This is a genomic window from Sphingomonas turrisvirgatae (genome assembly GCF_001721295.1).
GTDB classification, from domain to species: Bacteria; Pseudomonadota; Alphaproteobacteria; order Sphingomonadales; family Sphingomonadaceae; genus Sphingomonas; species Sphingomonas turrisvirgatae.
On sequence record NZ_MDDS01000081.1, the window covers coordinates 1 to 56,093 of the forward strand.

Here is a 56,093-nt window from a genome sequence, read left to right on the forward strand (position 1 = left end):
AAGCTACATGTCCGGTCAGGTGCTGCATCCCAATGGCGGAACGATCGTGAACGGTTAGGCGCGGCTTCGATTGATTTCAGTCGATTGACGCGTATCGGGCGGGAGCGCATGGGCCGGCCATGCGCTTGTCCAACGCGCCGGATTGATCCAGGTTCATCGCTCGCCGCAGAGCATCGCGCGGCGCGATCATCATCGCCGCTTGCCCCCGGCGTCTCGCTTGCTATAGACGCGCCCGACCTGCGGTGTCCTTCGAATGCGGGCGTGGCGGAACTGGTAGACGCGCTGGTTTTAGGTACCAGTATCGAAAGATGTGGGGGTTCGAGTCCCTTCGCCCGCACCAGTTTCCGCCCGGCGCACGGGGTGGATGCCGCGAAAACGATTCCACTTCCAGAGCAGGAAGCCTGAAGCAAATGCAGACCGTTGAGACGTTGAACGAAGGCCTGAAGCGCGCCTACACCCTGAAGATCACCGCGAGCGACATCGATGCGCGCGTGGATGCCGAAGTGAAGAAGGTCGCGCCGACCATCCGCATGCCCGGCTTCCGCCCCGGCAAGGTGCCCGCGAACCTGGTGCGCAAGATGCACGGCGATGCGCTGACGCAGGACGCGCTCAACACGACGATCCAGGAAGGCGTGCAGAAGCTGATCGCCGATCACAAGCTGCGTCCCGCGATGCAGCCGTCGGTCAGCCTGGAGGGCGAGTTCGCCCCCGGCAGCGACGCCGAGGTGAAGGTCGAGCTGGAAGTGCTGCCCGACGTACCGGCGCCCTCGATCGAGGGTTTGAAGCTCGAGCGGCTGGTGATCCCCACCGACGAAAGCGCGATCGACGCGCAACTGGCGCAGATTGCCGGCCAGCAAAAGGCGTGGAGCGACGCGGGCGAGGGCCATGCGGCCGCGCATGGCGACCAGGTGACGATGGACTTCGTCGGCAAGGTCGACGGCGTCGCGTTTGACGGCGGCACGGGCGAGGGCATGGCGATCGAGATCGGATCGGGCCGCCTGATCCCGGGCTTCGAGGATCAGCTGGTCGGCGTGAAGGCCGGCGACGAAAAGCAGATCAACGTGACCTTCCCCGAGGATTACGGCGCCGACAACCTAGCGGGCAAGGCCGCGACGTTCGACCTCAAGATCACCAAGATCGAAACGGCGGGCGAGACCAAGATCGACGAGGATTTCGCGAAGAACCTGGGCCTTGAAAGCCTGGAGCAGCTGCGCGGCATCCTCAAGGGCCAGCTGGAGAACGAAACCGGCGGACTCACCCGTACGCACATGAAGCGCAAGCTGCTCGATCAGCTGGCCGCCGGCCATGACTTCCCGGTTCCGCCGTCGATGGTCGAGGCCGAGTTCCAGCAGATCTGGGCTCAGCTTGAGCATGAAGCGGGCCATGAGGAAGACCCCGAAGCGGCGAAGGCCGAGCTGGAGAAGGATCGCGACGATTATCGCGCGATCGCCGAGCGCCGCGTGCGCCTGGGCCTGCTGCTGTCGGAAATCGGCCAGGCGAACGGCGTCGAGGTCACGCAAGCGGAGATGAACCGCCTGATCGCGCAGGCCGCGCAGCAGTATCGTCCCGAGGACCAGCAGCGCTTCTTCCAGTATATCCAGCAGGAGCCGATGGCCGCTGCCCAGCTGCGCGCGCCGCTGTACGAGGACAAGGTCGTCGACTTCCTGTTCGAGAAGGCCGAGATCACCGACCGCGAAGTGACCCGCGAGGAGCTGGAAGCCGCGATCGAGAGCGAAGAAGGCGCGGTGCCGCATGTGCATGGCCCGGGCTGCGGCCATGATCATGACCACAAGCCTGCCAAGAAGGCCAAGGCGAAGAAGGACGAGGCGGCCGCCGAGCCTGCTGAAGCCGTCGATGCGGGCGCTGAGGACGAGAAGCCGGCGAAGAAGGCCAAGGCCAAGAAGGTCGAAGCAGCCGATATCGAGCCGGCTGCTGCGGACGCGGAAGCCGTTGCCGCCGAGCCGGTGAAGAAGGCGGCGACCAAGAAGGCTGCGGCGAAGACCGAAGCGGCCGAGGGCGATGTCGCCGAGGCTGCGCCGAAGAAGAAGGCACCGGCCAAGAAGAAGGCGGACTAAATCCCTCTCCCGTCGGGAGAGGGAGGGAGCCGCACAGCGGCGGAAGGGTGAGGGCAGGCCGGTTGCAAAGCCGCCCACCCTCATCCAAGCTACGCTAGGCAGCACGCTGCCAAGCTTCGCTATCCTTCTCCCTGTGGGAGAAGGTTTGGGGGACGAATGGCGACGACGGCTCCGCGCATCGCAGTGATCCTGCCCTGCTACAACGAAGAGGCCGCGATCGGGCAGACCGTCGCGGCCTTTCGTGCGTCGCTGCCCGATGCGGCGATCTATGTCTATGACAACAACAGCCGCGACCGCACGGTCGAGGTGGCGCGCGACGCCGGCGCGATCGTGCGCACCGAGCGGATGCAGGGCAAGGGCAGTGTCGTGCGCCGCATGTTCGCCGACGTGGACGCCGACGTCTATGTCATGGCCGATGGCGACGCGACCTATGACGCGACCGCCGCGCCGGCGATGATCGCGCGGGTCCTGGTCGAGGGCCTGGACATGGTGGTCGGCACGCGGGTGCACGAGGCGGCGGACGCGTATCGGCGCGGGCACGTGCTGGGCAATCGGGCGATGACCGGGCTGCTGGCGCGGCTGTTCGGCCGCAGCTTCACCGACATCTTCTCGGGCTATCGCGTCTTCTCGCGCCGCTTCGTGAAAAGCTTTCCCGTGCTGTCCGCGGGGTTCGAGATCGAGACCGAGATGAGCGTCCATGCGCTCGAACTCAAGATGCCTGTGGGGGAGATGGAGACGCGCTACCTCGCCCGGCCAGAAGGGTCGGCGTCGAAGCTGTCGACCTATCGCGACGGCGCGCGGATCGGGCGCACGATATTGACGCTGTATCGCATCGAAAAGCCGATCCTGTTCTTTGGCTGGATCGCGGCGCTGCTCGCGGCGGTGGCGGTGATCCTCTCGGTGCCGCTTGCCGTCACCTATGCCGAAACCGGGCTGGTGCCGCGTTTCCCGACCGCGATCCTGGCAACGGGGCTGGTAATCCTCTCCGCGCTCAGTCTGTTTGCCGGGCTGATCCTCGACACGGTGGTGCGTGGGCGGCGCGAGATGCGGCGGCTGGCCTACCTTGCCCAGCCCGGACCTTTACGCTGAGCGCAGCACCCCGATTGCCCGTTCACCCTGTTGCCCCCTTGCGCGGGGCGGATCGAGCGCCGAAATAGGTGACGGGCAAAAACAGACATACGAGATTTCCCGCACATGCATCCCCTTTCCGGTCACACCCCCGATGGCTTCACGCGCGACCCCGTCACAGGCGGGCTGGTCCCGATCGTCATCGAACAGTCGAGCCGCGGCGAGCGCAGCTTCGACATCTATTCGCGCCTGCTGCGCGAGCGCATCGTCTTCGTGACCGGCGGTGTCGAGGATCACATGGCCTCGCTGATCACCGCGCAGCTACTGTTCCTTGAATCGGAAAATCCGAAGAAGGACATCTGGATGTACATCAACTCGCCTGGCGGCGTGGTGACCGCCGGCATGGCGATCCACGATACCATGCAGTATATCCGGCCGCGCGTCGGCACGGTTTGCATCGGCCAGGCGGCGTCGATGGGCAGCTTCCTGCTGGCCGCGGGTGAGCCGGGGATGCGCGTGGCGCTGACCAACGCGCGCATCATGATCCACCAGCCTTCGGGCGGCGCGCAGGGCATGGCATCGGATATCCAGATCCAGGCCAAGGAAATCCAGCGCATCAAGGATCGGATGAACGCGCTGTACGTCAAGTACACCGGCAAGCCGCTGGAAGAGATCGAGCGCGCGATGGATCGCGACACGTTCCTTGAGGCGGAAGAGGCCAAGGCGTTCGGACTGGTCGATCAGGTGTTCGACAAGCGCCCGCAGCCCACGGACGGTGAAGCGGCTTAATCCTGCGCTCACCTTGGGGCTGTTACAGGGTGTTTTGTATTTGCCGGGGATGATCCGGCCTGTAGGATGCCGGGCTGCGGTGCGGCCCGGCACGCGAAGGAAGACTGAATGACGAAGCTGAGTGGCGGCGATTCGAAGAGCACGCTTTACTGTTCGTTCTGCGGCAAGTCGCAGCACGAGGTGCGCAAGCTGATCGCCGGCCCGACTGTGTTCATCTGCGATGAATGCGTCGAACTGTGCAACGACATCATCCGGGAAGAGACCAAGTCGGCGCTCGTCTCGAAGAAGGATGGCGGCGTGCCGACCCCGCAGGAAATCTGCGACGTTCTGGACGATTATGTGATCGGCCAGAAGCAGGCGAAGCGCGTCCTCTCGGTGGCGGTGCATAACCACTATAAGCGCCTCAACCATGGCGCGAAGGGCGCCGAGGTGGAGCTCGCCAAGTCGAACATCCTGCTGGTCGGCCCCACCGGCTGCGGGAAGACGCTGCTCGCGCAGACGCTGGCCCGCATCCTGGACGTGCCGTTCACCATGGCCGACGCGACGACGCTGACCGAAGCCGGCTATGTCGGCGAGGACGTCGAGAACATCATCCTCAAGCTGTTGCAGGCGTCCGACTATAACGTCGAGCGGGCGCAGCGCGGCATCGTCTATATCGACGAGATCGACAAGATCAGCCGCAAGGCCGAGAACCCGTCGATCACGCGCGATGTTTCGGGCGAAGGCGTGCAGCAGGCGCTGCTCAAGCTGATGGAAGGCACCACCGCCAGCGTGCCGCCGCAGGGTGGCCGCAAGCATCCGCAGCAGGAGTTCCTGCAGGTCGACACGACGAACATCCTGTTCATCTGCGGCGGCGCATTCTCGGGCCTCGAGCGGATCATCGGCGATCGCCTTCAGGGCAAGTCGATCGGCTTTGGCGCCTACGTCGCCACGCCGGAGGAACGCCGCACCGGCGAGGTGCTGCGCCAGACCGAGCCGGAAGATCTGCTGAAGTTCGGCCTGATCCCCGAATTCGTCGGCCGTCTGCCGGTGGTCGCGACGCTTGAGGATCTCGACATCGAGGCGCTGGTCAAGATCCTGACCGAGCCGAAGAACGCGCTGGTGAAACAGTATCAGAAGTTGTTCGAGATGGAGAACGTCAAGCTCTCCTTCACCGACGACGCGCTGGTGTCGGTTTCGAAGAAGGCGATCGAGCGCAAGACCGGTGCGCGCGGCCTTCGCTCGATCCTGGAAGGCATCCTGCTCGACACGATGTTCGACCTGCCCAGCATGGACGGGGTCGACGAGGTGATGATCGACAAGGACGTGGTCGCCGGGTCGAAGGAGCCGATCCGCGTCTATGCCGAGAAGCAGAAGAAAAAGGCCGACGACGCGGCCTGATGGTCGCTGTGGCTTGAACCTTTTGCAGGGTTGAGACATTCGACGGGCGCTGGAGCAATCCGGCGCCCGTTTGTTTGTGCCGATCCAATCCTTGCCCCGGCGAGGCGGGCTGGGGCGCACATAGTTTCGACGATCGTATCAGGGGACGTTCATGCCTTCAGGCCTTGCCGCGCTGCTCGACGATGTGGCCGCGATCACCAAGCTTGCCGCCGCATCGCTCGACGATGTGGGGGCCGCGGCGGGGAAGGCGGGTACCAAGGCTGCCGGCGTCGTGATCGACGATACCGCCGTCACGCCGCGCTATGTCACCGGCCTGTCGCCGCAACGCGAACTGCCGATCATCGCCAAGATCGCGGTCGGATCGCTGCGCAACAAGTTGCTGATCCTGCTGCCCGCCGCCCTGCTGCTCAGCTGGCTCGCGCCCTGGGCGATCACGCCACTGTTGATGCTGGGCGGCGCATTCCTGTGCTTCGAGGGCGCGGAGAAGGTGATCGAGGCGTTTGGGGGCCATGACGCCGAAGTCCATGAGGCCGAGGCGATCGGCGACCCGGCGCATCTGGAGGCGACGAAGGTCAGCGGCGCGATCCGCACCGACCTCATCCTGTCGGCCGAGATCATGGCGATCGCGCTTGCCGATGTCGGGGACAAGCCGCTGTGGGAGCGGGGCGTGGTGCTGGCGATCGTGGGCATTGGCATTACGATCGGCGTCTATGGCGTGGTGGCGCTGATCGTGAAGATGGACGATATCGGCCTGCACCTTGCAAAGCGCGGGCCGTCAGCCGTTCGCGCGATCGGGCGTGGCCTGGTCAAGGGCATGCCGAAGGTCATGAGCGCGCTGTCGGTCATCGGCACGGCGGCGATGATCTGGGTCGGCGGTGGCATTCTGGTTCATGGCGCGGCGCAGCTTGGCTGGCATGCGCCGGAGGAGACGATTCACCACTTTGCCGAGGGCGCGGGCGGTGGCTTTCTAGGCTGGGTCGTGACGGCGCTGTGTTCCGGTGTCGTCGGGCTGATCGTGGGCGCGGTGATCGCGCTGATCATCACCAAATTCTTTCACAAGAAGCACGAATGATCGTCGCCCCGGCGAAAGCCGGGGCCTCAGGCCGCAAGGAAAGCGCTCGCCGCATGAGACCCCGGCTTTCGCCGGGTGACGGATCGACCTACTGCCCAAATCTCGGCGTGCTCGCGCGTGCCACGGCCTCGCGGGCGGCGGCGAAGAGCGCGCCGGCCTTTGCCTCGCACTCGCGCTGTTCATAGGCCGGATCGCTGTCGGCGACGATCCCGGCACCAGCCGACACGTGCAGCGTGCCGTCCTTGACGATGCCGGTGCGCAGCACGATGCAGCTGTCCATCGACCCGTCGGGCGAGAAATAGCCGACGCCGCCGGCATAGGGTCCGCGCGCGTCGCGCTCCAGTTCGGCGATGATCTCGCACGCGCGCACCTTGGGCGCGCCGCTGACCGTACCCGCGGGGAAGCCGGCGAACAGCGCGTCTAGCGCATCGGCGTCGGGCCGCAGCCGGCCGACCACGTTCGAGACGATGTGCATAACGTGGCTGTAGAATTCGACCGTATAGCTGTCGGTCACCTTGACCGACCCTGCTGCCGCCACGCGGCCGGTGTCGTTGCGGCCGAGGTCGAGCAGCATCAGATGTTCGGCCCGCTCCTTGGCATCGGCGAGCAGGCTGGCCTTGTTCGCCGCATCCTCGTCTGCGGTCTTGCCACGCGGACGGGTGCCGGCGATCGGGCGGATGGTCACCTCGCCATCGCGGACTCGGACCAGGATCTCGGGACTCGATCCAGTGAGCGCGAAGCCCGGCAGGTCGAGGAAGTAGAGAAATGGCGAGGGGTTCACACGCCGCAGCGCGCGATAAAGCTCGATCGGCGGGAGCGGGAAGGGGGCGCTGAACCGCTGCGCCAGCACGACCTGAAAGATGTCGCCCGCCGCGATATAGTCCTTCGCGCGGCCAACCATCGCGGCATAGTCGGCAGGGTCGAGCGCCGGCGTGGGCTCGATCGCCAGCACGTCGCTCGTCGCGCGGGGCGGCAGCGGCGCGGTGGCGAGGCGGGCGGCGGTCGCGTCGATCCGCTCGGCGGCGGCGGCGATCAGCGCGTCGGCATCCTGCGTCGCGTCCGGCCACACGGGGGCAACCACGAACAGCGCGTCGGTCAGCCGGTCGAAGATCAGCACGACCGTCGGGCGGACGAAGATCATGTCGGGCACGCCCAGCACGTCGTTGGCGGCACGCGGCAGCTTTTCGACCAGCCCGATCGTCTCATAGCCGAAATAGCCGACCAGGCACGCCAATGCGCGCGGCAGTTCGGCCGGCACGTCCATGCGGCACGCCTGCACCAGCTCGCGCATCGCCTGCAGCGTCGGCGCGCCGGCGGGCTCGAACGCGGCGCGATCGGTCAGCCAGTGGCGATTGATCTCGGCCGCCTCGCCATGCGCGCGAAAGACGAGATCGGGGGCAAGGCCGATCAGGCTGTGCCGCCCGCGCACCGCGCCGCCCTCGACCGATTCGAGCAGGAAGTCGCCGCGTCCCGGCTCGATCAGCTTGAGCGCCGCGCCCACCGGCGTGTCGGTGTCGGCAAGCTCGCGCCGCCACACGAGCGCGGGTCGGCCCTGCGCCAGCGCGGCACGCGCTGCCTCGGCCCCCTGCACGTCGCCAGCGTGGCCCATCGGATCAGTTACCGGCCTGGCCGCTCAGCGTGGCCTTGAGCCGCGCGATCGCCGCTTCGTCGCGCTTGACCTTCACCGCCCTGCGCACCGCGGCGGCGAACTGCTCGACATATTCGGCACCCAGGCTCTGGCCGAGCTGGCCGCGAGTCTGTGCGATCAGCTGTGCATTGCCGGCGGCGTTGCCCGACTTGATCTCGTCCAGCCAGACCACCCAATAGCCCTCGCCATTGGGCGATTCGGTCAGCGTGGCCTTCTTGGCCGCCATGCTGAACATCAGCCGCACCGGGGCCGGCAGCTGCGCGCCCATCTGCGCCAGCTGGCCGCGCCGGGCGTCGAGCGGCTGGACCGGCGGAAGCGCCAGCCCGGTCTTCTTCAGCGCATCGGCGATCGGCACGCCCTTGTTCACGTCCGCCAGCACGGCAGCCGCAACCTTGCGCGCGCCCTGCTGCTGGCGGTCGGCGATGAAGTCCTTCGTCACAGAATCGCGCACCTCGGCGATCGGGCGCGGGGCGGCAGTGAAGACGCGCTCGGTCTTGATCAACGCAAAGCTGCCATCCTCACCCAGCGGGATCAGCTGCGGATCCTGGCCTTGCTCCAGTGCGAAGCCGCCCTGCGCGATCTGCGCCAGCAGCGGATCGGGCTGAGCGGCGGCATCCTGCGTCGTGCGCCCGTCGGCGAACAGCGGCGCGGAGGTGGTGGCCGTCAGCTTGGCGTCGGCAACCGCTTCGTCGAACGTCGCATTGTCGGCGAGGCCCGTGTCGATGCGGCTGCGCAGATTGGCCATCAGTTCGGCCTCCTTGCGCTTGGTGATCTCGGCGGCCAGTTCGCCGCGCACCTGCTCCAGCGACTTGCCGGCGACTTGCTCGACCTTTTCCACCTTGACGACGTGCCACGCGATCGGACCCTTGATCGGACCGACGACAGCGCCCGGCGCGGCGGCGAAGGCGGCATCGGCGATGGCGGCGTTGTTGGCGCGCGCAAAGGCGGCCTTGTCGGCATTGTCGATCACCTGCGCCTTGAGGCCGATCGCCTGCGCCGCGGCGGCAAGGCCGGTCCCGGCCTTCACCTTGGCAGCGAGCGCGTTGGCGGCATTCTGGTCGGCGACGATCACCTGCGCCAGTTGACGCCGGGTCGCCGCCGCATAGTTCGCGGCGTTCTTGCGATAGGCTTCGGCGATTTCCGCGTCGGTGGCCTTGGCTGTTTCGGCGAACTGCTCGGGACGGACGACCGCATAGCGCACGACACGCCGTTCGGGCAGGGTGTAGCGATTGCCGTTGCGGCGATAGAAGCCCTGAAGTTCGGCATCGATCGGCGCGGCGCCCGGCGCGATGGCGCTGGCGGGGATGAAGCCGACCGCGCCCCTGCGCTGTTCCAGCAGCAGCGAAGCATATGGCAGGGCGAACTGGCTCGGCACCTGCGTCGCGCCGATCGTCGGCCCGATCAGCCACTGTGCCAGCGTTTCGCGCGCGATATCGGCGCGCAGCTGATCGGCGGTGATGCCTTCACGCGCCAGGATCTGGTTGAACGTCGCCTGGCTGAACTTGCCGTCCAGTCCCTGGAACGCGGGGATCGATGCGATTTCGCCATCCACCGCAGCCTTGGCGACAGCCATGTCGTTGTCGCGCGCGAAGGTTTCGAGCGCCAGGCCGTTGACGATCTGTTCGAGCACCTGATCGAATCCGCCGGCGTTCACGAACTGAGTCATGTCCAGCGTCGGTTGCTGCTGGCGCGCCCGCTCGAACGCGGTCTTGAGCCGCTGGCGCAGCTCGGCCTCGGTGACCTTCTTGCCGCCCACTTCGACCAGCGCGCCGCCCGCGGGGGTCCCGCCGCCGGAAAGGTTGGTGATGTCGCCCAGCGCGAACGCCACCGCGATGACGATCAGCAGGCCGAGCGCGATAAGCTTGCCGGCTGTCGAGAAGAGCATGCGGCGAAGGAAGGTAAGCATGGAGACCCGATCAGAAACTTGGATGCGGTGCTTTAGGGTGACGATGCCCCGCCATCAAGCTTGTGCGCAACGTGCCGCTTGCCTACGGACCGATCCAATCGACAAGGATCGCGGGGGGACATGATGCGGCGCAAGCTGGTGGCGGGCAATTGGAAGATGAACGGCCTCACGGCGTCGCTGCCCGAGATCGAGGCGATCGCCGCGGCCGCGGCTGCAAATCCCGGCGTCGATGCGGCGCTGTGCCTGCCGGCTACGCTGATCGCGCCGGCAGTGACGGTCGCCGGCGCGCTGCCGATCGGCGGGCAGGATTGCCATGCGAAGGACAGCGGCGCGCATACCGGCAACATCGCCGCGCCGATGCTGGGCGAAGCCGGCGCGAAGCTGGTCATCGTCGGCCATAGCGAGCGCCGCGCCGATCAGGGCGAGACCGACGCGTGCGTTAAGGCCAAGGCCGAGGCTGGGCATCGCCACGGCCTTTCCGTCATCCTGTGCGTCGGCGAGACGCTGGACCAGCGTGACGCCGGACAGGCGGAAGAGGTGGTAACCGCGCAGATCGCCGGATCGCTGCCGGATGGCGCGGACGGCGCGTGGCTGTCGATCGCCTATGAGCCGGTGTGGGCCATCGGCACCGGCCGGACCCCGACCGAAGCCGATGTCGCGGCGAGGCATGGCGCGGTGCGCGCGAAGCTGAGCGAGCTGCTCGGCGCGGACGCGGCGGCCAGGCTGCGCATCCTGTATGGCGGGTCGGTCAGCGGCGCCAATGCGGCGGCGCTGCTGGCGTGCGCCGACGGCGACGGCGCGCTGGTCGGCGGGGCCAGCCTGACCGCGGACAAGTTCGTGCCAATCATCGAGGCGGCGGCCGCGCTCTGAGCCTTGCCTTTTGCGACCGGGGGCGTTAGGGGCGCCATCGATCGTTCCTGGAACGTGACGCATTGCCACCCCATGTGGGTGACGCTGGCCGACGAGGTTTCGTCCGCCGGCGTGTTTTGCGTTTACGGCCCCGGAAACATTGGAGAAGCGAGTGTTCGATAGCCTGAGCGAACGGCTTGGCGGCGTATTCGACCGTCTGAAGGGCCGTGGCGCGCTGACCGAGGCGGATGTGCGGACCGCGATGCGCGAAGTGCGTATCGCGCTGCTCGAAGCCGATGTCGCGCTGCCGGTCGCGCGCAAGTTCGTCGAGGACGTGACCGAACAGGCGGTCGGGCACCAGGTGCTGCGCTCGATCACGCCGGGTCAGCAGGTCGTCAAGATCGTCAATGACGCGCTGATCGCGATGCTGGGGCCGGACACGGCCGAGCTTGAACTCGACGTGACTCCGCCCGCCGTCGTGATGATGGTCGGTCTGCAGGGATCGGGCAAGACGACGACCACTGCCAAGCTGGCCAAGCTTCTGAAGAAGCAAGGCAAGAAGGTCATGATGGCGTCGCTCGACGTCAATCGCCCGGCGGCGCAGGAGCAGCTGGCGGTGCTGGGCGGCCAGACCGAGGTTGCGACGCTGCCGATCGTGGCGGGCCAGCAGCCGGTCGATATTGCTCGCCGCGCGCTTCAGTCCGCGAAGCTTCAGGGCTTCGACGTGTTGATGCTCGATACGGCGGGTCGCCTGCACGTCGACCAGCAGCTGATGGACGAGATGAAGGCGGTGGCCGACATCTCGAAGCCGCAGGAAATGCTGCTCGTCGTCGATAGCCTGACCGGCCAGGACGCGGTCAACGTCGCGCAGAGCTTTGGCGAGCAGGTGTCGCTGACCGGCGTGGTGCTGACTCGCATGGACGGCGATGCGCGCGGTGGCGCAGCGCTGTCGATGCGCGCGGTCACCGGCAAGCCGATCAAGTTCGCCGGCGTCGGCGAGAAGCTCGACCAGATCGAACCGTTCCACCCGCAGCGCGTCGCTGGCCGGATCCTCGGCATGGGCGACGTCGTGTCGCTGGTCGAAAAGGCCGCGCAGGCGATCGAGGCGGAAGACGCCGAGAAGATGGCGGCGCGGCTGTCCAAGGGGCAGTTCGACATGAACGACCTGCGCGGGCAGCTGGCGCAGATGCGGCGCATCGGCGGCATCGGTGCGCTGGCCGGGATGATCCCCGGCATGAAGAAGGCGCAAGCGGCCATGGCCAATGGCGCGGTCGACGAACGCATCCTGCTGCGCATGGACGCGATGATCACGTCGATGACGCCCAAGGAGCGCACCAAGCCCGAACTGATCAACGCCAAGCGCAAGATCCGCATTGCCAAGGGCAGCGGTACGACCGTTCAGGACGTGAACAAGCTGCTCAAGATGCACCTCGAGATGTCCACTGCGATGAAGCGCATCAAGAAGATGGGCGGATTGAAGGGCATGCTGGGGCTGCTCGGCAAGGGCGGCATGGGCGGGCTCGGCAACGCGCTGGGCGGGCCGCAGATGGGTGAGATGATGGGCAAGCTTGGCGGGCCCAATGGCGGCTTGCCCGGCCTCCCGGGTGGCGCGGACCTGCCGCCCGACCTCGCAAAGCTTTTGAAGAAGAAATAGGTGCCGTCACCCCGGCGAAAGCCGGGGTCTCAGGCGGTGAAGGTTGAACATTGAGGCACGAGATCCCGGCTTTCGCCGGGATGACGGAATGAAGAAAGAAGGAAGAAGTTAAATGGCACTCAGCATGCGTCTGTCGCGTGGCGGTTCGAAGAAGCGCCCTTATTACCGCATCGTCGTCGCCGATGCGCGCAGCCCACGCGACGGCAAGTTCATCGAGAAGATCGGCACCTACAACCCGCTTCTCGCCAAGGACAATGCCGACCGCATCAAGCTCGACACCGACCGCGCCAAGCATTGGCTGGGTGTCGGCGCGCAGCCGACCGACCGCGTCGCTCGCTTCCTGGACGTGCTGGGCGTCAAGGAGCGTGCCGCCAAGAACAACCCGAACAAGGGCAAGCCGGGCGAGAAGGCCGTCGAGCGCGCCGAGGAGCGCGCCGAGAAGCTGAAGGCGCAGCAGGAAGCCGAAGCCGAGGCCAAGGCCGCAGCCGAAGCGCCCGCCGCCGAAGAAGCTGCGCCGGAAGCAACCGAGGAAGCAGCGCCCGAAGCTTCGAGCGAAGAAGCCACGGCCGAATAATCGTGGACACCAAGATCGGCGTCATGCGTTCCGGGCGGACAATCGCAGGAGTGCATGATGCCGATCGATCCGCCGGAACCGCGCGACGATGACCAGGACGACACCAACCGTGGCGTCTCGACCGACCAGCCCGCCGAAGGCGGCGACGACGTCAACCCGCCCGGTGAAGGCTCCCCGCAAGGGTGAGATCACACTAGCCGTCGTGATCGGCGCGCATGGCGTGAGCGGAGAGGTGCGGCTGAAGGTGTTTGCCGACGACCTGTCGGCGCACGGCTCGTTCAACAGCGGCACGTTGACGCTCAAATCCGTGCGGCCCGGCAATAACGGGGCGATCGCGCGCTTTGCCGAGGTGACCGACCGTAACGCAGCCGACGCGCTGCGCGGGACCGAGCTGACCGTCGCGCGCGATTCCCTGCCGTCGCTTGGCGAGGGCGAATATTACCATGCCGATCTGCTGGGCCTTGCCGTCATCGGCGGGGACGGGTCGGCGATCGGCACGGTCGCGTCGGTCGAGAATTTCGGCGCGGGCGACGTGCTCGAGATCGAGCGGCCGGACGGAAAGCGCTTCATGGTGCCGATGCGGGCCGAAGCCGTTCCGGCCTGGGATGAAGCGACGCTGACGATCGCGGACGGCTGGGCCGAGTAGCGCTTTACATTCCCAACTAGTTATATAAGTTCGTGGCTATGGACGAGTCGCTGGACCTTAAATTCGCTGCGCTGGCCGATCCCACGCGCCGCGCGATCCTTGCCCGGCTGGCGCGCGGCGAAGCCTCGGTATCGGACATTGCGGCCCCGTTCGCCATGAGCCAGCCGGCGATTTCCAAGCATCTTCGTATCCTAGAGCGCGCCGGATTCATCGAAACCGGACGCGCCGCGCAGTCGCGCCCACGGCGGCTGAAGCGTGAGGCGATCGCCGAGCCGGCGCAGTGGCTGGCACTGATCGGCGGCGACTGGGATGCGAAGTTCGATCGGCTTGCCGACCATCTCGCTCGAGGAGACAAGCAATGACCACCCCAGTCTTTACCATCCAGCGCCGTTTCGCCGCGCCGATCGAACGCGTGTTCGATGCCTGGGCCGATCCGGCGCAGATGGCGGCATGGTCTGGCCCCACCGGTGCGCAGGTCACCGTGCTGAGCGGCGAGATCGCGCCCGGCGCGACGATGCACGCGCGGCAGGATTCGGCCGATGGCGCGGTGATGTTCACCTTCGTCCGCTATCTCGACATCACGCGGCCGACCCGGCTGGTCTATGACCAGAGCTTCGCCGACGAGCAGGGCAACATCGTCAAGGCGCCCTTCTTCGATCACTGGCCGCACGTCCTGCGCACCGAGGTCCGCCTGGAGCCGGACGGCGAGGGCACGCGCCTGACGCTCAGCTGGACGCCGGTCGACGCGACACCCGAAGAGGAAGCGCAATTTGCCAGCATCATGGCGTCGATGACCGGCGGGTGGAGCGGCAGCTTCGACAAGCTCGACGCGTTCCTCGCCGGCTGAATCCGCTTCCCATAGGGGACGATCTCTGATTGCCTGCGCGGATGCCGAACCACGCCGTCCGCCTCGCCTTGCTGCCATCGCTTTTGCTCGCTGCCGCACCGGTGCCGGCGCAGACCGCAACGGTCCCCGACAGGGTCGCCGCCGCTGTCGCCGACGGCTTCGTCCAGTTCGAGCAGCGCACGCCCGTCCCCGGGCTGGTCTATGCCGTGGTGAAGGACGGCCGGATCGTGCTGTCGGGCACGCGCGGCGTCCAGGCGATCGGCGGCGCGGCGGTGACGCTCGACACCCGGTTCCGCATCGCGTCGATGAGCAAGGCGTTCACTGCGCTCGCGATCCTCACGCTGCGCGATGCGGGCAAGCTGTCGCTTGACGATCTGGCCGAAAAGCATGTGCCGCAGATGCGCGGCTGGACCTATCCGACCAGCGACAGTCCGCGCATCCGTATCCGCGACTTGCTGGCGCATGTCGGCGGGCTGGTGACGGACGATCCCTGGGGCGATCGCCAGCAGGTGCTGAGCGAGGCGGACTTCACGCGCCTGATCGCGCAGGGGGTGCCGTTCAGCCGCACGCCGCAAAGCGCCCATGAATATTCCAACTATGGCTATGCGCTGCTCGGCCGGATCGTCACCAACGTGTCGGGCGAGCGCTATCAGGCTTATATCGCCCGCACGATCCTGCGCCCGCTGGGCATGAATGACACGGGCTATGATGTGCTCGCGGTGCCGCAGGACAGGCTGGCGATGGGCTATCGTCGGGAGGACGAGCGCTGGGTGGCCGAGCCGGCGATGCGCGACGGCGCGTTCGGCGCGATGGGCGGCATCGTCACCACGGCGAACGATTATGCCAAATGGGTCGTATTCCTGCTGTCCGCCTGGCCGGCGCGCGATGGTCCCGAAACCGGTCCGGCCCGGCGCGCCACGGTGCGCGAAATGGCGCAGGGCCTGAATTTCGTCCGGGTTGCGCCGCGCCCCGATGCCGCGCCCGACGACAAATGCGTTCACGCCATCAACTATGGCATGGGCATGCGCGTGACGCCCGATTGCGAGCTTGGCCTGACGTTGGCGCATGGCGGCGGCTATCCGGGCTATGGCAGTTTCGTTGTGCTCGCGCCGGAGGCTGGCGCTGCCGCCTTCGCCTTCACCAACCGCACCTATCAGACGCCATCCGTTCCGGTTTGGCGCGCGCTGTGGACGCTGGCGCGCGACGACCTGATCGCGCCGCGCCAGCCCGTTGCGACACTGCTGCTCGATCGGATGCAGGATGCGGCGCGCGCCGCCTATGCCGCCGGTTCGCTGAAGCCGCTCGAGGGCAGGCTGGCGATGAACTTCCTGCTCGACCGATCGGCCCCGAACTGGGCGGCCGAGTTCGCGCGGATCAAGCGGCAGGTCGGTGAATGCGCGACCGCCGAGCCGCTGACGCCAAGCGGCAGGCTTTCGACCGCGTTCCGCTGGAACTGCGCCAGGGGCAAGCTCGATGGCCAGATCCTGCTGGCGCCGACCAACCCGCCGGCGATCCAGGCGCTGCGCTTCGTTCCCCGGCCGGATTAGCGGCGAAGCGGCCGCTGCTCGGCCAGCATGTTGCGGATCGTGGTCGCGGCGACGCCCGCTTCGCCCATCGCATGGCTGATCTGATCCAGACCCTTCACCACGTCGCCCGCCGCGAACAGGCCGGGGATCGAGGTGCGCTGATGATCGTCCACTTCCAGGCAACCGTCGTCCGACGCGCGCGCGCCTGCCGCGACCGCCAGGTCGGAGCGGATGCGGGAGCCGAGCGCGGGATAGATGCTGTCGAACGCCATGGTGCCGGAAGCGGTATCCACGGCGATGCGATTTCCCTCGATCGCATAGCGGCCGCACGGGCCGTCGATATGCGCAATGCCGGCATCGTCCAGCGCCGCAACGCAATGCTCGTCCAGTTCATGCGCCGCGCCCGGCGCGATCAGCGTCACGTCGGCGGTATAGCCGCGCAGGAACAGCGCCTCGCGCATGCCGTGGTCCCCGGTGCCGATCACGCCGACGCGCTTGTCGGTGACTTCATAGCCGTCGCAGATCGGGCAATAGCGCAGCAGGCCGCGTTGAAGCGCCTCGCCATGCAGCGCGTCGTCCAGCCCCTCCGGCCGGTGATTGACCACGCCCGTCGCCAGCAGCACTGCGCGGGCAGGGAAGGTGCGCCCGTCGGCATGAACCGCGAACTCCTCTGCCAGTGGCTCGATCCGCGTGACTTCGTGCTGCTCGCGCACCGCACCGTAAAGTTCCGCCTGTGCCAGCATCCTGGCAAGCAGGTCGGGGCCGGTAATCCCCTCGGGGTAACCGGCATGATTGTGCGTCCTGGGGATCAGCGCCGCCCGGCTCGACCCGCAATCGAACAGCCGGATCGATAGGTGGAACCGCGCCAGATAGATGGCGGCGGTGAGGCCGGCCGGCCCTGCGCCGATGATGATGCAATCTTCCATTCGCTTGCCAATCCATTCCCAAGCGGCGAACAGGCGCCCATGACCTTCGCCGCGACCGTCTTAACGCTTTATCCCGAGATGTTTCCCGGCCCGCTTGGTCATTCGATCGCGGGCCGTGGCCTTTCCGACGGCCGATGGTCGCTCGACACCGTGCAGATCCGCGACTTTGCGACCGACCGGCACCGCACGGTCGACGGCACGCCGGCGGGCGGCGGGGCGGGGATGGTGCTGCGGGCCGACATTCTCGCCGCGGCCTGCGACAGCGTGGGTTACGACCGGCCGATGCTGGCGATGACGCCGCGCGGCACGCCGCTGACGCAGGCGCGCGTGCGCGAGCTCGCCGGCGGGCCGGGCGTGTCCGTCCTGTGCGGCCGGTTCGAGGGGTTCGACGAACGGTTGTTCGAGGGACGGCCGATCGAGCCGGTGTCGATCGGCGACTATATCCTCTCGGGCGGCGAGATGGGGGCGCTGGTGCTGCTCGACGCTTGCATTCGGCTGCTGCCCGGCGTAATGGGCGCGCCTTCCAGCGGGGATGACGAGAGCTTCGAAACGGGGCTGCTCGAATATCCGCAATATACCCGACCGGTCGAATGGGAGGGGCGCACGATTCCCGAAGTGCTGCGATCGGGGGATCATGCGAAGATTTCGGCATGGCGCAAGCGCCAGGCGGAGATCGATACACGGTCACGGAGGCCGGATCTTTGGGAGCGCCATGAGGGCGCTCGGGTCCAGTCTCCCTCTGGCGCGCGGCGTGAGAAGGAACGAGAGCCATGAACCTGCTCCAGCAGATCGAGGCCGAGAACGTCGCAAAGTTCTCTGCCGACAAGAAGATCCCCGATTTCCGCCCCGGCGACACGCTGAAGGTCGGCGTGAAGGTCGTCGAAGGCGAGCGCACCCGCGTCCAGAACTATGAGGGCGTGTGCATCGCGCGCTCGAATAAGGGCATGGGTTCGAACTTCACGGTTCGCAAGATCAGCTTTGGCGAGGGCGTCGAGCGCGTCTTCCCGCTCTATTCGCCGAACATCGACAGCATCGAAGTCGTCCGTAAGGGCGTCGTGCGTCGTGCGAAGCTGTATTATCTGCGTGGCCGCACGGGCAAGTCGGCGCGTATCGCCGAGCGCCGCGACACGCGTCCGGCCAAGGACGTCGCAGCGGCCGAATAAGCCGTTCGACAGCAGAACAGCGCGGGGCGCGGAAGGCAGCAGCTTTCCGCGCCCCGTTTGCGTTTGCCCGTGGCTTTCACGTGTTCGATCGCACGGTTGTATCTCGTGCCCACTTTACTAGGTTGAAGGGGTGACCCGCAGCCTTGCCCTCCGTTCAGCGACTGGCGCAGCCCGGCCGATGCCGCTGCGGCTCGCGTCGGTATGGCTGGCGCTGGTCGTCGCGCTGCTGTCCTCGCTGATGTCCGAAGGCCTGCCGCGTACCACCGCGGTCGGCTCCGCATTCAACCCTGCCACGACGGCGGTCGCGCTCCAGCCGAGCCGGGTGCAGCCACGCGTGCGGACCGAGCAGGTGCGCCGGAACGACATACCGGCGGGGGGACAGAGCGCCCCGATCGCGTCGCTTCACCCGATCGCCCTTCCCGTCGCGCCGCCCGCGCCGGTCGATCAGCCGCCCAAGGGCGACACTGCGATGCCCGCCGGGGCGCAGCCGCGCGGACTTGACGGAAGCCCACGCGGCCCGCCGCTTCCCTGACCTTCGCCAAACCCCGCGCGCCTGCGCAGGCATTGGAGAATTGTCATGGAAAAATCACGCAGACAGCGGCCACCATGGTGGTTCGCGCCTGCCGTCTGGGCCGGCATCGCCAGCAGCGCTGCCATCGCCGCGACGGTCATCGGCGCGGCGACCGAGTGAGCCCGACGCCCGGGCCGGCAACGGCCCGGGCAAGCTCCGTCCAGGGAGGAGACTAAACACCTTATGCATCACACGCCCCTTATCGCCACCATTGTCGCAGGCCTTGTCATCGCCTTTGTCATGGGGGCGATCGCACATCGTCTGAAGGTTTCGCCGCTCGTCGGCTACCTTGCCGCCGGCATCATTGTCGGGCCGTTCACGCCCGGCTTCGTCGCCGACGGCAACCTAGCCGCCGAACTCGCCGAAATCGGCGTGATCCTGTTGATGTTCGGCGTCGGCCTGCATTTCTCGCTGCGCGACCTGCTGGCGGTCAAGAATGTCGCGGTGCCCGGCGCGATCGTGCAGATCGCGGTTGCGACGCTGATGGGCATGGGCCTGTCGTGGATGCTGGGCTGGGACCCGCTGGCCGGCTTCGTGTTCGGTCTTGCACTGTCTGTAGCCAGCACGGTCGTGCTGCTGCGCGCGCTGCAGGGGCACGGCATCGTCGATACCGAACGCGGCCGCATCGCGGTCGGCTGGCTGATCGTCGAGGATCTGGCGATGGTCCTGGCGCTGGTGTTGCTTCCGGCGCTGGCGGCCGCGATGAAGACCGACGGGCCGATGACATGGGGCGCGCTGCTCGTCCCGCTCGCGCAGACCTCGTTCAAGGTGACCGGCTTCCTCGTCGTCATGCTCGTCGTCGCGCGCCGCGTCATTCCCTGGGCGCTGCATTGGGTGGTCAATACCGGCTCGCGCGAGCTGTTCCGGCTGGCCGTGCTGGCGATCGCGCTCGGCGTGGCGTTCGGTGCCGCGGTGGTGTTCGACGTCTCGTTCGCGCTCGGCGCCTTCTTCGCCGGCATGATCCTGGGCGAGACGCCGCTCAGCCGCCAGGCGACCGAAGAGACGCTGCCGCTGCGCGACGCGTTCGCCGTGCTGTTCTTCGTTTCGGTGGGTATGTTGTTCAACCCGTCGGTCGTGATCGAACAGCCGCTGCTGCTGGTCGCGACGGTGCTGATCATCGTCGTGGGCAAGTCGCTTGCCGCCTATGGCATCGTGCGCCTGCTCAAGCACAGTCACCGCACCGCGATCACGGCGGCGGCGAGCCTGGCGCAGATCGGCGAATTCTCGTTCATCCTCGCCTCGCTCGGCACCGCTCTGCAGATCCTGCCGCCCGAGGGCCGCGACCTGATCCTGGCCGGGGCGCTCATCTCGATCTTCGTCAATCCCTTCCTCTTCGGCTGGGTCGTGCCACGCCGCCAGGAAAAGACCGATCCGATCGAGCCGCCGAGCGAGACTGCGCGCCATCGCGACCATGTCGTGCTGGTGGGCTATGGCCGCGTCGGCAAGCTGATCGCGCACGACCTGAAGGCGCGCAGGAAGCCGTTCATCCTGATCGAGGATCAGGCCGACACCGCGCGTGAGGCGAGGGACGCTGGGATCGACGTGGTGCGCGGCAACGCGCTGGACCCGGCGGCGCTCGAAGCGGCGGGTCTCGAACAAGCCAGCAAGCTGTTGATCGCGATCCCCGAGGGGTTCGAGGGCGGCGCGGTGGTCGAGGCGGCGCGCGCCATTCACCCCGACCTGGCGATCGTCGCCCGCGCCCATTCCGATGCTGAGGTCGAGCATCTCGAAGCGGCCGGCGCCGGCGAGGTGGTGATGGGCGAGCGTGAGATCGCAAACCGCATGCTCAGCCTGTGCGCCGTGCCGCTCGCGCGCACTTGATTGCAGGCGTTACTTTGCCCGATAGACCGGGGGTGACCGGGCAAAGGATAGCGGGCGATGTGGAAGGCGATGGGCGCTGCGGCGCTGATGATGGCGGCGGGCGCGATGCCGGCTGAAGCGCAGCAGGCGGCTGGCGCGCGTCCGCTGACGCTCGAGCGCGTTTTCGCGAACCCCGCCCTCGATGGTAGCGCGCCGCGCGCGCTGAAGCTCTCGCCCGATGGCCGGCTGGTGACGCTGCTGCGCAACCGTGCGGATGAGAAGGAACGCTACGACCTGTGGGCGATGGACACCGCGACGGGCAAGTGGCGGATGCTGGTCGACAGCAAGAAGGTCGGTACCGGCGCCGCGCTCTCCGAAGCCGAGAAGATGCAGCGCGAGCGGGCACGGATCGGCGATCAGCGCGGGATTGTCGGCTATAACTGGGCGCCCGACGGCAAGTCGATCCTCGTGCCGCTCGACGGCGACCTGTATCTCGCGACGTTGGACGGCAAGGTACGCCGGCTGACGGCGAGCGAGGGTAGCGAGCTCAATCCGGTCATCAGCCCGCTCGGGCGCTTCGCAAGCTTCGTGCGCGATCAGAACCTCGTCGTGGTCGACTTGAGCACGGGCAAGGAGATGAAGGCGACGACCGAAGGCGCGGGGCTGGTCCATTTCGGCGAGGCGGAGTTCGTCGCGCAGGAAGAGATGGAGCGCACCACCGGCTATTGGTGGTCGCCGGACGACCGCCGCATCGCGGTGCAGCGCTTCGACGAAAGCCCGGTCGGCGTGGTCAGCCGCGCGGCGATCGGGGCTGAGGGCACGCGCGTCTACGATCAGCGCTATCCCAAGGCCGGCACGCCCAACGCGTTGGTCGACCTTTATGTCATGAACCCGGACGGCAGCGGGCGGGTGAAGGTCGACCTGGGCAGCGAAACCGACATCTATCTCGCGCGGGTCAACTGGACGCCGGACGGGCGCACGCTACTGGTCCAGCGGCAGAACCGCGCGCAGACCGTGCTCGACATGCTCGCCGTCGATCCCGCCACCGGCAAGTCGCGCATCCTGTTCAGCGAAAAGGCCGCGGCGAAAAGCTGGATCAACCTGTCCGACGCCTATCGTCCGCTCAAGGACGGCAGCCTGATCTGGTGGTCGGAGCGCGACGGCCATGGCCACCTCTATCGCTTCGTCGGCGGCAAATGGACTCAGCTGACCAAGGGCGCGTGGGAAGTCGCCGAACTGGCCGGGGTGGACGAGGCGAGCGGCCGGGTCACCTTCCTCGGCAACAAGGACGGCGCGCTCGAGCGGCATCTGTACACTGTCGATCTGGCCCGGCCTGGGGTCGTGACACGACTGACGGAGCCGGGCTGGTGGCATGGCGCGACCGCCAATGGCAGCGCCAGCCGCATCATCCTCACCCGCTCGAACTCCAGCCAGCCGGGCCAGGTCATGCTGACCGACGCATCGGCCAAGCGCCTGGCCTGGGTAAGCGAAAACAATGTCCAGGGCGATCACCCCTATGCGCCCTATCTGGCCGGCCATCGCGGCAAGCAGTTCGGCACGATCAAGGCGGCGGACGGCAGCGATCTTTATTGGGAGATGATCACGCCGCCGCTCGTGCCGGGCCGCAAATACCCGGTCTTCTTCCAGCATTATGGCGGCCCGCATTCACAGCGGGTGAACAAGGCATGGGGCGGGGCGCTACAGCAATATATCGTCGATCGCGGCTATATCTGGTTCCAGCTCGACAATCGCGGCTCGGCCAATCGCGGCAAGGCGTTCGAGGATCAGCTCTATCAAGCGATGGGCAGTGTCGAGGTGGCAGACCAGCTGGCTGGCGCGAAATACCTGAAGTCGCTCGACTTCGTCGATTCCGCGCGGATCGCGACGTTCGGCTGGTCCTATGGCGGCTATATGACGCTCAAGATGCTGCAGGCGGCGCCCGGCACGTTCGCCGCCGGCATCGCCGGGGCGCCGGTCAGCAAGTGGGAGCTTTACGACACCCATTATACCGAACGCTACATGGGCGATCCGCGCAAGGTGCCCGACGCCTATACCCGTTCGGATACGGTGCAGGACGCCGCGAAGATCAGCGATCCGTTGTTGCTCGTCCACGGCATGGCCGACGACAATGTCGTGCTAGAACATACAACGGTGATGATGGCAAAGATGCAGCAGGCCGCCATACCGTTCGAAGTCATGCTGTACCCCGGTCACACCCATGTCGTGGCCGGGCCGGGCGTCAGCGTCCATTTGTGGAAGACGATCCTCGACTTTACCGATCGGGCAACGGGGGCGACGCCGCCAGCGAAATGATTTGACGCCGAGACATCTCCCCCGCACCTTCGGCGCTCCACGGGGAGCGGGGGCGAGTCGTGACCGAAGACATGAAGCTGGCGCCGCTATCGCGCGGCGCGCGCATCGACGTGCTCGATATACTTCGCGGGATTGCGATCCTGCTGATCTTGTACATGAACATCGGCTTTCAGGCGTCGCCCGTGACTTACCTGATGGGCGATTTCCGGCTGATCGGCTGGACGGCGGCGGATCGCATCACCTGGATCGGTATTGCGACGTTTCTTGAAGGGACGCAGCGCTGCATGCTGGAGTTCCTGTTCGCGGCCGGCTTCATGGTGCTGACGCGGCGCGCGATGAGGCCCGACGGCCCGGTCGCGATCGCCGACCTGCATTATCGCCGCAATTTGTGGCTGTTGGCCTTCGGGCTGATCAACGTGTTTGTGGTCCTGTGGGTGGGCGACATCCTCACCATCTATTCCATCGCCGCGTTGTTCCTGTTCCCGTTCCGCAAGCTGGGGCCGAAGCTGTTGCTGGCGCTTGGCTGCGGGTTTGCGCTGTTCACTGCCGTTACGGGCGCCATCGACTATCGTGAGCGCGTCAATCTGATCGCGAAGGTCGAAGTTGCACAGGCCGCCAGGGCGGCGGGGCAGCCGATCACGGCCGATCAGAGGACGGCGCTCGAGGATTGGCAAAAGCGGCTCGATCGCTGGGACCCCAATCGCCCGCCGGACGAGAAGACGCGCACGTCACTCGAAAAGGAAAGAAAGGGTTATTCGGGCGGATGGTGGAATTATGCCAGCTATCTGTGGGGCGAATGGACGAGCTTCATGGTCGGCAAGGGCTTTCTGCTGATCGCGATCGTCGAGGCGTTCTGTGCCATGCTGATCGGGATCGCGCTATGCAAATGGGGCGTCATCCAGGGGCAGCGCAGCGCCCGCTTCTATGCGCTCGCGACACTGCTTGCCTATGGTTTTGGACTGACCGCGCGGTTCATCGGCGGGCTGGAGGTCACCGCCTTCGCGCCCACGCCCAAGACGATCTGGATCACCGCCGAATTTGCGCGGCTGGCGGTGGGGCTGGGCCACGTGACGCTGATCAACCTGATCGTGAAGACGGCGGCCGGCCGGACGATCCTGTCGCCGTTCAAGGCGGCGGGGCGCACGGCCTTCTCGCTCTATTTCCTCGAACAGATCATCGGCATGCACATTCTGTTCGCGCCCTATGGCCTGAACCTGTGGGCGAAGTTCGGCTGGGCCGATCAATTCTGGATCGCGACGGGCGTAATCGTGCTCTGCTTGGTCGTCGGCAATCTGTGGATGCGCTTCTTCGCCACCGGGCCGCTCGAATGGGCGTGGCGCAGCCTGTCCTACGTCGAATGGCAGCCGTTCCGCCGGCAGCATCAGGCGGCGGCGGCGTGACGACGGGCGGGCGGCTGTGATGGTCGTCAGCTAGCTCGGGGTGGGTTTTCACCCCGCTGGGCTGGGCGGCTTCGCCAAGCCCAGCGGTCGGGGACGCGCGTGCCATGGCCGGCGCCGAAGCGGGTGGCTGAAGCGAGCAGTTGAACCAGCCGACGCTTGGCCAGCAGGCGGGAATGCTGTATCGGGGGGCAACCATCAAACGCCGCCGCGCCGCGCTTGACAGCGGGCGTGCGACTCCATATTTGGCGCCTCTTCCGAAACCCGTCTGTCCGGCAACGCTTTCTGGCGTGTGCCGCGCATATGCGTTCCGGGAGTCAACGCGACGAGATGGGGTTTGCTGCCATGCACGCCCCGTGGAGCTGGGAGAACAAAGTTCATGGCACGTATTGCGGGCGTCAACCTGCCCACCAACAAGCGCGTTCTGATCGCGCTTCAGTATATCCACGGCATCGGCCCGGCCAAGGCCAAGGCAATCACCGAAAAGCTCGGCATCACCATCGAGCGCCGCGTTCAGGACCTGACCGATCAGGAAGTCCTGCAGATCCGTGAGACGATCGACGCCGACCACACGGTCGAAGGTGACCTTCGCCGCGAAACCGCGATGAACATCAAGCGCCTGATGGACCTGGCCTGCTATCGCGGCCTGCGTCATCGCAAGGGGCTGCCGGTTCGCGGTCAGCGCACGCATACCAATGCGCGTACCCGCAAGGGCAAGGCAAAGCCGATCGCTGGCAAGAAGAAGTAAGCCGCTGGGCTGCGCTCGTTCGCAGCCCGCCTGCTTCGATTTTCGAAGGATTACTGAATAATGGCACAAGCACCACAGCGTCTTCGCCGTCGCGAGCGCAAGAACATCACGGCCGGCGTCGCCCATGTGAACGCCAGCTTCAACAACACCATGATCACCATCACGGACGCACAGGGCAATGCGATCAGCTGGTCGTCGGCCGGCATGATGGGCTTCAAGGGCTCGCGCAAGTCGACCCCGTATGCCGCGCAGGTCGCCGCCGAGGACGCAGGCCGCAAGGCTGCCGAGCATGGCGTGCGCACGCTTGAAGTCGAGGTGAAGGGTCCCGGTTCGGGTCGTGAGAGCGCGCTTCGCGCCCTTCAGGCCGTCGGCTTCCAGATCACCTCGATCCGCGACGTGACCTCGATCCCGCACAATGGTGTGCGCCCGAGCAAGCGCCGCCGCGTCTGATCTGACTTCCGCTTGGCCTCGCAGCTCGGGAAGCCGGGTCCGGAGGGCAAGCGGCTCCAATCCTGGCGGGACCGACCTTCGTGTCCCGCCCAACTCAGGGGAAGCCTGTGTCTGTCAACGCAAAGAACTGGCAGGAACTTAAGAAGCCGAACGGCCTTGAGAAAAAGGGCGGTGACGGCAAGCGGAAGGCGACCTTCGTCGCGGAACCGCTGGAGCGCGGCTTCGGCCTGACGCTCGGCAACGCGCTGCGCCGCGTTTTGCTCTCGTCGCTGCAGGGTGCGGCGGTGACCTCGATCAAGATCGAAAACGTGCTTCACGAATTCTCGTCGCTCGCCGGCGTGCGTGAGGACGTGACCGATCTCGTGCTCAATGTGAAGCAGATCGCGCTGCGCATGCAGGGCGAGGGCGCCAAGCGCCTTCAGCTGAGCGCAACGGGTCCGGCCGAAGTCAAGGCCGGCGACATTGCCGTGTCGGGCGACATCGAAGTGATGAACCCCGAACTGGTGCTGTGCCATCTCGACGACGGCGCGACGCTGAACATGGAACTGACCGCGGACACCGGCAAGGGCTATGTCCCCGCCGCCGCCAACCGCCCGGCCGATGCGCCGATCGGCCTCATTCCGGTCGACGCGCTGTATTCGCCGGTGCGCCAGGTCAGCTACAAGGTCGAGAACACCCGCGTCGGGCAGGAGCTCGACTATGACAAGCTCAGCCTCTCGATCGAGACCGACGGCACCGTGACCCCGGAAGATGCGCTGGCCTATGCCGCACGCATCCTTCAGGACCAGCTGGCGCTGTTCGTGCACTTCGACGACAGCGCGATCACCCGTTCGGCCCCGATCGGCGTTGCTGCGCCGGCTGCTGGCGGTGCGGAAGCGGGCGCGGGCGACACCGCGACGATCAACCGCTACCTGCTCAAGAAGGTGGACGAACTCGAGCTGTCGGTCCGTTCGGCCAACTGCCTCAAGAACGACAACATCATCTATATCGGCGATCTGGTCCAGAAGACCGAAGCCGAGATGCTGCGCACGCCGAACTTCGGCCGCAAGTCCTTGAACGAGATCAAGGAAGTGCTGTCGTCGATGGGCCTGCGCCTCGGCATGGAAATCCCGGGCTGGCCGCCTGAGAATATCGAAGAGATGGCCAAGAAGCTCGAGCAGGAGATTATGGGTTAAGCTGCACCGGATTAGCGCAAGCTAATCCGGAGACGGCGCCAACCCGGACGGCGGGTCGCAGAACCCGTCCGACGCCGTGGCTTTGCCACGGCGGGCCTCCTGGAAGAAGGGTCGATGGGCAGCCACCCCAAGTGCTGCCTGCTCCGGGGTACCTGACACGGCCCCCGAACGAACTGAAAGGAAATACCTATGCGCCATAAGTACGGCGGTCGTAAGCTTCAGCGCACCTCGGCCCATCGCGCCGCGCTGTTCCGCAACATGTCGGCTGCGCTCATCAAGCACGAGCAGATCCTCACCACCGTCGCCAAGGCGAAGGAACTGCGTCCCTATGTCGAAAAGCTGGTCACGCTGGCGAAGAAGGGCGGCCTTTCCAACCGTCGTCTCGCGCATGCCCGCCTGCTCGACGACGCGCAGTTGGTGAAGCTGTTCGACACGCTGGCCACCCGCTATGCGGACCGCAACGGCGGCTATACCCGCATCATCAAGGCAGGCCCGCGTGCGTCGGACGCTTCGCCCATGGCCTATATCGAGTTCGTCGATCGCGACATGTCGGCCAAGGGGCAGGATTCGGGTCCGGTGATGACCGACGAGGATTTCGATCAGGCTGCCTAGGCGCGATCGATCCAGTGCAAGGGGGCGGTGGCAGCGATGCCGCCGCCCTTTTTGTTTCGACCCTGCAAGAATTGCTGATCCTTGGCGCCGCCCGCCAATTCCCATCTTGCTGTCGCCAGGATGAACGGCGGATTCGCGTCGATTTCCAAGTCTGGCACGAGCCGTGCAGCATTGCGCGGCAGGAGGACGTGATGAAGCGCACCAACAATCTAGCCAGCGCGATCGCGGTCGGCTTCGCGACGCTGCCGCTCATGATCATGAGCTGGGTCAGCTATGCGACCGCGGCGACGGTGCTCGGCTGAGCCAGCCCGCGCCGCTCGGTCCTTGACCGCCGCCGACACGGCAATAGGGTGCAGCGATCCCGTTTCAGGAGAAACCAATGCGTCGCGCGCCGCTCCTTGCTCTGCCTCTGCTCTTTGCTGCCCCTCACGCCTTCGCCAATCCGGAGTCGCCGACGACCATGACTGCCCCGATCACCTATCCCGAAACCCGGCGTGTCGAGGTCGTCGAGGAACAGTTCGGCCAGAAGGTCGCCGATCCCTATCGCTGGCTCGAGAACGATGTGCGCAGCGACAAGGAAGTCGCCGCCTGGGTCGAGGCGCAGAACAAGGTGACCAACGCCTATCTGGCGACGCTGCCCGGACGGCAGGTGTTCAAGAACCGCATCAAGCAGCTGTTCGATTATGAACGCTATGGCGTGCCGCAGCACAAGGGCACACGCTATTTCTACAGCCATAACAGCGGGCTTCAGAACCAGGCGGTGCTGTGGGTGCGCGACAGCCTGAACGGGCCGGGCCGCGTGCTGATCGACCCGAATGGCTGGGCCAAGGACGGTGCGACCGCGCTCAGCGAGTGGGTGCCCTCGCATGACGGCAATCGCCTCGTCTATGGCATCCAGGATGGCGGCACCGACTGGCGCACGATCAAGGTGCTCGATGTCGCCACCGGCAAGACGCTGGACGATGAAGTCAAATGGGTGAAGTTCAGCAACCTCTCCTGGGCCAGGGACGGCAGCGGCTTCTACTACAGCCGCTTCCCCGAACCGGCGCAGGGCCAGGCGTTCCAGGCGCTGAATGAGAACCAGGCGATCTACTTTCACTGCATCGGCACGCCGCAGAGCGCCGACACGCTGATCTATGCGACGCCCGCCACGCCAAAGCGCGGCCATTTCGCGCAAGTCACCGACGACGGCAACTGGCTGGTCATCACCACCAGCGAAGGCACCGACGACCGCTACGAGATCACGCTGCTCGACCTCAAGACGCCGGGCGCAAAGCCGCGCACGCTGATCAAGGGGCTGGAAAACAACTGGAGCCTCGCCGGCAATGTCGGCAGCAAATTCTACTGGACGACCAACAAGGGCGCGCCGCGCATGAAGCTGGTCGCGATGGACGTCGCTGCGGCCGATCCGGTGGCGACCGACGTGGTGGCCGAGGACAAGGCGACGCTGCAGAGCGCGGGCATCGTCGGCGGCCAGCTGCTGCTCGGCTATATGGTTGACGCCAGGGACGAGCTGCGCCGCTTTTCACTCGACGGCAAGCCGATCGGCCCGGTCGCGCTTCCCGGCATCGGCAGCGTCGCGGGGTTCACCGGCGACCCCGACCGGACCGAGGCATTCTACGCCTATACCAGCTTCAACGCGCCGACGACGGTCTATCGCTATGACATGAAGACGGGGCAGGCGACCGCATGGGCAACGCCGAAGGTCGCGTTCGATCCTGCGCGGTACAGCGTCGAACAGCGCTTCTTCAGCTCGAAGGACGGGACGAAGGTTCCGATGTTCATCGTCAAGCGCAAGGACGTGACCGGCCCGGCGCCCACGCTGATGTGGGGCTATGGCGGGTTCAACGTGCCCTATGGCCCGGCCTTTTCCGCCGCGCGGCTTGCCTGGATGGAGCAGGGCGGGGTGTTCGTGCTCGCCAACATTCGCGGCGGCGGCGAATATGGGAAGGCGTGGCACGACGGCGGTCGCCTCGCGAACAAGCAGAATGTGTTCGACGACTTTATCGGCGCCGGCGAATATCTGATCGCTCAGGGGATTACGAAGAAGGACGGGCTTGCGATCCAGGGCGGCTCGAACGGCGGGCTGCTGGTCGGCGCGGTCGTCAATCAGCGCCCCGACCTGTTCGCTGCTGCCCTGCCGGCGGTGGGCGTCATGGACATGCTGCGCTTCGATCGCTGGACCGCAGGCCGTTACTGGGTCGACGATTATGGCTATCCCTCGAAGGAAGCCGACTGGAAGATCCTGCGCGCCTACTCGCCCTATCACAACATTGCGTCCGGCAAGACCTATCCGGCGATCTTGGCGACGACAGCCGACACCGACGATCGCGTGGTGCCGGGTCATACCTTCAAATACACCGCGGCGCTGCAGGCGACGGACATCGGGCCTCGGCCGCACCTCGTCCGGATCGAGACTCGCGCAGGCCACGGCTCGGGCAAGCCGACCGACAAGGTGATCGAGGAGACGTCCGATCTCTATGCCTTCGCGGCCAAGTGGACCGGGCTGGAGGTCAAGCCAGTCCAATAGGGGCAGGGGGCGGCGTCAGCCCGGCTGAGCGCCGCCCCGCCCGAACAAGCGCGCCGCCCTCTCGGCGGCAAGGAACGCCAGAAACGGATAGATGGCGAAGCTGTAGCGCGGCATCGGCTGAAAGATTGCGTACAGCGCAACGGTGACGCCGATATAGATTGCCGGCAACCAGTAGCGGCGCCGGCCCGCGGCAAGTGCCAGGACGAGTGCCGCGATCCCCAGCAGCTGGACGAGCGAGATCATTCCGGCGCGAAGGCTGCGCGCGCCTTCCCACCCGGTGAAGTACATCTGCCACGCGCGCGGCGCGATCATCTCCCCCGCATGGCCCAGCCACAGTCGGGCAAAGCCGCCGGGATTGGCGGCGATCCACGCCTTGGCGGTCGAGGCAAGCTGCCGCGAGTAGGCGACTTCACCGTGCGCCTGCACCTGCGTTCGGGCCGCCGCGCTGGCGGCTGGATGCACTTGGCTCAGCCGCTCGTGAAACACCGATGCCGGGTCACGATCGGTCAGGGCGGCAGAATGGTTCGCGATGGCCAGCTCCAGGCCAAAGTTGCTGCGGGTCAGGACCGGTTCGCCCAGCATGGCTGCATTGCGCAACGCCCAGGGCGCGAACGCGAGCACGAGTGCGCCAAGCGTCCCGCCCGCCAGCAAGGCGCTTTGCCGCAGGGACAGCCGCCGCAGGGCGACGATTGCCCAGCAAGCGCCGATCGCGACGCCGGCGGGCGGCGAGACGAAGCAGGTGAGGGCAAACAGCGCCGCAATCGCGATCCACTCGCCGCGCTTCAACCCGCGACGCTCGGCAACTTCGATCATGACCAGCAGGTTCGCCGCGACCAGGCACAGGGCGCTGGCGCCTTCCCAATAACGGAAGTCGACCGTCTCCTGCGGCATGAACGGCGCGCCGAGCAGCAGCAGCACGCTGCCCCAGCGAAGCGCCCGCGGATCGGCGCCGAGCCGCGCGAATACCGCGCGCACCAGCAGATAGCCGCACAGGACCTGCGCCAGCGACCAGGCCAGCAGGATCAGGTGAGCGGCACTTCCGGCCGGATCGAACAGGCGAAGCACGCCGCCCGCAATTGCCGGGTTGAGCGGCATGAGATGTGCCGTTGCGCCCTGGCCGGCATGATAGGCATCGCCGGCCAAGCCGTTCTGCGCGATCGACAGCGCCACCCGCGTCGCCTCCGACGCCTCCAGAAATCCGTCCAGGCCGCCATGCACCGCATACAGCCACGCGAGCCGGATGAGCAGAAAGCCCGCGACGAGCCAGACCAGGAAGCGCCGCTCGGCGTGCTCCGGTTCGTTCATCAGCCTCGTCAGGTGAGGCATCGGTCAGCGGCGTCCGCAGTCATGGCAGCCAAAGGCATAGGTGATCCGTCAGCTTGCGCAACGATGGAGGTGGATTGCGTCAGCGGCCGATGCACCACGCAGCGAGCGGACCGGAACAAAAAAAGATCGTTCTACTCTTGTTCCAACAGAACAAATGCTATACGAAAATCCAACAGCGGCCCGGACATGGGCGTTGAACGACGGCAGCAAAGCCTTTAGCGACGGAGACTTCTCATGGCAGCTTCCCTCAAGGTGATCGACGGAAACATGGCGATTTCTTCCGACAAGCAGAAGGCGCTCGACGCCGCACTGGCGCAGATCGACCGCGCCTTCGGCAAGGGCAGCGCGATGAAGCTCGGCTCGAAGGAGGCGATGCAGGTCGAGGCGATCTCGACCGGTTCGCTCGGGCTCGACATTGCGCTCGGCGTCGGCGGACTGCCGCGCGGGCGCGTGATCGAAGTTTATGGCCCGGAAAGCTCGGGCAAGACCACGCTGGCGCTGCACGTGATTGCCGAGGCGCAGAAGAATGGCGGCACCGCAGCCTTCGTCGATGCCGAACACGCGCTCGATCCGGTTTATGCCAAGAAGCTCGGCGTCAACATCGACGAATTGATCGTGTCGCAGCCCGACACCGGTGAGCAGGCGCTCGAGATCACTGACACGCTGGTCCGCTCGAATGCGATCGACGTGCTGGTGGTCGATTCGGTCGCGGCGCTCGTTCCCCGCGCGGAAATCGAGGGTGAGATGGGCGACAGCCATGTCGGCCTGCAGGCGCGCCTGATGTCGCAGTCGCTGCGCAAGCTCACTGGCTCGATCAGCCGCTCGCGCTGCATGGTGATCTTCATCAACCAGCTGCGCATGAAGATCGGCGTGATGTACGGCAACCCGGAGACGACGACCGGCGGCAATGCGCTGAAGTTCTACGCTTCGGTCCGTCTCGACATCCGCCGCACCGGCCAGATCAAGGACCGCGACGACATCATCGGCAACGCGACTCGGGTGAAGGTCGTGAAGAACAAGGTCGCGCCGCCGTTCAAGCAGGTCGAATTCGACATCATGTATGGCGAGGGCATTTCGAAGATCGGCGAGATTCTCGACATCGGCGTCAAGGCCGGGCTGGTCGAGAAGGCGGGCGCCTGGTTCTCCTACGACAGCATCCGCATCGGTCAGGGGCGTGAGAATGCCAAGACCTTCCTCAAGGAAAATCCGGAAGTCTGCGAGCGGCTTGAAAAGGCAATCCGCCAGCGGACCGAAAAGGTCGCCGAAGAGATGATGGTCGGCCCCGGCGAGGACGACGGCGAGGATTGAAGTCGCTTTTGGGCCGCGCCGCGTCCGATCGGGCCGGCGGCGGTCACGGGACCTGTTCCCATCGGAAGACCCGGCGTGCCTGCGCCGGGTCTTTCATTTTGGTGCGTTCCCCGGCACCTTCATGGACGATGTTCGCCACGTTTGAACCGGGGGCCACGCATGATCACCGTCCACCATCTCGAAAATTCGCGATCCCAGCGCGTGCTCTGGCTGCTCGAGGAACTGGGCCTTGCTTACCGCATCCGGCGCTATGAGCGGAACAAGTCGACAATGCTCGCGCCGCCCGAATTGCGCGCCGTCCACCCGCTGGGCAAGTCGCCGGTGATCGAGGATGACGAAGCCGCCGGCGGGCAGGGCCGCACCGTGGCGGAAACCGGCGCGATCATCGAGTATCTGGTGGAGAAGGCGGATGGTAGGCTCGGCGCGCCGGCGCATCGCGACGCCGTCCTGCGCTACCGCCACTTCCTGCACTATGCGGAGGGCTCACTGATGCCGCCGTTGCTGGTAAAGCTCGTGCTCGCCCGCGTGCCGCTGCTCGGGCGTACGGCGCAGAAGAAGATCCAGCCGATGATCGACGTGCATCTCGACTATGTCGAGGGGCACCTCGCAGCCCATCCGTGGTTCGCCGGCGACGCGTTCACCGCCGCCGACGTGATGATGAGCTTTCCGCTGGAAGCCGCGCGAAGCCGTGCCGGCTTGGATCGCTCGCGGCCCGCGACGATCGCATGGCTCGACAAGATCCACGCGCGGCCCGCGTATCGGGCCGCATTGCAAGCCGGCGGCCCGTACGCTTACGCCTAGACGTTCCTGAAACTCTGTTCGTCCACCGCCGGGCCAGTGCCGCTGGGCGCGCGCGGTGGCTCGATCTCGGCCGGTTCGACCGGGTCGAGCCGTCCGCCTTCCCATTTCGCCACGACGGCGCTCGCCACCGCATTGCCGACGACGTTGGTCGCGGACCGCCCCATGTCTAGGAAGTGGTCAATGCCCAGGATCAACAGCAGCCCGGCCTCCGGAATGTCGAAGAAGCCGAGCGTCGCGGCGATCACGACCAGGCTGGCGCGCGGCACGCCGGCGATCCCCTTGCTGGTGATCATCAGCACCAGCAGCATCGTGATTTCCTGCCCCAGCGTCAGATCGATGCCATAGGCCTGCGCAATGAAGATCGTCGCGAAGGTCATGTAGATCATCGAGCCGTCCAGGTTGAAGCTGTACCCCAGCGGCAGCACGAAGCTGGCAATTCGCGGCGGCACGCCGAACCGGTCGAGCGCCTCGAGCGTCCGCGGGTACGCCGCTTCCGACGACGCGGTGGAGAAGGCGAGCAACAGCGGATCGCGGATATAGCGCACCAGCAAGCTGGTACGCTTGCCGACGATCAGGAAGCACACGCCGATCAGCAGCGCCCACAGCAGCAGCATCGCAAGGTAGAAGGTGCCCATGAAATAGGCGAGATTGCCGATGATCGCAGGGCCGCGCTCCGCCAGCGTGCCAGCGACCGCCGCAAACACCGCGAACGGGGCAAAGCGCATGACGTAGTTGGTCACCTGGAGCATCACATGCACCAGCGCCTCGACCGCGCTGACCAGCGGCTTGGCCTTTTCGCCAACCGCAGTGATCGCGACGCCGATGAACAGCGAGAAGATGACGATCTGCAGGATTTCGTTCTTTGCCATCGCCTCGATGCCGGAGGCGGGGAAGACGTGCGTGAAGAAGTCCTTGAGGTTGAACGCCGCCTTCTCGACGCCGCTCGCCGCATCGGCCGGCGGCAGGGCGAAGTTGAGCCCGACGCCCGGCTGGAACAGGTTGACCAGGATGAGCCCGAGCGTGAGCGAGACCAGGCTGGCGCAGATGAACCACCCCACAGCGCGCCCGCCGACCCGGCCCAAGGCGGCCGTGTCGCCCATATGCGCGACGCCGGCGACCAGCGTGGCGAACACCAGCGGCGCGATGATCATCTTGATCAACCGCAGGAAGATGGTCGTGACGATCGAGAAATAGCCGGCGATGGTAGCGAGTTGCGCTTCAGCCGCGGCAGCGTCGGCACCATAATTGTTGCGAACGCCATAGTGGAGCGCGAGGCCGAGGGTCGCGCCGGCGACCAGCGCGATCAGGATGAAGGTCGTCAGTCTCTTGGCCATTAAGCCCCCCTTTGCCCGCCTAGTCAGGGGATTGCAGGGCGCGGGTCAAGGGCCGTATCGCTTGTCAGCATGATGTTTTCCCGCCGATCGCTGCTGACCGCTGCCGCCGCCATTCCGCTTGCGACCCGTTCGGGTGTGCTACGCGCCGCCGAGGCCGACCTTTCAGCGCTCGAGCCGATCGTGGGCGATGCGGTGCCGATCGGGCCGGCGGAACGGCGCGGGCGGCTGGCGCGAGCCCAGGCCCTGATGAAGGCGAACGGCATCGGTGCGGTGCTGATCGAACCGGGAGCGAGCCTGCTCTACTTCACCGGCGTGCGCTGGGGACGGAGCGAGAGACTGACCGCGGCCGTGATCCCGGTGGAAGGCGAGCCGCTGATCGTCACGCCGTTCTTCGAGGAACCGTCGGTGCGCGAATCGCTTGCCATATCGGCGGAGGTGCGGGTGTGGCAGGAGCATGAAAGCCCGTTTGCGCTGATTGCCGGGTGGCTGCGCGAAAAGAAGCTGGCGACCGGCTGGATCGGGATCGAGGAGACAGTCCGGCACTTTGCCGTGGATGGACTCCTGAAGGCGCTGCCCGGTGCCAAGCTGGTCTCGGCCAACCCGGTCGTGCGGGGATGCCGCATGATCAAGACGGCGGCCGAACTTGCCTTGATGCAGAAGGCGGCGGATGTGACCATGGCGGCCTATCGCTGGACCTATCCAAGGATCGAAGCGGGCATGACCCCGCAGGATATCGGCACGTTGATGAGTGCCGCGACACGCGCACTGGGTGGTCAGGTGGCGTTCAACCTCATCCTGCTGGGCGAAGCCTCCGCCTATCCGCACGGCACCGGCAAGCCGCAGAAGGTCGCACCGGGTGAAGTGGTGCTGATGGACTGCGGCGCGGTCGTACACGGGTACGAAAGCGACATCAGCCGCACCTTCGTTCATGGCGCGCCCAATGCCGAGCAAAGGCGGGTGTGGGGCCATGTGCGTGCGGGGCAGCAGCGTGCGTTTGCCGCTGCAAGGCTGGGCGTGCCGGCGGGCAGCGTCGACGATGCGGTGCGCGGCTGGTACGCGACGCTGGGCTATGGTCCGGACTATCGACTGCCGGGCCTGTCGCACCGCACCGGGCACGGCATCGGCATGGACGGGCACGAGCCGGTGAACCTGGTGCGGGGCGAGACGACGAAGCTGGCGCCGGGCATGTGCTTCTCGAACGAGCCAGGCCTGTACCTGCCCGGCAAGTTCGGCGTTCGCCTTGAGGACTGCTTTCACATGACCGCGGACGGCCCGAAATGGTTCAGCGTGCCGCCGAAGTCGATCGAGGAGCCGATCGGGTGAAACGAACTCCCCTGTTTGCAGCGCTTCTCTTCATCGGGTGTGCGGATGCGGCTAACCTAGATGCGGCGTTGATGGACAAGATTGAAGCAAGTGTCTTGATGCCTGCCGAGGCACAAGGTCTCGATCATTATGCAAGATATTATGGCCGCGATCGCGACGGTTCAGTGCGTGGCGTGTTCACTTACCCGTTTGCCGCAAACTCGTCCGATGCTCAGTGTGAGGAACTCGGAAAGGGCATTATCCCGTGCGAAGAGCCGAAGCTGCCTTATCCAATGTTGGAAGCGGGCGAGCGAATGTGGCTGAAGCGCGGCGAAGATCTGCCCGGCATCAGCGATGGCCGCTGTTCCGTGATTGAGTTCACCATACCGCCGGAGGTGGTCGCACGTCCGGACCAACGATGGCGGATCAAGTTGCAGTGCAACGGGCGCTAGCGGAACCCGGTTAGCCCTGATCGCACCGTTTCGCTTGAGCGAACGCGCGCGTGTCCCTAAGTCGGCGCGATGACCTCGACCAACGATATTCGCCGCAGCTTCCTCGACTATTTCGAGAAGAACGGACACGCGCGCGTGCAATCCGCGCCGCTGGTGCCGCAGAACGATCCGACGCTGATGTTCGTCAACGCGGGCATGGTGCCGTTCAAGAACGTGTTCACCGGGCTCGAGACGCGGCCGTACAAGACCGCGACCTCTTCGCAGAAGTGCGTCCGCGCCGGGGGCAAGCATAACGACCTGGACAATGTCGGCTACACCGCGCGGCATCACACCTTCTTCGAGATGCTCGGCAACTTCTCTTTCGGCGACTATTTCAAGGAGCAGGCGATCACGCACGCGTGGACGCTGCTGACGAAGGAGTGGGGCCTATCGCCCGAGCGGCTGACGGCGACGGTCTATCACACCGACGACCAGGCCTTCGAGCTGTGGAAGAAGATCGCCGGCCTGCCCGAGGCGCGTATCATCCGCATCGCGACCAAGGACAATTTCTGGGCGATGGGGTCGGACGGACCGTGCGGGCCGTGCTCGGAGATCTTTTACGACCATGGCGAGCATATCTGGGGCGGCCCGCCCGGATCGCCGGAGGAAGATGGCGACCGCTTCGTCGAAATCTGGAACCTCGTTTTCATGCAGTATCTGCAGGAGAATGACGAAATCGTCGGCGACCTTCCGAGGCCGAGCATCGATACCGGCATGGGGCTGGAGCGCGTCGCGGCGGTGTTGCAGGGCGTCACCGACAATTACGATACCGACACATTCAAGGCGCTGATCGCCGAGAGCGGCGCATTGACCGGTGCATCGACCACCGGCGACAATCAGGCGAGCCATCGTGTGATCGCCGACCACCTTCGCTCATCGGGCTTCCTGGTGGCGGACGGCGTGCTGCCGGCCAACGAAGGGCGCGGTTATGTGCTGCGCCGGATCATGCGCCGTGCGATGCGGCACGCCCATATCCTGGGCGCCAGGGAGCCGTTGATGCACCGCATGGTGCCTTCGCTGGTCGCCGAAATGGGTGCGGCATTCCCCGAGCTGGTGCGCGCGCAGCCACTGATCGAAGCGACCTTGCTGCAGGAGGAGACGCGCTTCCGCCAGACGCTGGCCAACGGCCTGAAGCTGCTGGACGAGGCGACGAGCGGCATGGGTGAGGGCGATACGCTGCCCGGCGAGACGGCGTTCAAGCTCTATGACACCTACGGCTTCCCCTATGACCTGACTGAGGATGCATTGCGGCCGCAGGGCATGGCAGTGGATCGCGCCGGCTTCGACGCGGCGATGGCGCAGCAGAAGGCTGCAGCGCGTGCCGCGTGGAAGGGCAGCGGGGCCAAGGCGTCGGACGATGTGTGGTTCGACATCGCCGAAGAACTGGGGAGCACCGAATTCATCGGCTATGCCGCGACCGAGGGCGAAGGGCAGGTTGTCGCGATCGTCAAGGATGGCGCACGCGTCGACCAGGCCGGGCAGGGGGACGAGGTTGTCATCCTGACCAACCAGACGCCGTTCTATGGCGAAAGCGGCGGTCAGGCTGGGGACGCCGGCACGATCGGCAACGCCGAGGCCGAAGCGATCGTCAGCGATACATCGAAGCCGCTTGGCCGGCTGCATGCGCATCAGGCGACGCTGGTGCGTGGCGAGATCAGAGTCGGCGACACCGTGAAGCTGTCGGTCGACGCGGCGCGGCGCGACGCGATCCGCGCCAACCATTCGGCGACGCATCTGCTGCATGCGGCGCTGCGCAACCGCCTGGGCGGGCATGTCACGCAGAAGGGATCGCTAGTTGCGGCGGACCGGCTGCGCTTCGACTTTTCCCATCCTTCGGCCTTGAGCGCGCAAGAGATCGCGACCGTCGAGGCGGACGTGAACGCCGAAATCCGCGCCAACGAGGCGGTCGGCACGCGGTTGATGACCCCGGACGATGCAATCGCGGCGGGCGCGATGGCGCTGTTCGGCGAGAAATATGGCGACGAGGTGCGCGTGCTGTCGATGGGACGGCTGACCGACAAACATTACTCGGTCGAGCTGTGCGGCGGTACGCATGTCAACGCGACCGGCGACATCGCGATTTTCAAGATCGTAAGCGAGAGCGCGGTGTCGAGCGGCGTGCGCCGGATCGAGGCGCTGACCGGTGAGGCGGCGCGGCTGTGGCTGGCGGATCGTGACGCCAAGCTGCGTGAGGCAGCGGCGGCGTTGAAGACTTCGCCTGACGACGTTCCGGCCCGCATTGTCAGCCTGGTCGAGGAGCGCCGAAGGCTGGAGCGGGAACTGGCGGAAGCGAAGAAGGCGCTGGCGCTCGGCGGCGGGGGCGGCACGGCAACGTCGGCCGGGCCGGAGCAGATCGGCGGTGTCAACTTTGTCGGGCAGATTCTGGATGGGCTGGATCCAAAGGCGCTGCGAGGCGCTGTGGATGAGGCAAAGGCGCGGATCGGTTCAGCTGTGGTAGCTTTTGTCGCGGTAAATGAAGGGCGTGCAGCGATTGCGGTTGGCGTCACCGACGACCTGACCGCTCGCCTGAGCGCAGTCGAGTTGGTCAAGCGTGGTGTCGCCGCGCTGGGCGGGCAAGGCGGCGGCGGGCGGCCTGACATGGCGCAGGGTGGCGGACCCGACGGCAGCAATGCCGCGGCCGCGCTCGACGCCGTCAAGGGGGCGCTGACCGAGGAGAAAGAAGCTGCGTAACCGTTTCGCAATGGCCGCTCTCGCAGCGGCTCTGATTACCGCCCCCGGCGTTTCGGCGCAGGGCAAGCTGCCCCCCTATCCGGACGCGCTGCGTTGCGCGGGGCTGACATCGGCTGCCAATAATATCGGCAAGGGGACGAAGGAATCCTCGCAGCTGTTCGATCACCTGATCTTCTGGAGCATGACCGCGGCCGATGCCGGACGTGCGGCGGGCAAGAACGCAAGGCAGGTGGATGCCGATACCAGCCGTGAAGCCACGGCGGCCGAGGCACGGCTGCGCGCGCAGGATGGCGGCACCTCGGCGGCGCTGGCCGACTGCGTCCGCCGCGTGACGCCGCTCGACAAGTAAGATCGGGAGAGCCCGCATGCGTCGCCGCACCTTCGTTGCCACCGTTGGTGCGGGGGCACTGACCGGTGCCTTTCCAGCATTGGCGGCGCAAGCCACGGCCGGGGCCGATGACGCAAAGCTTCGTGCGGCATTGGACCGCATCTTTGCCGACCGGTTGGCGGACAATCCGGAGGGCGCGACGGCATTGGGGCTGGATACCGGTGCCAATGCCGGGCTGAAGTCTCGCTTGTCCGGGCGAAGCGCGGCGGATGATGCGCGCAGCCTGGCCCGGGCACGCCGCGAATTGGCGGAGGTCCGCGCCTTTGCCCCGGAAAAGCTTGGCGAAGCGGCGCGGCTTGATCGTGAAGTGGTGCTGTACCAGCTCGAGCGGAGCATCGCCGCCAGTACGACATTCGACTATGGTGACAATGGCGGGCGCTTCGTGCCCTACCGGCTGAGCCAGCTGAGCGGCGCGTACAAGGACGTGCCGGATCTCCTGGACGGGCAGCATCGCGTGAAGGATGCCAGCGACGCCGAGGCATATCTCGCGCGGATCGAGGCGTTTGCGCGCGTGCTGGACCAGGAGACCGAGCGACAGCGCGCCGACGCGGCCAAAGGCGTGTTCGCGCCGGATTACATCCTGGATACGTCGCTCAAGCAATATGCGGCGCTGCGCGATCGGCCGGCGGCGCAGACCGGGCTGGTGACGGGGCTTGCCGCCAAGCTTAAGGCGGCGAACCTGCCCGCCGATCATGCCGCGCGCGCGGCAGCGATCGTGGAGCGGCATGTATATCCGGCACTGGACCGGCAGCGTGCGTTGCTGATGCAATTGCGCGCGAAGGCGGGCCACGACGCGGGCGTCTGGCGGTTGCCCGATGGCGAGGCCTATTATGCTGCGGCGGCCGAAGCGGCAACGACGACGCGGCTGACCGGCGACGAGATCCACCGGCTGGGCCTTGAGCAAGTGGCGCAGATCAGCGGGCGGATCGACGCGATCCTGAAAGCGCAGGGGATGAGCCAGGGTAGCGTTGGCGCCCGGCTGGTCGCGCTGAATGAGCGGCCCGATCAGCTGTTTCCCAATACCGATGTCGGGCGCGAGGCGTTGCTGGCCGAACTCAACAAGCAAATCCGCGCGATGGACAAACGGTTACCCGAGCAGTTCGCGACGCTGCCCAAGGCGCCGGTCGAAGTGCGTCGCGTGCCCCCCGCGATCGAGGCCGGGTCGCCGGGCGGCTATTATCAGGCCGCGACGCTGGATGGCGCGCGTCCTGGTATTTACTACATCAACCTGCGCGACACCTTCGATCGGCCCAAATTCGGGCTTGCGACACTGACTCATCACGAAGCGACGCCGGGCCATCATCTGCAGGTGATGCTGGCCCTTGAGTCGCAGGACATTCCGCTGATCCGACGGCGTGGCGGCTTCAGCGCCTATAGCGAGGGCTGGGCGCTTTATACCGAGCAGCTCGCCGATGAGATGGGAATGTTCGAAGGCGATCCGTTGGGCCAAGTGGGATATCTTCAGTCGCTGCTGTTCCGCGCAACTCGGCTGGTCGTGGACAGCGGGCTGCATGCCAAGCGCTGGAGTCGCGAAAAGGCGACCGATTATTTCATCGCGACTACGGGCATCGCGCGCGGGCGCAGCCAGGGTGAGATCGACCGGTATACCGTCTGGCCGGGTCAGGCGTGCAGCTACAAGATCGGCCACACCATGTGGGTGAAGCTGCGTGACGAGGCGAAGGCGAAGGCTGGCGCCAAGTGGGACCCGCGGCAGTTCCATGAGGTGCTGCGCAAAGGCGCAATGCCGCTGTCGGTGCTGGAACGTGTGGTGCGCGCGCAGTACGCCTAGGCTTCGGCCTGACGCACGCGCCGAATACGTGGCTCCCGGTCGAGGTTGGCTGCGGCCTTGATCGTCCGTCGCATTTCATCGCGCTTCTCATGGATCGATGCGATGACTGGCCCGACCGCTACGCCGAGGTCGACGAGTACGGCCTCGGATAGCTGAAGCGAGCTTTCAAGCGTTTCGGGCACCGCGTCGGTCGCGCCGGCCTTATAGAGTTCGGCGGCATGCTGCGCGTCGCGCGCGCGTGCGATGATCGGAATGCCCGGAACCCAGCTGCGCACGCGCCGGGTCAGGCGGACGGTCAGCACCGGATCGTCCATCGTCAGGATCAGCGCATCCGCATGGCCAAGGTTGAGCCGGTCGACCAGTTCACTGCGCGATACGTCGCCGAACATGACGCTGTATCCTTCGCGCCTCGCGGTGGCGACGCCATCGATATCGGCATCGACCGCGATATAAGGCTTGCCATGCGCGTGCAGCATGTCGGCGACAGTGCGGCCGACGCGGCCAAAGCCGATGATGACGGTGCCGCCGATCGTGACCTCACTCGTTTCTGGCGTACGGTGCTGGTCACGGGCTTCGAGCCGCCGCGCGACCGCTTTCCCGGCCTGGGCCAGCAGCGGGGTGATCGTGAGACCGATCGCCGTGACCGTGGTCCAGAAGGCGGCGGTCGAGGGCTGGATCAGCCCGGCGGTTGCAGCGACGCCGAGGACGATCAGGGTGGTTTCCGATGGGCTGGCCATCAGCACGCCGGCCTCGGTCGCTGTCCCGGTGCGCGCGCCAGACAGCTTGAGCAGCGCGACGGTGACGCCGACCTTCACCGCCATCACGCCCAGGATTGCGGCGAGCAGCGTCGCCCAGTCGTGTAGCACCATCCGCAGGTCGAGCCGCATGCCCACAGTGATCAGGAACACACCGAGTGCCAGTCCCTTGAACGGCGCGGTGATGACTTCCACCTCGCTATGATATTCGGTTTCCGCGATCAGCAGCCCGGCGAGCAGCGCGCCGACGATCGGCGAGAGGCCGACTGCGGTGGTGGCCATGCTGGCCACGATGACGACGAGCAGGCTGGCGGCAAGGAACAGTTCGGGCGACTTGGTTCGCGCCGCCTGACCGAACATGCGCGGCAGGATGAAGCGCCCGCCGATGAACAGGATGGCGACGACAATCCCGCCACGGCCGAGCGTTCCGACCAAATCGCTCCAGCCGGCGTCCGCTGCGGCGGGAGCGAGCGCACCGAGCATGAATACGATCGGCACCAGCGCGAGATCCTCGAACAGCAGCATGGCGAAGGCCGACTTGCCGACCGGGCTGGTCGTGCCGGCGATCGGCAGCACCAGTGCGGTCGATGAGAGCGCGAGGGCGAGGCCGAGGCCAAGCGCGCCGGCCCAGTTCTGCCCCATCGCGAAAAGGCCGCCACCGATCAGCAGCGCGGCGCCAAGGAGTTCGGCCGCGCCGACGCCGAATACCAGGCCGCGCATCGACCACAGGCGCCGAAACGAAAGCTCGAGCCCGATCGAGAACAGCAGCAGGATGATGCCGAATTCGGCGAAGGGTTCGATCGAATGCGGGTCGGTGATCGTCAGATAATAGAGCCACGGCGCGCGATCGACGAGCTGGCCAAGACCCGCCGGCCCGACGAGCGCGCCGACCAGGATGAACCCGATCACGGGGCTGATCCGGAAGCGCGCGAAGGCAGGGATGACGAGGCCCGCAGCGCCTAGGATCACCAATGCATCGCTGAAGCCGCTATTTGTCAGGTCGAGAGCCATGACCTAGTTGTAACGGGCTGCGAAACGATTTGTCATCGGTGAAGCGGGCTGGGGAGCGATAAATCGTCGGGGCAAATAAAAAGCCGCGGTCCGTGGACCGCGGCTTCTTTGGTTTTCAGCGAGGCTCAGCTTAGTTCCAGTTGGCCATTTCCGCCTCGAGGTTCTCGCGGATCGCTTCGAAGAACTGCTCGGTCGTCATCCACGGCTGGTCCGGCCCGATCAGCAGCGCGAGATCCTTGGTCATCTTGCCGCTTTCGACGGTCTCGATGCAGACGCGCTCCAACGTCTCGGCGAACTTCACCACGTCGGGCGTGTCGTCGAACTTGCCGCGGAACTTGAGGCCGCCGGTCCAGGCGAAGATCGACGCGATCGGGTTGGTCGAGGTCGCCTTGCCCTGCTGATGCTGGCGATAGTGGCGGGTGACGGTGCCGTGCGCGGCCTCCGCCTCGACGGTCTTGCCGTCCGGCGAAAGCAGGACCGAGGTCATGAGGCCAAGCGAGCCGAAGCCCTGCGCGACCTGATCCGACTGGACGTCGCCATCATAGTTCTTGCACGCCCACACGAACTCGCCGCTCCACTTGAGCGCCGAGGCGACCATGTCGTCGATCAGGCGGTGCTCATAGACGATGCCGGCTTCCTTGAACTTTTCGGCGAAGCCCTCGGTCTCGAACACTTCCTGGAACAGGTCCTTGAAGCGGCCGTCATAGGCCTTGAGGATCGTGTTCTTGGTCGAGAGATAGACCGGCCATTTGAGGTTCAGGCCGTAGTTGAACGAGGCGCGGGCGAAATCGCGGATCGAATCGTCCAGATTGTACATCGCCATCGCAACGCCCGAGCCGGGGAAGTTGAAGACTTCGCGGTCGATGACCTGGCCGTCCTCGCCCTCGAACACCAAGCGTAGCTTGCCTGGACCAGGGACCTTGATGTCGGTCGCGCGGTACTGGTCGCCGAATGCGTGACGGCCGACGACGATCGGCTTGGTCCAGCCGGGGATCAGACGAGGCACGTTGCTGATGACGATCGGCTCGCGGAAGACCACGCCGCCCAGGATGTTGCGGATCGTGCCGTTGGGCGACTTCCACATCTCCTTGAGGTTGAACTCCTCGACGCGCTGCTCGTCGGGCGTAATCGTGGCGCACTTCACGCCGACGCCATATTCCTTGATCGCGTTGGCGCTATCGATCGTGATCTGGTCGTTGGTCTCGTCGCGCTTCTCGACGCCCAGATCGTAATATTTGAGGTCGATGTCGAGGTAAGGCTTGATCAGGCGTTCACGGATCCATTCCCAGATGATCCGCGTCATTTCGTCGCCGTCGATCTCCACGACGGGCGTCTTCACCTTGATCTTCGCCATGCTGTCTTCCTGTTTCGTGTGGGAGGTTTGCGCGCGGCTCTAGGAGGAAGGCGCGGGAGGATCAAGCGGCCAAGCAACCAGCCGCCGCTGTCGCGACAACGCACTAGCGCGTATCGCAGGCCATGGCTAAAGCCTTGGCATGGCTTCACTCGACACCCCGCCGCACACCAACCCGCCGGTTTCGACCACTACCGTCAAATGGCGCTTCCCGTCGGTCCATCCGGAGGGCCGCAAATATGTGATGATCTCGGCGGCGCTGACGCTGCTCGCTTATGTCATCCTGGAGGAACTGGGCTTCCTGATGGTCGGCGTAACGATCTGGGTCGCGTCCTTTTTCCGCGATCCGATCCGCGTCACCCCGCAAGGCGAGGGGCTGATTGTTTCGCCCGCCGACGGCCTGGTCACGATGATCGAGCGCGTGCCGGTGCCGCGCGAGATCGCCGGGGCGGAGGGATTGAACGAAGCGAGCCGGATACGCGTTTCGATCTTCATGAGCGTGTTCGACGTCCATATCAATCGCACGCCCGTTGCCGGCACGATCCGGCAGGTCGTCTATATCGCCGGCAAGTTCCTGAACGCGGACCTCGACAAGGCGAGCGAGGAGAATGAGCGCCAGCATTTCGTGATGGAGACGCGCGACGGCACGCGGATCGGTTTCACGCAGATCGCGGGGCTGGTCGCACGCCGCATCGTGACGTTCGTGAAGCCGGGCGACATGCTCGTCGCGGGGCAGCGCTTCGGCCTTATCCGCTTCGGCAGCCGCTTGGACGTGTTCCTGCCTGACGATTATGCGCCGCAGGTCGCGCTGGGTCAGCGTTGCCTGGCCGGCGAGACGATCGTCGGCATGAAGGGCGCTGCCGCTGCCGCCGGCGTTGCGCAATGAGGTTTCGCCAATGGCCTTGAGAGCTCGATCGCAACGCCACGGCATTCCGTTGCGCGCGGTGTTGCCCAATGCGGTGACCGCCATGGCGCTGTGTTCGGGGCTGACCGCCGTGCGATTTGCCATCGGGGCGGAATGGGAACGCGCGGTCCTGATGATCATGCTGGCCGCCGTCCTCGATGGCGTCGATGGGCAGATCGCGCGGATGATCCGGGGCGAGAGCCGGTTCGGGGCCGAACTGGACAGCCTGTCGGACGCGATCTCGTTCGGCGTGGCACCGGCGTTGATCCTGTATCTCTGGTCGCTGATCGCCTTTCCCAAGGTCGGCTGGATCGTGGCGCTGCTTTATGCCGTGTTCTGCGCACTTCGCCTGGCGCGGTTCAATGCGCAGATCGACAGTGACGTCCAGCCGCGCAAGCTGGCCGGGTTCCTGACTGGGATACCGGCACCGGCCGGCGCAGGGCTCGCGATGCTGCCGATCTATGTCTGGCTGTGGAGTGGCGAAGAATGGGCGCGCGACTATCGGTTGGTGACGCCATGGGTCGGACTGATCGGCTTGCTGATGGTGTCGAGCCTGGCGACTTATTCGTGGAAATCGCTGCGCCTGCGCCGGACGGTGCGGTTCGAGGCGCTGGTCGTTGTCGCAATCGTGATCGCGGCGCTGGTAACCGCGCCGTGGCAGACGCTGACGATCGTGTGCCTGGGCTATCTGGCGACGCTGCCGTTCAGCATTCGAGCCTATCGCCGCACTAAGCTGCCGCGCGCTGCGGCCGCCCCAGCGTCGATACTGCCGCCGGCCGCGCCATAGCGCGGACGCGTGGCGCGACGGCAGGAGCGAGATCGGGAACGCCGTCGCCGCGGAGCAAAGCACGCATATAGCCGAGCCGCGGCTCAATCGTGACGAACATCGCCCAGAGCGACACCGCGAAGGCGGCGGTGAACAGCAGTGCGGCAACCAAGGCGATCATAAGTTTCTCCCGGATTCGTCCGACAGTCGAAATCCTTGCGATCCCAGACGTTTAGCCTGTGGATAAGTTCCCCGTCGTCCTGTTGAGCCCGGTATGTTCCCCAAAAGTTCCGGCGTCAAGTGAGACTTTCCACCTTTGTTCTCTTGCGCGTTGGTGGGAGTTCGACTAAGCGCGCCAGCTTCAACCCCACATGGGAAGCATCATAACCCGGTGCCGCGGGCCATTTGGCCGTCGGTCACTCGCTTCCCAGAGGATCAACCGGAAGGAGTTATCCCTATGGCGGCACCTGTCGTCTCCATGCAGCAGCTGCTCGAATCGGGCGCGCACTTCGGTCACCAGACGCATCGCTGGAACCCGAAGATGAAGCCGTACATCTTTGGCGATCGTAACGGCGTCCACATCATCGACCTGTCGCAGACCGTTCCGCTGTTCGCACGCGCGCTGGAATTCGTGAGCTCGACCGTCGCCGCTGGCGGCAAGGTGCTGTTCGTCGGCACCAAGCGCCAGGCGCAGGAAGCGATCGCCGAGGCCGCCAAGAAGTCGGGCCAGCACTTCGTCAACCATCGCTGGCTGGGCGGCATGCTCACCAACTGGAAGACGATCAGCCAGTCGATCAAGCGCCTCAAGACGCTGGAAGAGCAGCTGTCGGGCGACACGCACGGCCTGACCAAGAAGGAAGTGCTGAACCTGACCCGCGAGCGCGACAAGCTCGAGCTGTCGCTGGGCGGTATCCGCGACCTGGGCGGCGTGCCGGACATCATGTTCGTCATCGACGCCAACAAGGAAGAGCTGGCGATCAAGGAAGCGAACACGCTGGGTATCCCCGTCGTCGCGATCCTGGACACCAACGTGTCGCCGGACGGCATCGCGTTCCCGGTTCCTGCGAACGATGACGCCAGCCGCGCCATCCGCCTGTATTGCGAGGCGATCGCCATTGCGGCGACGCGCGGCAACAACCAGGCGCAGATGACCCGCAGCGATTTCGGTGCGTCGGAGAATCCGCCGGTGGAAGCGGCACTGGCCGAGCCGGCCGTTGCCGAAGCGCCTGCTGCAGCCGAGGCACCCGTTGCCGAAGCGCCTGCTGCGGCCGAAGCACCCGTTGCCGAGCCGACCGCCGAGGAAGCGGCGCAGTAAGCGCGAGCTTCGTCACGAACGCGTAATTCGGGCGGGGCAGGGCGCAATCGCACTGTCCCGCCCGCATCATATTCAGGGCATCTGCCCGCAAGCTTGAGGAATGAAACATGGCCGAGATCACGGCAGCAATGGTCAAGGAACTGCGCGAGAAGTCGGGCGCAGGCATGATGGACTGCAAGAAGGCGCTGGCCGAGACCAACGGTGACATGGAAGCGGCAGTCGACTGGCTGCGCACCAAGGGCCTGGCCGCTGCCGACAAAAAGTCGAGCCGCACCGCCGCCGAGGGTCTGGTGGGCGTCGCCGTTGCCGGCACCAAGGGCGTGGCGGTCGAGGTGAACTCGCAGACCGATTTCGTCGCGAAGAACGAGATCTTCCAGGGCTTCGTGCGGGACGTCACCGCCATCGCGCTCGAGAAGGGTGACGATATCGAGGCGCTGAAGAACGAAGCGATGCCCCAGGGCGGCAGCGTCGGCGAAGTGCTGGTCAACAACATCGCCACGATCGGCGAGAACCAGGTGCTGCGCCGCGCGAAGGCCGTGTCGGTGTCGCAGGGCGCGGTGATCCCGTACGTCCACAACGCCGCGGCCCCGGGCCTGGGCAAGATCGGCGTGCTGGTTGCGCTGGAGTCGGATGCCGGCGTCGACGTGCTGGAGCCGCTGGGCAAGCAGATCGCGATGCATGTCGCGGCCGCATTCCCGCTGGCGCTGTCGGTCGACCTGCTCGACCCGGAAGTCGTCGAACGTGAAGCCGCGATCCTGCGCGAGAAGAATGCCGAGCGCACCGTCGGCAAGCCGGCGGACGTGGTCGAGAAGATCCTGAACGGCCCGATCGAGAAGTTCAAGAAGGAGAACGCGCTGCTGACCCAGGCGTTCGTCATGGACGGCAAGACCCCGGTCGCCGACGTGATCGCGCAGGCAGGCAAGGCCGCCGGCACGACCATCACGCTCAAGGACTATGTCCGCTTCCAGCTCGGCGAAGGCATCGAGAAGGAAGAAAGCGATTTCGCGGCGGAAGTCGCGGCGACGGCGGCGGGCAACTAAGTCCCAACGCCTCGACGAAGTTGAGGGCACGGCTGCCGGAAGGTGGCCGCGCCCTTTTTCGTGTGCGAATTACCTTTCGGCCCGATCCTGATCGACGCTTTCAACGCTTTGGTAAGCGCCAGCCGCTAACGCCATGCGGCAAAGGGGATCAGCATGGCCGCCATTTCGGGACAACTCGATGCGCCGATCGAAGGCGCGAGCCGCCGGTCAGGGGGGCGACGCACCCTGCATCTGCGTGCGCAGGAGACGGCGGCGCTGGGCGGCGCCGAGGTGCTGGTGCTCGACATCTCGACCACGGGGTTGCTGCTCCAGACCCACGGCGCGATCGCAATCGACGAGACGATCGAACTCGAACTGCCGGGGGCGACGCCGGTCGGCGCGACGGTCAAATGGTCGAACGGACAATTCTACGGCTGTGAGTTCGTGGAGCCGGTGTCGAACGCATTCGTCAGCGCGGCGCTGCTGCGGTCTCCGCCGCAACCCGCCGCGCCGATATCGATGCCCGAAGCGCCGGTATCGATGCCGGATGCCGAGATCAGCGATCCCGTCACGGATTTGCAGGCGACGACGGGCAAACTGTCCATGCGCGTGCGGCTCGCCGTCATTGCCGGATTGGCAGTGCTGTCATGGGCGGCAGTCGCGGCCGTGGTGATCGCCCTGACCTGACGGCCGGTCAGTCCTGCCCGGCGGTCCGGCGAAGCCACCCGGTGATCGAGAGGCGCCCGGACGAGGCAATCGGGGACACGAAGCTGACGCTGTGCAAGGTCGGCACGCGAAAAAGCCGCAGCGCCCCAAACGCCGGCGTAAAGCCGCCGTCGATCTGTCCGTCATCGCCATGGAACAGCAGCAGTCCGCCAGCCTCGGGCCGCCAGTCGGGCGAGAGGCCGAAGACATAGGCGGCATGGCGGTGTTTTCCTTCGACCGCATCATCATGCGCCGTCAGGAAATCGCCCTGTTCGTAGCGCGTCGCCTGCGCATCGACGAAATCGATATCGGTGTCGGTCACGCGATTGAGCAGGTCGAGCATGGCAGCGCCGTTCATAAAATCGGCGAACCGGTCGAGCAGCGACCCTCCGCGCCGCGCCCGATCGTCATCGATACGGATCGTGCGGAAACGGTATTGAAAACCCCGGCCAGCCGACCGGTAAAGCTTGTCGTCCAGCGTGCGCCGCTGATCGCCGGTCAGTTCGGCCAGGGCGGGTTCGGCCATCTCCCAGACCCGATCACCGGCGTTCATGACGATCGTCCAGTCGCGGCGATCGAGCAGGTGCGACCGCAATCGATCGGCACCGCCTGCGCTCAACAGGTCGCGGATCTCGATCCGACCGTCGCGCGCATAGGCCTTGGCAAGCGCCGGCACATCGAGATCGGGGTTCAGCGAGAATATTTCGCTGGCAGGATCGTGCGCGACAGGTGAGGCGATCATGCGGCTCTATCGCCCAGCCGGAATGGCGATGCCTTAATCTGTGTTAGAGTTGTATCACACGAACACGGCTGACGCGTGTGCCAGCGGCCGGGCCCCGTTCGCGTGAATGGAACCCGGCACCGCGTCCTTACAGCCCCTCGACCGCCTTGCTCACCAGGATATTCACGGCGACCCGGCGATTTTGCGCCTTGCCTTCTTCGGTCGAGTTGTCGGCGGTGGGATCGGCCTCGGCCATGCCGGTCGGCGTCAGCATGCGATACGGCTTCCACTTGCACGCCTGTTGCAGATAGTTGACGACGCTGGCCGCGCGCTTTTCGCTGAGCGTCTGGTTGAATTCCTCCGGCCCGGTCGAATCGGTATAGCCGACGACGAGGAGCAGCGCGTTTTCGGTCGCTTCGGCGTCGCGTGCGGCATTGCACAGTTCCGCTTTCGCCTGCGGCGATAGCGCGGCCTTGCCGGTGTCGAAGTTCACGTTGGTCGTGCCCTTCACATTATACTGGTCGATATCGCCCATCCGGCCCTTGAGCGCCTCGGTTGCGGCGGTCTGTTCGGCGAAGCGCTGGTCGGTGCCGTTGCGGATCATCGAAGCGGTGCGAAGGTCCTTGTTCGCCATGTCGATGCGGCTGGCGACGAGGGTGCCGCCGCCCTGCAGCGTCTTGACGGTGACCGGAGTGCCGTTGAGCAACTGCGTCGCAGGCAGGCGGTTCTTGTTGAGGCCGAGGAAGCCGCCGGTTGCCTTGATCTCGGTCGCGTCGGTGATCGTGACGACCGACGTCTTGCCGCCCGGCTCCGTGACCTGCATGCGATCGCCGCTGCGCGCCGAGATGAAGCCCTTGAGCTCCGGCCCCTTGGTCATCGATGCCGGATCGACCGGCGGCGTGCCGGTGACGACGACGCGGTCGTCGGGTGCGTCCTGCGCCTGCACCATAGCGGGCAGCGCGGCGGCCGCGGTGAGCGCCGCAAGCGCCAGCATCTTCTTGTGGGTGGTTGCAGTCGAACGCATATACTTCTCCTTGACGTCCCCCCGGACGGATGGCGTGCATGGGGGTGTTCGGCGCAACCTTGCCCGCCGATGAACGGTTAACGGGCAGTGGTTCGTTCTGGGGGCGATTCGAGTGGAAGGCGCGACGAGCCGAACGGCGGCCGAGTGCGCCCGTTTCCCCGCTTGGCATTGGAATGCGCCCCGCCTAAGGTCCGCGCCGCTCCCGCAAACACCAGAGAATCAAGGGCCAGATGACCGAGCCACGCTTCAAACGCATCCTCCTCAAATTGTCGGGCGAGGTCCTGATGGGGCAGGGGCAGTTCGGTATCGACCCGGCCACTTGCGAGCGCGTGGCGCGCGAAGTGAAGGCGGCGACCGAGGCCGGGTTCGAGATCTGCATGGTCGTGGGCGGCGGCAACATCTTTCGCGGCCTGGCTGGCGCGGCGCAGGGGTTCGAGCGGGCGAGCGCCGACTATATGGGCATGCTGGCGACGGTGATGAATGCGCTGGCGATGCAGAACACGCTGGAGCGGCTGGGCGTCGACACGCGCGTGCAGTCGGCGATCCCAATGGCTTCGGTGAGCGAGCCCTATATCCGGCGCAAGGCGATGCGGCACATGGAGAAGGGGCGCGTGGTGATCTTTGCCGCGGGCACGGGCCTACCGTTCTTTACCACCGACACCACCGCTGCATTACGCGCGGCCGAGATGAACTGTGACGCGCTGTTCAAGGGCACCAGCGTGGACGGTGTTTACAATGCCGATCCCAAGAAGGTGCCGACGGCGACGCGTTATGACGCGGTAAGCTTCGACCAGGTGCTGGTCGAGAATCTGAAGGTCATGGACGCGACCGCAGTGGCGCTGTGCCGCGACAATCATATCCCGATCGTGGTGTTCAACATCCGCGACGAGGGCAATCTGGCTGCGGTGCTGCAGGGCGATGGCATCTCGACCGTGGTCCGCAACGAAGTCTAAGAACGCAATAGGGGAGCCGTGAAGATGGCCGCATACAGTAAAGCCGATCTCGAGCGTCGCATGGCGGGCGCAGTCGAGGCGCTGAAGCATGACCTGCAGGGCCTGCGCACCGGGCGTGCGAGCACGTCGCTGCTCGATCCGGTGACGGTCGAGGTTTATGGCGCGCACATGCCACTGGTCCAGGTGGCGACGGTATCGGTGCCAGAGCCGCGCATGATCTCGGTCCAGGTGTGGGACAAGTCGAACGTCGGCCCGGTGGACAAGGCGATCCGCTCGGCCGGCCTCGGCCTCAACCCGATCGTCGACGGACAGACGCTGCGCCTGCCGATCCCGGACCTGACCGAGGAACGCCGCAAGGAGCTGGCCAAGCTGGCCTCGAAATATGCCGAAAACGCTCGCGTTGCCGCGCGCAACGTCCGCCGCGACGGCATGGACAGCCTGAAGGCCGACGAGAAGAAGGGCGAGTTCGGCGAGGACGAACGCAAGCGCCATGAAGCCGAGGTGCAGAAGCTGACCGACTCGACGATCGCCGAGATCGACGCGGCGGCGGCATCCAAGGAAAAGGAAATCCTAGGCAAGTGAGCGCGGTCCCCGTGCCCGTTCCGGCCGGTCCGGAGGGCGGGGCGGTGCCCCGCCACGTCGCCATCATCATGGATGGCAACGGCCGTTGGGCAAAAGCGCGCCGGCTGCCGCGGATCGCGGGGCACAAGCAAGGCGTGGAGGCCGTGCGCCGCGTGGCCACGGCGGCGCGCGAACTGGGCATCGAGGTCCTGACGCTCTATGCCTTTTCGTCGGAAAACTGGCGGCGGCCGGAAGAGGAAGTCCGCGACCTGATGGGGTTGCTGCGCTTCTTCCTGAAGAACGAGCTCAAGGACCTGATCGCCGAGGGCGTGCGACTGCGCGTGATCGGCGACTATCACGCACTGTCGAGCGACTTGGTCGCGATGATCGACGATGCGATCGCGCGCACGGCGGGCAATGGCGGATCGACGCTGGTGATCGCGCTGAACTATGGCGCGCAGGCCGAGATCCTGGCTGCGGCGCGGCGGCTGGCGGCAGCAGCGAAGGCGGGTGAGATCGAGCCGGATGCGATCGACGAGGCGATGTTCGACGACGCGCTGACGACGCATGGCCTGCCGCCGCTCGACCTGTTGATCCGCACGTCGGGCGAGCAGCGGCTGTCGAACTTCCTGTTGTGGCAGGCGGCCTATGCCGAATTGCTGTTCGTCGACACGCTGTGGCCCGATTTCGACGGGACTGCGCTAGCGGCGGCAGTCGCGCAGTTCGGCCAGCGGCAGCGACGCTTCGGAGGCTTGTGAGCGAAATTCCCCCCCTGGACCTTCCCCCGCGCAAGAATGCCGATCTCGGCACGCGCGCGGTGGTCGGCGTTGCGCTGATCGCCATCGCGGCGGCGGCATTATGGTTCGGAGGCTTCGCCTTCTGGCTGCTGGTGACGATCGCCGCGCTTATCATGATGCACGAATGGGGCGGACTGCACGGCGCGTCGGTGTGGCACAAGCGTCTGGCGCAATATGCGCTGATGGTGCCGCTGTCGATCATGGCGCCGATCGCCGCCGGACCTAGCTTCCTGGCGCTGGGGCTGATCGGCGCGGCAGCCTTTTTCATCGCGATCGTCACGCGCAACGGCATGCTGGGCGTGGGCGCGGCGTATGTCGGGCTGCCCGTGCTGGCGCTGCTGGTGCTGCGCGAGGCGCCGGATGGGCGACTGCTCGCATTCTGGGCGATGGCGCTGGTTTGGGCGACGGACATCGCCGCCTATTTCGCCGGCCGTGCGATCGGCGGACCCAAGCTGATGCCGGTGGTCAGCCCGAACAAGACCTGGGCCGGCCTAGGCGGCGGCGTCGTGGGCGCGACGCTGTTCGCGATAGCCCTGACGCCCTATGGACTGCCGTTGCCGCTCGTCATCGCAACGCCGCTGCTGGCCGTGCTGGCGCAGGCCGGCGACCTTTACGAAAGCTGGCTCAAGCGCCGCGCGGGGGTCAAGGATTCCAGCAACATCCTGCCCGGTCATGGTGGCGTGCTGGACCGGCTGGACGGACTGGTGCCGGTGGCGCCGGTCGCAATGCTTGTGCTGCTGTTGCTGCAATGAAGACGATCACGATCCTTGGCGCAACCGGCTCGGTCGGTACCTCGACGCTCGACCTGATCGAGCGCGAGCCGGACGCCTATCGCGTGTTGGCGCTGACGGCCAATTGCGATGTGGGCAAGCTTGCCGATGCGGCGCGGCGCACCGGTGCGCGGCGCGCGGTGGTCGCGGATGAAAGCTGCCTGCCGGCCCTGCGCGAGGCGCTGGGCGATACCGATACCGAATGCGCAGGCGGGGCGGACGCCGTGTGCGAGGCGGCGCGAATGGGCGCGGACTGGACCATGGCGGCGATCGTCGGCACGGCCGGGTTGAAGCCGGTGCTGGCCGCGATCGAAGGCGGCAAGGCCGTCGCGCTGGCGAACAAGGAATCGCTGGTTTCGGCCGGGAACGTGATGACCGGCGCGGTCGCCCGGCATGGGGTCACGCTGTTGCCGGTCGATTCGGAACATAATGCGGTGTTCCAGTGCCTGGAGCCGGGCAATGCCGACAAAATCGCGCGGATCATCCTGACCGCCAGCGGTGGGCCATTCCGCGAGCGGAGCCTGGACGAGATGCGCGCCATCACGCCAGCGCAGGCGGTGGCGCATCCCAACTGGTCGATGGGCGCGAAGATCAGCGTCGATTCGGCGACGATGATGAACAAGGGCCTGGAACTGATCGAGGCGTTCCACCTGTTCCCCGTCGACGCCGATCAGCTCGACGTGCTCGTCCACAGGCAATCGGTCATCCACAGTCTGGTCGAATATGTCGACGGGTCGCTGCTCGCGCAGCTGGGCGCACCGGACATGCGCGTGCCGATCGCCCACGCGCTGGCCTGGCCGCGCCGGATGGAAACGCCGTGCCAGCGGCTGGATCTGGCCACCGTCGGCCGGCTGGATTTCGAGGCGCCGGATTATGCGCGCTTTCCCTGCCTGAAGCTGGCGCGCGAGGCGCTGGCGGCCGGTGGCGCGCGGCCAGCCATCCTGAATGCCGCCAACGAGATCGCGGTCGCGGCCTTTCTGAAGGGGCAGGTCGGCTTTCTTGAAATTGCCGCAATCGTCTCGGATACGCTGGAACGCTATGACCCGGCCGCGCCGGACAGCCTCGACGACGTGCTGGCGATCGATGGACAAGCGCGGCAGATCGCGGGCGAGCGAGTGAAGGATTGCATCGCTTGAACGAAGCTCCCGGGTTCCTGTTCTACATCCTGGCCTTTCTGCTCCTGCTCGGGCCGCTGGTCTTCCTGCACGAGCTTGGCCACTATCTTGCCGGGCGCTGGTTCGGGATCAAGGCGGAGGTGTTCTCGATCGGGTTCGGCCGCGAGATCGGCGGGTTTACAGACAAGCGCGGCACGCGGGGGGAGGTCGGCTGGCTGCCGCTAGGCGGTTACGTCAAGTTTGCCGGCGACATGAACCCGGCGGGCCAGCCTAGCCCGGAGTGGTTGTCGCTTCCTGCTGCCGAGCGTGCCCAGACGTTCCAGGCCAAGCCCCTGTGGCAGCGCGCGATCGTCGTCGCGGCCGGGCCGCTGACCAACTTCATCGTCGCAATCCTGATCCTTGCGGCGTTCTTCGTCGCTTATGGCAGGCCGGACACGCCGGCGATCGTCGCGGCGGTGCAGGACGGATCGCCTGCCGCAAGCGCCGGAATCCTGCCGGGCGATCGCATCCTGACGGTGGGCGGTCGCAGCGTCGAGAATTTCAACGACGTCGCCAAATATGTGGTGATGCGGCCCGGCGAAGACATCGACCTGCAGATCGATCGTGCCGGGCAGATCAGCGAGGTGACGGCCACAGCGGGCGTGCGCACGATGCGCGACCGGTTCGGCAACGAAGAGCGCGTCGGGTTGCTGGGCGTGCAGTCGGGACCGCAGGTGGCGCGTCCGGTCAGCCTGCTGGAAGCGCCATGGGCGGGCATCCAGCAAACCGGCGCGATCCTGCGTATGCAGATCGATGGGCTGGGCCAGATCATCACTGGACGCAGATCAGTCGAAGAACTGGGCGGGCCACTGCGAATCGCGAAAGTATCGGGTGAGCGCTTTGCGATGGGCGCGACCGAGTTCGTGTTCCTGATCGCGCTGATTTCGATAAATCTGGGGTTCATCAACCTGCTGCCAGTTCCGGTGCTGGATGGTGGCCATCTTCTGTTCTATGCGGTCGAGGCTGTTCGGCGTAAGCCGGTGGAGCCGCAGGTCATCGAGTGGGCGTTTCGCGGCGGGGTGATGGCGATCCTGGCGCTGATGCTGCTGGTGACCTTCAACGATCTGGGCGCTTTCGGCGTCTGGCGGAATCTGGCCGGGTTGATCGGCTGACGTGGTTGGGGCAGGGCGGCGGTGCG

General features: G+C 66.0%; 53 protein-coding genes and 1 tRNA gene. 43 read left to right on the top strand and 11 right to left on the bottom strand.

Annotation, left to right across the window (positions count from 1 at the left end; translation table 11 throughout):
* Positions 1-255 precede the first annotated feature (255 nt).
* From BFL28_RS18320 to BFL28_RS18345, 6 genes are all read left to right on the top strand, one after another.
* Positions 256-340 (top strand) — tRNA-Leu (locus BFL28_RS18320).
* A gap of 70 nt (positions 341-410) precedes the next feature.
* Positions 411-2,075, top strand: coding sequence for a trigger factor (tig, locus tag BFL28_RS18325; RefSeq protein ID WP_069321972.1), 1,665 nt, complete (start codon positions 411-413; stop codon positions 2,073-2,075).
* 156 nt (positions 2,076-2,231) lie between these two features.
* Complete coding sequence (locus BFL28_RS18330) at positions 2,232-3,164, top strand: glycosyltransferase family 2 protein (RefSeq protein ID WP_069321973.1); 933 nt, start codon at positions 2,232-2,234, stop codon at positions 3,162-3,164.
* A gap of 105 nt (positions 3,165-3,269) precedes the next feature.
* Positions 3,270-3,932 (top strand): ATP-dependent Clp protease proteolytic subunit, encoded by a 663-nt coding sequence (locus BFL28_RS18335; protein WP_069321974.1) that lies wholly within the window; start codon positions 3,270-3,272, stop codon positions 3,930-3,932.
* A 108-nt stretch (positions 3,933-4,040) separates the two neighbouring features.
* The gene (gene clpX / locus BFL28_RS18340; protein WP_069321975.1) at positions 4,041-5,312 is read left to right on the top strand and encodes an ATP-dependent Clp protease ATP-binding subunit ClpX; all 1,272 of its coding nucleotides are present in this window, start codon (positions 4,041-4,043) and stop codon (positions 5,310-5,312) included.
* Positions 5,313-5,463: 151 nt separating this feature from the next.
* Positions 5,464-6,384 carry a DUF808 domain-containing protein gene (locus BFL28_RS18345; protein ID WP_069321976.1) on the top strand — a complete coding sequence of 307 codons (921 nt, stop codon included), beginning with the start codon at positions 5,464-5,466 and terminating at the stop codon, positions 6,382-6,384.
* A gap of 88 nt (positions 6,385-6,472) precedes the next feature.
* Here BFL28_RS18345 and BFL28_RS18350 read toward each other — a convergent pair whose 3' ends face one another.
* Positions 6,473-7,993 (bottom strand): anthranilate synthase component I family protein, encoded by a 1,521-nt coding sequence (locus tag BFL28_RS18350; RefSeq protein WP_069321977.1) that lies wholly within the window; start codon positions 7,991-7,993, stop codon positions 6,473-6,475.
* A gap of 4 nt (positions 7,994-7,997) precedes the next feature.
* On the bottom strand, positions 7,998-9,938 hold the full coding sequence (locus tag BFL28_RS18355) for a peptidylprolyl isomerase (protein WP_079247303.1): 1,941 nt from the start codon (positions 9,936-9,938) through the stop codon (positions 7,998-8,000).
* A gap of 120 nt (positions 9,939-10,058) precedes the next feature.
* Here BFL28_RS18355 and tpiA point away from each other — a divergent pair, with 120 nt between their 5' ends.
* The 8 genes from tpiA to BFL28_RS18390 all read left to right on the top strand — a co-directional run bounded on the left by tpiA (position 10,059) and on the right by BFL28_RS18390 (position 16,055).
* The gene (gene tpiA, locus BFL28_RS18360) at positions 10,059-10,808 is read left to right on the top strand and encodes a triose-phosphate isomerase (RefSeq protein ID WP_069321978.1); all 750 of its coding nucleotides are present in this window, start codon (positions 10,059-10,061) and stop codon (positions 10,806-10,808) included.
* A gap of 151 nt (positions 10,809-10,959) precedes the next feature.
* Positions 10,960-12,441 carry a signal recognition particle protein gene (ffh, locus tag BFL28_RS18365; RefSeq protein ID WP_069321979.1) on the top strand — a complete coding sequence of 494 codons (1,482 nt, stop codon included), beginning with the start codon at positions 10,960-10,962 and terminating at the stop codon, positions 12,439-12,441.
* A 112-nt stretch (positions 12,442-12,553) separates the two neighbouring features.
* Entirely contained in the window at positions 12,554-13,015 is a 462-nt protein-coding gene (gene rpsP / locus BFL28_RS18370; RefSeq protein ID WP_069321980.1) for a 30S ribosomal protein S16, read from the top strand.
* Positions 13,016-13,072: 57 nt separating this feature from the next.
* Entirely contained in the window at positions 13,073-13,201 is a 129-nt protein-coding gene (locus BFL28_RS21750; RefSeq protein ID WP_277621017.1) for a hypothetical protein, read from the top strand.
* Positions 13,179-13,661 (top strand): ribosome maturation factor RimM, encoded by a 483-nt coding sequence (gene rimM / locus BFL28_RS18375; RefSeq protein WP_069321981.1) that lies wholly within the window; start codon positions 13,179-13,181, stop codon positions 13,659-13,661. Before BFL28_RS21750 ends, rimM begins: the two co-directional genes overlap by 23 nt.
* A gap of 38 nt (positions 13,662-13,699) precedes the next feature.
* Positions 13,700-14,023 (top strand): ArsR/SmtB family transcription factor, encoded by a 324-nt coding sequence (locus BFL28_RS18380; protein WP_069321982.1) that lies wholly within the window; start codon positions 13,700-13,702, stop codon positions 14,021-14,023.
* Positions 14,020-14,508 (top strand): SRPBCC family protein, encoded by a 489-nt coding sequence (locus BFL28_RS18385; protein ID WP_069321983.1) that lies wholly within the window; start codon positions 14,020-14,022, stop codon positions 14,506-14,508. The genes BFL28_RS18380 and BFL28_RS18385 overlap by 4 nt, the downstream gene beginning before the upstream one ends.
* Positions 14,509-14,549: 41 nt before the next feature.
* Positions 14,550-16,055 (top strand): serine hydrolase domain-containing protein, encoded by a 1,506-nt coding sequence (locus BFL28_RS18390; RefSeq protein ID WP_069321984.1) that lies wholly within the window; start codon positions 14,550-14,552, stop codon positions 16,053-16,055.
* Here BFL28_RS18390 and BFL28_RS18395 read toward each other — a convergent pair.
* Positions 16,052-16,960 (bottom strand): NAD(P)/FAD-dependent oxidoreductase, encoded by a 909-nt coding sequence (locus tag BFL28_RS18395; RefSeq protein ID WP_069321985.1) that lies wholly within the window; start codon positions 16,958-16,960, stop codon positions 16,052-16,054. The two genes, BFL28_RS18390 and BFL28_RS18395, sit on opposite strands and share 4 nt — an antisense overlap.
* Positions 16,961-16,999: 39 nt before the next feature.
* On the opposite strand from BFL28_RS18395, the gene trmD reads away from it, so the two are divergent.
* From trmD to rplQ, 10 genes are all read left to right on the top strand, one after another.
* Positions 17,000-17,734, top strand: a complete 735-nt coding sequence (gene trmD, locus BFL28_RS18400) for a tRNA (guanosine(37)-N1)-methyltransferase TrmD (protein ID WP_069321986.1) — start codon at positions 17,000-17,002, stop codon at positions 17,732-17,734.
* Complete coding sequence (gene rplS / locus BFL28_RS18405; protein WP_069321987.1) at positions 17,731-18,123, top strand: 50S ribosomal protein L19; 393 nt, start codon at positions 17,731-17,733, stop codon at positions 18,121-18,123. The genes trmD and rplS overlap by 4 nt, the downstream gene beginning before the upstream one ends.
* Before the next feature lie 178 nt (positions 18,124-18,301).
* A complete protein-coding gene (locus BFL28_RS18410; protein WP_069321988.1) occupies positions 18,302-18,655 on the top strand; it encodes a hypothetical protein in 354 nt (117 codons plus the stop codon).
* 222 nt (positions 18,656-18,877) lie between these two features.
* Positions 18,878-20,515, top strand: a complete 1,638-nt coding sequence (gene ybaL / locus BFL28_RS18415) for a YbaL family putative K(+) efflux transporter (RefSeq protein ID WP_069321989.1) — start codon at positions 18,878-18,880, stop codon at positions 20,513-20,515.
* A gap of 57 nt (positions 20,516-20,572) precedes the next feature.
* Entirely contained in the window at positions 20,573-22,807 is a 2,235-nt protein-coding gene (locus BFL28_RS18420) for a S9 family peptidase (RefSeq protein WP_069321990.1), read from the top strand.
* A 59-nt stretch (positions 22,808-22,866) separates the two neighbouring features.
* Positions 22,867-24,207: a DUF418 domain-containing protein gene (locus BFL28_RS18425; RefSeq protein ID WP_241527401.1), complete on the top strand. Its 1,341-nt coding sequence runs from the start codon at positions 22,867-22,869 to the stop codon at positions 24,205-24,207.
* Positions 24,208-24,583: 376 nt separating this feature from the next.
* Positions 24,584-24,952, top strand: coding sequence for a 30S ribosomal protein S13 (rpsM, locus tag BFL28_RS18430; protein WP_069321991.1), 369 nt, complete (start codon positions 24,584-24,586; stop codon positions 24,950-24,952).
* Between the two features lie 60 nt (positions 24,953-25,012).
* The gene (gene rpsK / locus BFL28_RS18435; RefSeq protein ID WP_066579261.1) at positions 25,013-25,402 is read left to right on the top strand and encodes a 30S ribosomal protein S11; all 390 of its coding nucleotides are present in this window, start codon (positions 25,013-25,015) and stop codon (positions 25,400-25,402) included.
* 107 nt (positions 25,403-25,509) lie between these two features.
* On the top strand, positions 25,510-26,577 hold the full coding sequence (locus BFL28_RS18440) for a DNA-directed RNA polymerase subunit alpha (RefSeq protein WP_069321992.1): 1,068 nt from the start codon (positions 25,510-25,512) through the stop codon (positions 26,575-26,577).
* 189 nt (positions 26,578-26,766) lie between these two features.
* Positions 26,767-27,189: a 50S ribosomal protein L17 gene (gene rplQ, locus BFL28_RS18445; protein ID WP_069321993.1), complete on the top strand. Its 423-nt coding sequence runs from the start codon at positions 26,767-26,769 to the stop codon at positions 27,187-27,189.
* Here rplQ and BFL28_RS21030 read toward each other — a convergent pair.
* Positions 27,186-27,338, bottom strand: coding sequence for a hypothetical protein (locus BFL28_RS21030; RefSeq protein WP_158011684.1), 153 nt, complete (start codon positions 27,336-27,338; stop codon positions 27,186-27,188). The two genes, rplQ and BFL28_RS21030, sit on opposite strands and share 4 nt — an antisense overlap.
* A 311-nt stretch (positions 27,339-27,649) precedes the next feature.
* Here BFL28_RS21030 and BFL28_RS18450 point away from each other — a divergent pair, with 311 nt between their 5' ends.
* The gene (locus tag BFL28_RS18450; protein WP_069322108.1) at positions 27,650-29,719 is read left to right on the top strand and encodes a prolyl oligopeptidase family serine peptidase; all 2,070 of its coding nucleotides are present in this window, start codon (positions 27,650-27,652) and stop codon (positions 29,717-29,719) included.
* A gap of 15 nt (positions 29,720-29,734) precedes the next feature.
* On the opposite strand, the gene BFL28_RS18455 is transcribed toward BFL28_RS18450, so the two are convergent.
* Positions 29,735-31,024 (bottom strand): hypothetical protein, encoded by a 1,290-nt coding sequence (locus BFL28_RS18455; protein WP_069321994.1) that lies wholly within the window; start codon positions 31,022-31,024, stop codon positions 29,735-29,737.
* Positions 31,025-31,279: 255 nt separating this feature from the next.
* Between BFL28_RS18455 and recA the strand changes: the two genes are divergently transcribed.
* Both recA and BFL28_RS18465 read left to right on the top strand, forming a co-directional pair.
* Positions 31,280-32,353 carry a recombinase RecA gene (gene recA / locus BFL28_RS18460; protein WP_069321995.1) on the top strand — a complete coding sequence of 358 codons (1,074 nt, stop codon included), beginning with the start codon at positions 31,280-31,282 and terminating at the stop codon, positions 32,351-32,353.
* Between the two features lie 159 nt (positions 32,354-32,512).
* Positions 32,513-33,154 (top strand): glutathione S-transferase family protein, encoded by a 642-nt coding sequence (locus BFL28_RS18465; protein ID WP_069321996.1) that lies wholly within the window; start codon positions 32,513-32,515, stop codon positions 33,152-33,154.
* On the opposite strand, the gene BFL28_RS18470 is transcribed toward BFL28_RS18465, so the two are convergent.
* On the bottom strand, positions 33,151-34,488 hold the full coding sequence (locus BFL28_RS18470) for a dicarboxylate/amino acid:cation symporter (RefSeq protein ID WP_069321997.1): 1,338 nt from the start codon (positions 34,486-34,488) through the stop codon (positions 33,151-33,153). The two genes, BFL28_RS18465 and BFL28_RS18470, sit on opposite strands and share 4 nt — an antisense overlap.
* A gap of 69 nt (positions 34,489-34,557) precedes the next feature.
* Here BFL28_RS18470 and BFL28_RS18475 point away from each other — a divergent pair, with 69 nt between their 5' ends.
* The 5 genes from BFL28_RS18475 to BFL28_RS18495 all read left to right on the top strand — a co-directional run bounded on the left by BFL28_RS18475 (position 34,558) and on the right by BFL28_RS18495 (position 41,149).
* On the top strand, positions 34,558-35,811 hold the full coding sequence (locus BFL28_RS18475) for a M24 family metallopeptidase (protein ID WP_069321998.1): 1,254 nt from the start codon (positions 34,558-34,560) through the stop codon (positions 35,809-35,811).
* Positions 35,808-36,242: a hypothetical protein gene (locus BFL28_RS18480; protein ID WP_131818691.1), complete on the top strand. Its 435-nt coding sequence runs from the start codon at positions 35,808-35,810 to the stop codon at positions 36,240-36,242. Before BFL28_RS18475 ends, BFL28_RS18480 begins: the two co-directional genes overlap by 4 nt.
* A gap of 69 nt (positions 36,243-36,311) precedes the next feature.
* The gene (gene alaS / locus BFL28_RS18485) at positions 36,312-38,972 is read left to right on the top strand and encodes an alanine--tRNA ligase (protein WP_069322000.1); all 2,661 of its coding nucleotides are present in this window, start codon (positions 36,312-36,314) and stop codon (positions 38,970-38,972) included.
* A gap of 10 nt (positions 38,973-38,982) precedes the next feature.
* The gene (locus BFL28_RS18490) at positions 38,983-39,321 is read left to right on the top strand and encodes a hypothetical protein (protein ID WP_069322001.1); all 339 of its coding nucleotides are present in this window, start codon (positions 38,983-38,985) and stop codon (positions 39,319-39,321) included.
* Between the two features lie 16 nt (positions 39,322-39,337).
* A complete protein-coding gene (locus BFL28_RS18495) occupies positions 39,338-41,149 on the top strand; it encodes a DUF885 domain-containing protein (RefSeq protein ID WP_069322002.1) in 1,812 nt (603 codons plus the stop codon).
* On the opposite strand, the gene BFL28_RS18500 is transcribed toward BFL28_RS18495, so the two are convergent.
* Together BFL28_RS18500 and BFL28_RS18505 are read right to left on the bottom strand one after the other, a co-directional pair.
* Positions 41,146-42,915, bottom strand: a complete 1,770-nt coding sequence (locus BFL28_RS18500) for a cation:proton antiporter domain-containing protein (RefSeq protein WP_069322003.1) — start codon at positions 42,913-42,915, stop codon at positions 41,146-41,148. The genes BFL28_RS18495 and BFL28_RS18500 overlap by 4 nt on opposite strands.
* A 130-nt stretch (positions 42,916-43,045) precedes the next feature.
* Positions 43,046-44,269, bottom strand: coding sequence for an NADP-dependent isocitrate dehydrogenase (locus BFL28_RS18505; protein ID WP_069322004.1), 1,224 nt, complete (start codon positions 44,267-44,269; stop codon positions 43,046-43,048).
* Between the two features lie 139 nt (positions 44,270-44,408).
* Between BFL28_RS18505 and BFL28_RS18510 the strand changes: the two genes are divergently transcribed.
* Positions 44,409-45,152, top strand: coding sequence for a phosphatidylserine decarboxylase (locus BFL28_RS18510; protein WP_069322005.1), 744 nt, complete (start codon positions 44,409-44,411; stop codon positions 45,150-45,152).
* Between the two features lie 10 nt (positions 45,153-45,162).
* On the top strand, positions 45,163-45,957 hold the full coding sequence (locus BFL28_RS18515) for a CDP-alcohol phosphatidyltransferase family protein (RefSeq protein ID WP_069322006.1): 795 nt from the start codon (positions 45,163-45,165) through the stop codon (positions 45,955-45,957).
* On the opposite strand, the gene BFL28_RS18520 is transcribed toward BFL28_RS18515, so the two are convergent.
* A complete protein-coding gene (locus BFL28_RS18520) occupies positions 45,899-46,117 on the bottom strand; it encodes a hypothetical protein (protein WP_069322007.1) in 219 nt (72 codons plus the stop codon). The genes BFL28_RS18515 and BFL28_RS18520 overlap by 59 nt on opposite strands.
* 276 nt (positions 46,118-46,393) lie before the next feature.
* On the opposite strand from BFL28_RS18520, the gene rpsB reads away from it, so the two are divergent.
* From rpsB to BFL28_RS18535, 3 genes are all read left to right on the top strand, one after another.
* Positions 46,394-47,251 carry a 30S ribosomal protein S2 gene (gene rpsB, locus BFL28_RS18525; RefSeq protein WP_069322008.1) on the top strand — a complete coding sequence of 286 codons (858 nt, stop codon included), beginning with the start codon at positions 46,394-46,396 and terminating at the stop codon, positions 47,249-47,251.
* 107 nt (positions 47,252-47,358) lie between these two features.
* Positions 47,359-48,291 (top strand): translation elongation factor Ts, encoded by a 933-nt coding sequence (gene tsf, locus BFL28_RS18530; protein ID WP_069322009.1) that lies wholly within the window; start codon positions 47,359-47,361, stop codon positions 48,289-48,291.
* A gap of 153 nt (positions 48,292-48,444) precedes the next feature.
* Positions 48,445-48,957 (top strand): PilZ domain-containing protein, encoded by a 513-nt coding sequence (locus BFL28_RS18535; RefSeq protein ID WP_069322010.1) that lies wholly within the window; start codon positions 48,445-48,447, stop codon positions 48,955-48,957.
* Positions 48,958-48,964: 7 nt separating this feature from the next.
* Here BFL28_RS18535 and BFL28_RS18540 read toward each other — a convergent pair whose 3' ends face one another.
* Both BFL28_RS18540 and BFL28_RS18545 read right to left on the bottom strand, forming a co-directional pair.
* Positions 48,965-49,717 carry a 2OG-Fe(II) oxygenase gene (locus tag BFL28_RS18540; RefSeq protein WP_069322011.1) on the bottom strand — a complete coding sequence of 251 codons (753 nt, stop codon included), beginning with the start codon at positions 49,715-49,717 and terminating at the stop codon, positions 48,965-48,967.
* A 127-nt stretch (positions 49,718-49,844) separates the two neighbouring features.
* Positions 49,845-50,720, bottom strand: coding sequence for an OmpA family protein (locus BFL28_RS18545; RefSeq protein WP_069322012.1), 876 nt, complete (start codon positions 50,718-50,720; stop codon positions 49,845-49,847).
* A gap of 230 nt (positions 50,721-50,950) precedes the next feature.
* On the opposite strand from BFL28_RS18545, the gene pyrH reads away from it, so the two are divergent.
* Genes pyrH through rseP form a run of 6 tightly spaced genes read left to right on the top strand, consistent with a single transcriptional unit; the run spans position 50,951 to position 56,067 of the window.
* The gene (gene pyrH, locus BFL28_RS18550; RefSeq protein ID WP_069322013.1) at positions 50,951-51,673 is read left to right on the top strand and encodes a UMP kinase; all 723 of its coding nucleotides are present in this window, start codon (positions 50,951-50,953) and stop codon (positions 51,671-51,673) included.
* 24 nt (positions 51,674-51,697) lie between these two features.
* On the top strand, positions 51,698-52,255 hold the full coding sequence (gene frr / locus BFL28_RS18555) for a ribosome recycling factor (protein ID WP_069322109.1): 558 nt from the start codon (positions 51,698-51,700) through the stop codon (positions 52,253-52,255).
* Entirely contained in the window at positions 52,252-52,992 is a 741-nt protein-coding gene (locus tag BFL28_RS18560) for an isoprenyl transferase (RefSeq protein ID WP_079247306.1), read from the top strand. Before frr ends, BFL28_RS18560 begins: the two co-directional genes overlap by 4 nt.
* The gene (locus tag BFL28_RS18565; RefSeq protein ID WP_241527402.1) at positions 52,989-53,783 is read left to right on the top strand and encodes a phosphatidate cytidylyltransferase; all 795 of its coding nucleotides are present in this window, start codon (positions 52,989-52,991) and stop codon (positions 53,781-53,783) included. The genes BFL28_RS18560 and BFL28_RS18565 overlap by 4 nt, the downstream gene beginning before the upstream one ends.
* A complete protein-coding gene (locus BFL28_RS18570; RefSeq protein ID WP_069322014.1) occupies positions 53,780-54,937 on the top strand; it encodes a 1-deoxy-D-xylulose-5-phosphate reductoisomerase in 1,158 nt (385 codons plus the stop codon). The genes BFL28_RS18565 and BFL28_RS18570 overlap by 4 nt, the downstream gene beginning before the upstream one ends.
* On the top strand, positions 54,934-56,067 hold the full coding sequence (rseP, locus tag BFL28_RS18575) for an RIP metalloprotease RseP (RefSeq protein WP_069322015.1): 1,134 nt from the start codon (positions 54,934-54,936) through the stop codon (positions 56,065-56,067). The genes BFL28_RS18570 and rseP overlap by 4 nt, the downstream gene beginning before the upstream one ends.
* The last annotated feature ends 26 nt before the right edge of the window (positions 56,068-56,093 follow it).

Excerpts from the sequence above, each read along its gene's own strand:
- rplS (WP_069321987.1), top strand. The coding sequence starts at position 17,731 with ATGAACCTGCTCCAGCAGATCGAGGCCGAGAACGTCGCAAAGTTCTCT.
- rpsM (WP_069321991.1), top strand. The coding sequence starts at position 24,584 with ATGGCACGTATTGCGGGCGTCAACCTGCCCACCAACAAGCGCGTTCTG.
- rpsB (WP_069322008.1), top strand. The coding sequence starts at position 46,394 with ATGGCGGCACCTGTCGTCTCCATGCAGCAGCTGCTCGAATCGGGCGCG.
- BFL28_RS18515 (WP_069322006.1), top strand. The coding sequence starts at position 45,163 with ATGGCCTTGAGAGCTCGATCGCAACGCCACGGCATTCCGTTGCGCGCG.
- BFL28_RS18570 (WP_069322014.1), top strand. The coding sequence starts at position 53,780 with ATGAAGACGATCACGATCCTTGGCGCAACCGGCTCGGTCGGTACCTCG.
- BFL28_RS18455 (WP_069321994.1), bottom strand. The coding sequence starts at position 31,024 with ATGAACGAACCGGAGCACGCCGAGCGGCGCTTCCTGGTCTGGCTCGTC.
- BFL28_RS18335 (WP_069321974.1), top strand. The coding sequence starts at position 3,270 with ATGCATCCCCTTTCCGGTCACACCCCCGATGGCTTCACGCGCGACCCC.
- BFL28_RS18410 (WP_069321988.1), top strand. The coding sequence starts at position 18,302 with ATGCCGCTGCGGCTCGCGTCGGTATGGCTGGCGCTGGTCGTCGCGCTG.
- BFL28_RS18535 (WP_069322010.1), top strand. The coding sequence starts at position 48,445 with ATGGCCGCCATTTCGGGACAACTCGATGCGCCGATCGAAGGCGCGAGC.
- BFL28_RS18390 (WP_069321984.1), top strand. The coding sequence starts at position 14,550 with ATGCCGAACCACGCCGTCCGCCTCGCCTTGCTGCCATCGCTTTTGCTC.
- BFL28_RS18465 (WP_069321996.1), top strand. The coding sequence starts at position 32,513 with ATGATCACCGTCCACCATCTCGAAAATTCGCGATCCCAGCGCGTGCTC.
- rplQ (WP_069321993.1), top strand. The coding sequence starts at position 26,767 with ATGCGCCATAAGTACGGCGGTCGTAAGCTTCAGCGCACCTCGGCCCAT.
- frr (WP_069322109.1), top strand. The coding sequence starts at position 51,698 with ATGGCCGCATACAGTAAAGCCGATCTCGAGCGTCGCATGGCGGGCGCA.
- rpsP (WP_069321980.1), top strand. The coding sequence starts at position 12,554 with ATGGCACTCAGCATGCGTCTGTCGCGTGGCGGTTCGAAGAAGCGCCCT.
- rpsK (WP_066579261.1), top strand. The coding sequence starts at position 25,013 with ATGGCACAAGCACCACAGCGTCTTCGCCGTCGCGAGCGCAAGAACATC.
- ybaL (WP_069321989.1), top strand. The coding sequence starts at position 18,878 with ATGCATCACACGCCCCTTATCGCCACCATTGTCGCAGGCCTTGTCATC.
- trmD (WP_069321986.1), top strand. The coding sequence starts at position 17,000 with ATGACCTTCGCCGCGACCGTCTTAACGCTTTATCCCGAGATGTTTCCC.
- BFL28_RS18520 (WP_069322007.1), bottom strand. The coding sequence starts at position 46,117 with ATGATCGCCTTGGTTGCCGCACTGCTGTTCACCGCCGCCTTCGCGGTG.
- recA (WP_069321995.1), top strand. The coding sequence starts at position 31,280 with ATGGCAGCTTCCCTCAAGGTGATCGACGGAAACATGGCGATTTCTTCC.
- BFL28_RS18545 (WP_069322012.1), bottom strand. The coding sequence starts at position 50,720 with ATGCGTTCGACTGCAACCACCCACAAGAAGATGCTGGCGCTTGCGGCG.
- BFL28_RS18470 (WP_069321997.1), bottom strand. The coding sequence starts at position 34,488 with ATGGCCAAGAGACTGACGACCTTCATCCTGATCGCGCTGGTCGCCGGC.
- BFL28_RS18395 (WP_069321985.1), bottom strand. The coding sequence starts at position 16,960 with ATGGAAGATTGCATCATCATCGGCGCAGGGCCGGCCGGCCTCACCGCC.
- tsf (WP_069322009.1), top strand. The coding sequence starts at position 47,359 with ATGGCCGAGATCACGGCAGCAATGGTCAAGGAACTGCGCGAGAAGTCG.
- BFL28_RS18475 (WP_069321998.1), top strand. The coding sequence starts at position 34,558 with ATGATGTTTTCCCGCCGATCGCTGCTGACCGCTGCCGCCGCCATTCCG.
- BFL28_RS18330 (WP_069321973.1), top strand. The coding sequence starts at position 2,232 with ATGGCGACGACGGCTCCGCGCATCGCAGTGATCCTGCCCTGCTACAAC.
- BFL28_RS18345 (WP_069321976.1), top strand. The coding sequence starts at position 5,464 with ATGCCTTCAGGCCTTGCCGCGCTGCTCGACGATGTGGCCGCGATCACC.
- BFL28_RS18420 (WP_069321990.1), top strand. The coding sequence starts at position 20,573 with ATGTGGAAGGCGATGGGCGCTGCGGCGCTGATGATGGCGGCGGGCGCG.
- BFL28_RS18495 (WP_069322002.1), top strand. The coding sequence starts at position 39,338 with ATGCGTCGCCGCACCTTCGTTGCCACCGTTGGTGCGGGGGCACTGACC.
- BFL28_RS18450 (WP_069322108.1), top strand. The coding sequence starts at position 27,650 with ATGACTGCCCCGATCACCTATCCCGAAACCCGGCGTGTCGAGGTCGTC.
- BFL28_RS21750 (WP_277621017.1), top strand. The coding sequence starts at position 13,073 with ATGCCGATCGATCCGCCGGAACCGCGCGACGATGACCAGGACGACACC.
- pyrH (WP_069322013.1), top strand. The coding sequence starts at position 50,951 with ATGACCGAGCCACGCTTCAAACGCATCCTCCTCAAATTGTCGGGCGAG.
- tig (WP_069321972.1), top strand. The coding sequence starts at position 411 with ATGCAGACCGTTGAGACGTTGAACGAAGGCCTGAAGCGCGCCTACACC.
- clpX (WP_069321975.1), top strand. The coding sequence starts at position 4,041 with ATGACGAAGCTGAGTGGCGGCGATTCGAAGAGCACGCTTTACTGTTCG.
- BFL28_RS18540 (WP_069322011.1), bottom strand. The coding sequence starts at position 49,717 with ATGATCGCCTCACCTGTCGCGCACGATCCTGCCAGCGAAATATTCTCG.
- alaS (WP_069322000.1), top strand. The coding sequence starts at position 36,312 with ATGACCTCGACCAACGATATTCGCCGCAGCTTCCTCGACTATTTCGAG.
- BFL28_RS18500 (WP_069322003.1), bottom strand. The coding sequence starts at position 42,915 with ATGGCTCTCGACCTGACAAATAGCGGCTTCAGCGATGCATTGGTGATC.
- BFL28_RS18385 (WP_069321983.1), top strand. The coding sequence starts at position 14,020 with ATGACCACCCCAGTCTTTACCATCCAGCGCCGTTTCGCCGCGCCGATC.
- BFL28_RS18350 (WP_069321977.1), bottom strand. The coding sequence starts at position 7,993 with ATGGGCCACGCTGGCGACGTGCAGGGGGCCGAGGCAGCGCGTGCCGCG.
- BFL28_RS18490 (WP_069322001.1), top strand. The coding sequence starts at position 38,983 with ATGGCCGCTCTCGCAGCGGCTCTGATTACCGCCCCCGGCGTTTCGGCG.
- BFL28_RS18380 (WP_069321982.1), top strand. The coding sequence starts at position 13,700 with ATGGACGAGTCGCTGGACCTTAAATTCGCTGCGCTGGCCGATCCCACG.
- BFL28_RS18355 (WP_079247303.1), bottom strand. The coding sequence starts at position 9,938 with ATGCTTACCTTCCTTCGCCGCATGCTCTTCTCGACAGCCGGCAAGCTT.
- BFL28_RS18510 (WP_069322005.1), top strand. The coding sequence starts at position 44,409 with ATGGCTTCACTCGACACCCCGCCGCACACCAACCCGCCGGTTTCGACC.
- BFL28_RS18505 (WP_069322004.1), bottom strand. The coding sequence starts at position 44,269 with ATGGCGAAGATCAAGGTGAAGACGCCCGTCGTGGAGATCGACGGCGAC.
- tpiA (WP_069321978.1), top strand. The coding sequence starts at position 10,059 with ATGATGCGGCGCAAGCTGGTGGCGGGCAATTGGAAGATGAACGGCCTC.